This is a genomic window from Phreatobacter sp. (genome assembly GCF_052440005.1).
In the GTDB taxonomy this organism is placed as follows: Bacteria; Pseudomonadota; Alphaproteobacteria; order Rhizobiales; family Phreatobacteraceae; genus Phreatobacter.
This window is the reverse complement of the sequence record NZ_JBQVQL010000009.1, coordinates 1-56,410: the sequence shown is the minus strand read 5'-3', so window position 1 is coordinate 56,410 and position 56,410 is coordinate 1. Positions and strand designations below refer to the sequence as shown.

Genomic DNA, 56,410 nt, shown 5'->3' with positions numbered 1-56,410 from the left:
CGTCCGAGGTCAGCTTCTCGTTCACGTCCGCACGCCAGGTGGCCATGCGCTGCGGCACGTCGGCGGCATAGGCCGAGAGCCGCGCGCGGATCGCCTCGGCCTTCGGGGCGAGGGCGCTTGCCAGGTCCTCGATGCCGAGCTTGGCGTCGCCCCAGAGCGTCACCTCGGGCTGCACCGTGCGGCCGAACTCCTCGGCGACGATGTCGAGGTGGATGATGCGCTTGCCCTTCGGCGGCACGGTGAAACGCTTGGTGGCGATCTCGCCGAGCTTGCAGCCGACGACGAGGATGAGGTCGCTCTCCTCGATCAGCGTGTTGGCGATGCGGTCGTAGCGGCCGAACAGGCCGGCCGAGAGCGGGCTCGTGCAGGCGATGGCGCCCTTGCCCGTCATGGTGTGGGCGACGGGGATGGAGAAGGTCTCTGCGAAGCGCTGCAGCGTCTCGGCGGCGCCGGACAGATGCACGCCGCCGCCGGCGAGGACGATCGGCCGGCTGGCCTCGCCGAGAAGCGCCGCGGCCTTCGCCAGCGCAGCACCGTCCGGGCGGCAGCGCAGCGCCGGCGCGCCGCCATGGGCCGGATCGACCTTGAAATCGTCGTCGGTGAAGCCGTGGGTGCCGTGGCAGATGTCCTCCGGCACGTCGACGATGACCGGGCCCGGCCGGCCGGTGGTCGCCACCGCGAAGGCGCGGCGCATCAGCTCGGGGATGCGGTGGATGGCTTCCACGCGGATCACCTCCTTGGCGCAGGGCCTCAGGATGTCGAGCTGGCGGCTCTCCTGGGTCATGTTCTTCCAGGAATGGTCGCGGTGGGTGTCGCCGACGATGGCAACCATCGGCGTGCCGGCGTTCAGCGCCTCGACGAGACCGGTGACGAGGTTGGTGGCGCCGGGTCCGAGGGTGGCGTCGACGAGGCCGACGCGGCCCGTGACCTTGGCATAGGCGTCGGCGGCGAAGACGCCGGCGCGCTCGTCGTTGATGAGGTTGTGCTTCAGGCCGAGGCGGCGGGCGGCATCGTAGAAGGGCAGGAGCTGGAAGCCGCCCATGCCGAACATCGGGCCGCCGTCGAAGGCGAGGATCATCCGCGCCAGGGCTTCGCCGCCCGTCATCTCATTGTCGCTCATCACGCCTCTCCACCCGCGGCCCCCGGCCGCATGTTTCGGGTGAGCGAGGGTCGGGGCGCCGGCGCTTGACGCGCCGCCGCCGTCCGGGCTCCCTCCCCGCCCCTTTAAAGCGCCGTTGGCCGGCGCCTTTCCGCTTGGGCGCCACGGTTAGGGAGGGCCCCGGGGGCTGTCAACGCGGGCGAAAGGCAGGCCAGCAATGCCGGCCCGCCCCCGTGATACCGGCGCTGGGGCTCACTCCGTCTCGTGCGCCTTGGACCAGGCTTCCGCCACCTCGGCACCGGTCGCGAACCACACGCCGGGGAAGGTGCGGATGAAGGCGATGAGTTCGCGGATCAGCGCGATGCGGCTCGGACGTCCCCCCACCTGCGGGTGGAAGATCATGTCGAACAGGCCGCCCCACTTGTAGATCTCGCGGAACTCCTCCTTGTAGACGGAGAGCATGTGCTCGTTGGTGAAGATCGGCCGCGGCGTTTTCACCGAGAACAGGGCGAAGGGCGCGTCGTCCAGCGACCAGTGCCAGGGCAGTTCGATGACGCCCTTGGAGCCGTCCGGCATGATGTGGCGATAGGGGTTGATGTCGTCCATCAGCGAGGAATCGTAGAGGAAATTGTGCTGCTTCAGGAGCTTGAACAGCCCTTCCGAGACTTCGCCGGCCGGCGAGCGGTAGCCCTTCGGCACCACGCCGACGGTGCGCTTCAGCGCCTCGAGACCCTTTTCCATCTCCTCGACTTCCGCCTGGGGATCGTCGCTCACCCATTTGTGGGAATAGGAGTGGTGGGCGACCTCGTGGCCGTCCTTCAGGATCATCTCGACGCGGTCGGTATGGTTCTCCGCCGTCCAGCCGGGCACGAAGAAGGTCGACTTGATCCCCTCGTCGCGCAGCGTGTCGAGGATCTTCGGCACGCCGACCTTGGCACCGTAGCGGCCCTGGCTGAGCACGCCGGGGCGGCGGACATTCTCCGGATCGCGCGAGGTCCACAGGGTCTCGGCGTCGAAGTCGAAGGTCAGCATCACGGCGCAGCGGGCGCCGTTCGGCCATTTGACGCTCATGTCGTGCATCGTCTCGTCTCCCTTGGATCAGGTTCTAGATCTTGCCGTGGCGGGCCGCCAGGAAGCCGCCGTCCACCGGCAGCACGGCGCCCGTCACGAAGGCGGCATCCTCGGAGCAGAGGAACGCCACGGGCCCCGCGATATCGGCGGGGGTTCCCATCCGCTCCACCGGCGTGCCCTCGACGATGAGCCGCGTGTAGAGCGCGTTCTGCCGGTGGCCGGTGGTCATGGGCGTCGCAATGAGGCCGGGCGCCACGGCGTTGACGAGAATGCCCTCGGGGGCGAGCTCGCCGGCGAGCTGGCGGGTGAACTGGGCGACGCCGGCCTTCGCCACCGCATAGGCCGTGGTGCCGGGGTAGCCGGTGATGCCGAAGATCGAGGAGATGTTGACGATGCGCCCGCCCGGCCGCGGCAGGTGCGGCACGACGGCCCGCGTGACGCGCAGCACCGCGGCGAGATTGGTGTCGAGGAAGCGGTCGATCAGCGCGTCGTCGCTCTCCATCAGCCGCTTCGAGCCGCCGATGCCGGCATTGTTGACGAGGATGTCGATGCGGCCGAAGGCGTCGAGCGCCGCCTTTGCCATGACCTCGCCGGCGTCCCGGTCGGTGACGCTCTTGACCAGCGCGACCTGGCCGAGGCGGGCGGCGGTCTCGACGACCTCCGGGATGACGTCGACGAGGAGGACCTTCGCGCCCTCGGCGGCGAAGCGCTCCGCAATGCCCTCGCCGATGCCGCGGGCCGCGCCCGAGACGATGGCGACCTTGCCGGCAAAACGTGTCGGATCAGGCAAGACGGCCTCCATCGACGGGAAGCGCATGGCCGGTCGTGTAGGAGGCGTCGTCGCTGAGGAGATAGAGAACGCCCGCCGCCACCTCCTCCGGCTGCCCGAAGCGGTTCATCGGGTGCTTCGACTTCTGGAAGGCCTCGCGCTCGGCGCGCAGGACGGGATCGGCGATGGCCGCCATGCCCTGGCGGTGCATCGGGCTGTCGATCGTGCCGGGGCAGACGCAGTTGACGCGGATGTTCTCGGTGGCGTGGTTGAGGGCGAGGCTCTTGGTCAGCAGCGTCACCGCGCCCTTGGAGGCCGAATAGACCGAATAGACCGGCGAGCCCTGCAGGCCGGCGGTGGAGGAGAACAGCACCACCGCGCCACGGCCACGCTCCCGCATCTGCGGAATGAAGGATTTCGCGGCGAGCCAGGAGCCCTTCACGTTGATGTCGAAGACGAGATCGAACTCGTCCTCGGTGACGTCGACGGCGATCTTCGAGGGGCCGATGACACCGGCCGCGGCGACCAGCAGCTCGACGGGCCCGAAGGCGCCCTTCGCCGTGTCGGCGAAGCGCTGCACGTCGGCCGCGGAGCGCGCGTCGCCCGTGACGGTGACGGCGCCGGGGCAGAGCGCGGCGGTCTCCTGGAGGCCCGCGGGATCGCGATCGAAGAGGGCGAGCCTGGCCCCTTCCCGCGCCAGGGCGACGGCGCTCGCCCGCCCGAGCGCGCCGGCCGCTCCCGTCACCGCCGCCACCCGGCCCTCGAAACGTGCTGCCCTCGGCTCGCTCATGTCACAACCCTCGCATGGACCGGGCCGCGGGAGAGCGGCCGATTTGTCAGTGCTCCTGCCCGCCGAGATAGAACTCCTGGAGCTCTTCCATGGCGATGCCGTCGCCCACCTCGCGCTCGTAGGCGATGCGCCCGCCGCGGATGACGTAGATGTGGTCGGCGATGTCGAGGGCCATGCCGACGTTCTGCTCGACGAGCAGCAGGGTCAGGCCGAGGTCCCTGAGGCCGAGGATCGCCTCGGCGATCTCCTCGACGATGCGCGGGGCGAGCGCCGCGGAGGGCTCGTCGAGTAGCAGCACGGAGGGGCGCGCCATCAGCGACCGGCCGATGGAGAGCATCTGCCGCTCGCCGCCGGAGAGCATGCCGGCATTGACCTTGCGGCGCTCCTTGAGGCGCGGAAAGCGCTGGTAGACGCCCTCAAGGTCGGAGGCGATGCCCTGCCGGTCGCGTCGCCGGTGATAGGCGCCCATGAGGAGGTTTTCCTCGACGCTCATGCCGGCGAAGACCTCCTTGCCCTGCGGCACGAGGGAGAGGCCGAGGGACGCCCGCTGCTCCGCCGGCACGTCGTTGATCACCTTGCCGTCGAGGACGACCTGGCCCTCCTGCACGGCGACGAGGCCGACGATGGCCTTCAGCGTCGTCGACTTGCCCGTGCCGTTGCCGCCGAGCAGGGCGACGAGGCCGCCCTTCGGCACCTCGAGGCTGACCCCGTGCAGGATGCGGGTGCGGCCGTAGCCGGCGACGATGCTGTCAACCTTGAGCACGGCGCTTCCACCCGGTTCCGATATAGGCTTCCACCACGACGGGGTCCTTGACGACGGCGTCCGGCGCGCCCTCGGCGATCTTCACCCCCGAATCCAGCACGACGACGTGGTCGCAGAGGTCGCGCACGACGCGCATGACGTGCTCGACGAGGAGGATCGACACGCCGAACTCGTCGCGCAACCGGCGCACCAGCTGGATGAGCTTGTCGACGTTGGGCGGCGACAGGCCGGCGGCCGGCTCGTCGAGCACGAAGAGGCTCGGCTCGCTCATCATGCCGCGGGCGATCTCGACCATGCGCTGTTGGCCGATGGAGAGCGCCGAGACGGGCCGGTCCGCGAAATCCTGGAGGTCGAACCAGGCGAGGAGCTCGCGCGCGCGGGCCCGCGCCTTCTGCTCCTCCTCCCGCGCCGTCGCGCGCGCGAAGATGGAGGCGACGATGCTCGCCTTCATCCGCATGTGGTTGGCCAGCAGCAGGTTGTCCTCGACGCTCAGCGAATGGAACAGGCGCAGCAGCTGGAACGAGCGCGCCATGCCGAGCCGCGCCCGCCGGTGGGAGGGAAGGCCGGTGATGTCGACGCCGTTGAACAGGAAGGTCCCCTCGTTGGGCATCATCTCGCCGGACACGAGATTGACCATGGTCGACTTGCCCGAGCCGTTCGGGCCGATCAGCCCGACGATCTGGCCCTTGCCGACGGTGAGGCTGGCGTCGTTGACGGCGATGACGCCGCCGAACCGCCGGGTGATGCCGCGGGCTTCCAGGATGGGGGGCGTCATCGCGCCGCCCTCGCACGCAGGCGCCCGACGACGCCTTCCGGCATCAGCGTGACGACGAGCACCAGCAGGACCCCGTAGATCAGCATCTTGTACTCGGCGAACTTGCCGAGGAGCTCGGGCAGGATGGCGAGGAACACCGCGCCGAGGATGGGCCCGATGAAGGTGCCGCGGCCGCCGACCACCATCATCGCCACCACGGTGGCGGAGATCCAGATCGTGTAGTCGTCGGGGGTCACCCCCCGCAGGGAATGGGCGGTGAGCACGCCGGCGACGCCGGCCAGCGCCGCATAGGCGACGAAGGCGGTGAGCTTGCCGCGGGTGGTGTCGAGGCCGACCGCGCTCGCCAGGGTCTCGTCGTCGCGGATCGCCACCCATTCGCGGCCGAGGCGCGAGTTCACCAGGCGCCACGAGATCAGCAGGGTCAGCGCCGTCATGGCCAGCGTCAGCCAGTAATAGGAGCGCAGCGAGCCGAACTCGAACAGCGTCACGCCGAACACCGTTACCGGGCCGGCATTGGGCATGGGCAGGCCGACCTGCCCGCCGGTGAACGAGGTCCACTGGGAGATGACGAGATAGACGATGGTCTGGAAGGCGATGGTGACGATGGCGAGGAAATGGCCCTTCAGCCTCAGGGCGGGAATGCCGAGCAGCAGGCCGAACAGGCCGGCGACGACGGCGCCCGCCGGCAGGTGGACCCAGATCGTCGTGTTGAAGTCGCGGGTCATGATCGCCGCGGTATAGGCGCCGATGCCGTAGAAGGCGCCGGTGGCGAAGGAGAACTGGCCGCAATAGCCGGTGACGAGGTCGAGGCCCACCGCCAGGATGACGAAGAACAGCACCATCATCAGCACGTTGGTCTCGTAGCCGCCGATGCCGAAGGGCGCGACGGCAAGCCCCGCGAAGGCGAGGAGCGCGAGGAGATAGACCCTCATGACCGCTCCACCGCCTTGCCGAACAGGCCCTGCGGGCGGAACAGCAGCACGAGGATGACGAAGACGAAGCCGACCACGTCGCGCATCGCGTTGGAGATGTAGGCGGAGGTGAGGGATTCCGTGATGCCGAGGAGGAGGCCGGCGACCGCCGCACCCGCGACATTGCCCATGCCCCCGAGGATGACCACCGTGAAGGCCTTCAGCGCGATCATGTTGCCGACGATGGGATAGACGAAGAAGACCGAGGACATCAGCATGCCGGCGGTTCCCGCCAGCGCCGCCCCGGTGATGAAGGTGACGATCGCCACCCGCTCGACCCTGACGCCGCAGAGGCGCGCGACGGTGGCATGCTGGGCCATGGCGCGCAGGCCGCGGCCGGTCCAGGTGTAGCGCAGCACGACGTAGAGGATGGCGATCAGCAGCACCGTCGCGATCGGGATCAGCAGCCGCTGCTGCGGCAGGAAGACGGGGCCGAAGTCGGTCGGCAGCGACGACAGCACCGGAATCTTCGAGACGTCGAGGTTGAGCCGCTGCGGCTGCGGCCCCATCACCACCAGCGCCGCGTTCTGCAGCGCCACCGCGAGCCCGAACGAGGAGATGATCGAGCTCGTGGCGTCGTGGTTCTTCATGGGCTTGTGCAGGATCGCCTCGGCGGCGATCCCGACCACCGCCGCCACTACGAGGACGAAGGCGATGGCGGGAAGGACGGGAAGCTTGAGCACCGTGATCGCGACGATCCCGGCATAGCCGCCGATCATGTAGAACTCGCCATGGGCGAAGTTCACCACGCCGAGGATGCCGAAGATCAGCGTCAGGCCGACGGCGACGAGCACGTATGTGCTGCCGATGACGACGCCGTTGGCCATGTACTGCAGGAAGAGATCCATCGCGATCACGACACCCGGCGTCAGACGTCGAGGCGCCGCTTGCCGTCCTTCACCACGGCGATGAAGTTGGGGAAGTCGACGCTGCCCTTGGCGTTGAAGGCGGCCGTGGTGCCGGCAGGGCCCTGCACCAGCTGGAAGTCCTTCATGCCGCCCTTGAGCATCTTCTGGATCTCCAGGCCGTCAGGCTTGCCGACGCGGCGCAGCGCCTCGATGCCGATGGTCATGGATTCGAAGCCGAGGGCGGAGAGCGTGTTGGCGTCGAGGTTGTGCCGGGCGCGGAACCGCTCGCCGAAGGCCTTGCCCACCGGGTTCGGCGTCGAGGGTTCGTAGAGGCTGGCGACGGCGAAGCCTTCCGAGGCCGGACCGGCGAGGCGGATGAAGTCGTCCGAGTTCATCGAGCCGGAGCCGACGAACTGGGTGCGGATGCCCGCCTCGACCGCCTGGCGCACGATGTTGGCGCCGTCACCCGCCCAGCCGCCGATATAGACCGCCTCGGGGCGCAGCGAACGCAGCTTGGTGAGCATGGAGGAGAAGTCCTGCTCGCCGGCATTGTAGCTGTCGGTGGAGAGGATCGTGCCGCCGACGCCGCTCACCACGCGCGTCACCTGGGCGGCGAGCGTCACGCCGTAGTTGGTGTTGTCGTGGATGATGGCCACCCTGGTCTTCTTGAACTTGTCGACGATGGCGCGGGCGGTGTCGTCGCCCTGGGCGTTGCTGTCCGGCCAGGAGCGGAAGAACCAGGGATCACCGGGGGTGTTCTGGTCGGTGGCGCCGGCGGCGGTGGATCCGCCCGACAGCATGGCGACCTTGTATTCGGCCGCGATCTTCGAGGCGGCGATCGCTACGGCCGAGGCATAGGTGCCGACGATGAACGGCGACTTCTCGCGCTCGATCAGGCGGCGCACGGCGGTGACGCCCTTGGTCGAGTTGCTCTCGTCGTCTTCCATGACGAGCTCGATCCGGCGGCCGAGCACGCCGCCCTTGGCGTTGGCTTCCTCGATCGCGAACTGGACGCCGGAGAGAATCTGGCGCCCCTCGATGCTGGCCGGGCCAGAGAGGGGGAGCATGCCACCAAGCCTGATCGGATCCGAGGACTGGGCGCGCAGGACGGACGGAGCGGCGACGCTCGCGCCCATGACGGCCAGCATGTGACGGCGGGAGAACTGCGTCATGGTGAAAACTCCTAGCGGAACCGTATCGACAAACAATACGGTTATATTGATAATCTGATACGCATGTTCACGCGCTGTCAAACCCCGTCGAAGGGGCGAAGCGCGCAAAATGTCGGCATGGGTGGCCTGTTTGAAACGCAGGACGGCCGTTCCTGCGGCAAGGCGCCGAGGCGTTCAGAAACGTCCCGTCAGGTGCTCAGCGCCCGGGCCGCCTCGATGGCCAGCGGCGAGAACCGCCGGCGAAAATCGGGGATGGCCCATTCGCTGAGCGAGCCTGCCACATGGACGGCGCCGATGGGCCGCCGGTCACCATCTAGCACGGCGGCCGCCAGGACAACCTCGCCGATCAGCGCTTCTTCCGCCGCCCAGGAATAGCCCTCGGTCCGCGCCTCGCGCACCTTCTCCCAGATCTCGGACAGGCCGGTGCGCGACTTCGGCGTCAGCGGCCGGCGGTCGGAGCGGGCAAGGAGATCGTCCACCGCCGCATCGGCCATCTGCGCCATGCAGGCCCGCCCGCCGGAGGACAGGAAGGAGGGAATGCGCCGGCCCGGCAGCGTCGCGTAGAAGGTCTCGCGCTTGCTCTGCAGGCGGATGGCGTAGATCGTCGAGGTATCGTCGAACAGGCTGAGGTCGACGCGCTCGCCGGCGAGCTTGCGCAGCTCCATCAGCACCGGCGTCGCCCGCTCGATCAGCGGGTTGGAGCGCAGGTAGTCGAAGGACCGGTCGAGCAGGCGGCGCCCGAGCATGAGTCCGCCGCTGTCGGCCCGCTCCAGATAGCCGCGCGCCAGCAGCGTCTGGCCGATCCGCTGGGCCGCGCTCTTGTTGATACCCGTCGCCGCCGCGATCTCGCCGAGCGATTTCGGCCGCGGGCTCTGGGCGAAGGCCTCAAGGACGTCGAGGGCACGGGCGACCGATTGCAGGAACAGGCGCTCGTCGACGGCGGTCACGCCGGCTGTCTTGGTCATCGTCGTCGCCGGACGGGCCTCGACGGCCCTCCTCCCCTGGTGCGATCCGTCCTCGCCGCGCCCGGGCTGTCGCCGGGCTCTGCGGGGGATGCATGGTTCTCGTCCGCGCCTGCTATGACTGCAGCACCGGTAAAATGCAACACGAGCGTATCGCCGCTCAATACTTGGGCGTGCCTCAAGCCTGCACCTTCACCCCGGCCGCCAGCGCCTTGAGATCGAAGCCGGCGGCCTCGGCCTCCCCGTAGGTCGGGGGGGCGGGCAGGGCGAGGATGCGCCGCGCCAGCATGTTGTCGCCCGGACGGTTCACCGATTCCACGCCGATGATCTGGCCCGCACGGAAGGCGATGAGGGAGAAGCGGGCGGCATCGCGGTCGCCGATGGTCACCTGGGCATCGAAGCCCGTGGTGAGTCCCGCCATCTGCAGCTTGAGGTCGCCCTGGTCGGACCAGAACCACGGCACCGCGTGATAGGGCTGCGGCTTGCCGGCGATCCGCGCCGCGACGACGCGGCCCTGGTCGATGGCGTTCTGCACCGATTCCAGCCGCATGCGGCCGCCGGCGAAGGGATTGGGATGGTTGCAGCAGTCGCCGATGGCCGAGACGGCGGGATCGGCGGTCTGGAGGAGCGCGTCGACGACGATACCGTTGTCGACCGCGAGGCCGGCCTCGGCCGCGATCTCCGCATTGGCGATGCCGCCGATGCCGACGAGCACGAGGTCGGCGGGCAGCGTCTCGCCGCCGGCCAGCGCAACGCCGGTCACCCGCCCGGCCGGGCCGACGATGCCCTCCACCGCGGCACCGAAGCGAAACTGTACGCCGGCGATCTCATGCCGTTCGCGGAAGAAGGCGGAAATGGGCGGCGTCACCGCCCGCGCCATGACCCTGTCGGCCGCCTCGACCACATGGACCTGCTTGCCGCGCTTGGCGGCAACGGCCGCGAATTCGAGCCCGATGAACCCGGCGCCGATCACCACGACGTCACCCGCCGCCTCGAGCAGGGCGCCGAGCGCCCGGGCGTCGGCAAGGGTACGCAGGGTCGCGACACCGGCCAGTTCGCCACCTTGGCCTGTCCACGACCTGACGCGCGAGCCCGTGGCGATCACCAGATGCTCGTAGCCGCAGGAGCGGCCGTCGGCGAGGTGGACGCGGCGGGCCGCGCGATCGATGCGCGTCGCGGCGACGCCGGCGGCAAGGCGGATGTCGGTCCTGTCGAGCATCGCCTGCGGCCGCAGCACGAGGGCGTCCTCCGTCACGGCACCGAGCAGGAAGCCTTTCGACAGCGGCGGACGCTGGTAGGGCAGGACCGCCTCGTCGCCGATCATCTGGATGGTGCCGTCAAAGCCTTCCTCGCGCAGCGACAGCGCCGCCTGCAGGCCCGCCTGTCCTGCCCCGAGGATCACGACGTCGGCTTGGGGGGCGAGGGACTGGGTCATTGGCATTCACACGGGGTCTGGGGCTGACGCCCCGGCGGCGTCAGATCTGCGCGTCCGGCACCGTTACCACGAGCCCATCCAGCGCGTCAGTAAGGACAATCTGGCAGGAGAGCCGCGATGTCGCCCGCCGCTCGCTGGCGGTCGCGTCCAGCATCTCGTCCTCAGCCGCGCTCACCGGCGGCAGCCCGTCGGCAAAGGCCGGATCGACATAGACGTGGCAGGTCGCGCAGGCGAGCGAGCCGCCGCACTCCCCGAGGACGCCCGGCACCTGGGCCCGCACCGCCGCCAGCATGAGGCTTACGCCGGCGGCGGCGTCGATCGTCACAGGGCGTCCGCGCGGATCGAGAAAGGTGACGCGCGGCATGTCAGGCCGCGGTCACGACGAGCGGCAGCGTCTTCAGGCTGCGCAGATTGTTGTTGAGGGTGCGCGTCGGCGCGCCGGCCAGTTCCAGGGTCTTCACCTGGGCGACCATGGCCTTCAGCACCGCCTCCCCCTCGAGGCGGGCGATCATCTGGCCGATGCACATGTGCACGCCCGTGCCGAGGGCGAGATGGCCCATGGTCTGGCGCGTCACATCGAAGGCATCCGGCCGCTCCCACTGGTCGGGATCGCGGTTGGCGGCGCCGAGCATGATGAGGATCTTCGAATCGTTCGGCACCGTCACGCCGTCGATCACCACCTCGCGCGTGGTCTGGCGGCAGACGTTCTGGATCGGCGTCTCGAGCCGCATCGCTTCGTCGAGGGCGGGACGGATGCGCGAGGGATCCTCCCGCAGCAATGCCCATTGCGCCGGGTCCATCGCCAGGTACCACAGCGCCGCCGAGATCATGCTCGACGTGGTGTCGAGGCCGCCGCGCAGGAAGGAACGCACCAGCAGCGGCGCCGTCTCCTTGTCGATCTCGCCGCGGTCGGCCGCCTGGAAGATTTTTTCGCCGAAGCCGCCGGGCACCATGGCCTCGCGCTTCATGCTGTCCATGTACCAGTCCCAGATGGCGTCGGCCTTGCGCTGCGTCGCCTCGAAGCGCGCGTTCTTCGGACCCTGGCCGTCGAAGTTGAGGGCGCCCAGGAGGAAGAGATTGTCGCGCCGCTCGGGCGAATGGGCGAGGCCGAGCGCCTCCGGGAAGGTGGTGGAGACATAGGTCTCGGCGAGGTCGTGGACGCCGCAGAAGGCGCCCTTCCCGACGAGTTCCGCCACCAGCCGATCCGCCTCTTTCTCGAAGTCCTCGCGCCACTGGCGGATGACGGCGGGGGAGAGGATGCGCTGCAAAACCGTGCGCACATGGGTGTGCTGCGGCGGGTCCACCTCGACGATAGGGCTCGCCGCGCGCCAGGCTCCGGGCTTGCGGATGTCGGCGAGGCCCGAGCCGCCCGTTGAGGAGAAGGTCTCCCAGTCCTTGAGCACCGGCATGATGTCACGATGCCGCCCCATGGCGTGGACGCCGTAGCGCGACAGGAAGACGACGGGGCCGGCGGCCCGGACGGCGGCGTGCATGGCGCCGGGCGCGTCCAGCGCGGCGTCCGCATAGGGATCGACGTCGATGATGGGCGCGGCGAGACCCTCGGACGAATGCAGGGCGGCGTCGGGCATGGCATGTCTCCGTCGGCTGGCCTGGCGGCGGGGGTCCGCAAGGCGTATCGCCAGAAAATACGGCAGTATTGTACGATCTTGCGGATGGGACAGCCGGCATGTCAATCGCCGCGCCCTGCCCGCGCTGCATGGCTCTTGCCCGGCGATGGGTGACGGATGCGCGCCGGCACGACTGGCGCGAGCGCGCGCGAGCGGCGACAATACCGCTCCACCGCCCTTCGGACGCCTTTCGCCCATGCGCTATTCCGTCTTCTCGCTGCTCGGCCAGGCCCTCGCCGGCAATAAAGGCTGGAAGCCGGCCTGGCGCGACGCCGCGCCGCAGCCCCGTTACGACGTGATCGTCGTCGGCGGTGGCGGCCATGGGCTGGCGACCGCCTACTACCTCGCCCGCACCCACGGCATCGCCAACGTCGCCGTGCTGGAGCGCGGCTGGATCGGGGGCGGCAACGTCGGCCGCAACACCACCATCGTCCGCTCCAACTACCTGCTGCCCGGCAACATCCCGCTCTACGAGCTGTCCATGCAGCTCTGGGAAGGGCTCGAGCAGGACATCAACTACAATGCCATGGTCAGCCAGCGCGGCGTCCTGAATCTCTACCATTCCGACGGCCAGCGCGACGCCTATGCCCGCCGCGGCAACGCCATGCGCCTGCACGGCATCGACGCCGAACTCCTCGACCGGGAGGGCGTGCGCCGGCTCTATCCCTTCCTCAACTTCGATCAGGCGCGGTTTCCCATCCAGGGCGGCCTGCTGCAGCGGCGCGGCGGCACGGTGCGTCACGACGCGGTGGCCTGGGGCTATGCCCGCGCCGCGAGCGACCGCGGGGTCGACATCGTCCAGAACTGCGCCGTCACCGGCTTCCTGCGCGAGGGCGGCCGCATCACCGGGGTCGAGACCACCCGCGGCACCATCCGCGCTCCCAAGGTCGCCCTCGCCGTGGCCGGCAGTTCCTCGCAGGTGGCGGCCATGGCGGGGCTGCGCCTGCCCATCGAGAGCCACGTGCTGCAGGCCTTCGTCTCCGAGGGGCTGAAGCCCATCATTCCCGGCGTCATCACCTTTGGTGCCGGCCATTTCTACATCAGCCAGTCCGACAAGGGCGGTCTCGTCTTCGGCGGCGACATCGACGGCTACAATTCCTATGCCCAGCGCGGCAACCTCCCCGTCGTCGAGGACGTCTGCGAGGGCGGCATGGCGCTGATGCCCGCCATCGGCCGGGCGCGGATGCTGCGCAGCTGGGGCGGCGTCATGGACATGTCCATGGACGGCTCGCCGATCATCGACCGCACGCCTCTCGACGGCCTCTATCTCAACGCCGGCTGGTGCTACGGCGGCTTCAAGGCGACGCCGGGCTCCGGCGCCGTCTTCGCCCATCTCATCGCCCGCGACGAGCCCCATCCCGCCGCGACCGCCCTCACCCTCGGCCGCTTCGCCGCGGGCCGCGTCATCGACGAGAAGGGCCAGGGCGCCCAACCGAACCTGCACTGAGGACCGATGCGCATTCCCTGCCCCTATTGCGGCCCGCGCGACAGTTCCGAGTTCGCCTATCTCGGTGACGCCGCCCCGCGCCGGCCGGTCGACGGCGATGTCGAGGCCATGGCGACCTACGTCTATCTGCGCGACAACCCGGCAGGCCTGATGGACGAGCTCTGGTACCACGCCCAGGGCTGCCGCTCCTGGCTGGTCGTCTCCCGCGACACGCGCGACCACGCCGTCTCGGGCGCCCGCCTCGCCGCCGCGCCGGGAGCCTCCGCATGAGCGTCAACCGCCTCGCCTCCGGCGGCCTCGTCGACCGCGAGACGCCCATCGGCTTCACGTTCGACGGCCGCCCGCTGACGGGCCTCGCCGGCGACACGCTGGCCTCGGCGCTGGTCGCCAACGGCATCCGGCTCGTCGGCCGCTCCTTCAAGTATCACCGCCCCCGCGGCATCGTCTCCGCCGGCCCCGAGGAGCCCAATGCTCTCGTCGAGAAGGGCCGCGGCGCCTATCGGGAGCCGAATACCCGCGCCACCACCATCGAGCTCTATCCAGGCCTCGACGTGGCCAGCCAGAACCGCTGGCCCTCGCTGCGCTTCGACGTCCAGGCGCTGGGCCAGTTGGCCTCGCCCGTGCTCGGCGCCGGCTTCTACTACAAGACCTTCATGTGGCCGGCCGCCCTTTGGGAAAAGCTCTACGAGCCCGCCATCCGTCGCGCCGCAGGCCTCGGCCGACTCTCCGGCGCGCCCGACCCGGACACTTACGAGAAGGCCTACGCCTTCTGCGACCTGCTGGTGGTCGGCGCGGGCCCCGCGGGCCTCGCCGCCGCGCTCACCGCCGGCAGGGCCGGCGCGCGCGTCATCCTGCTCGAGCAGGACTTCGCCCTCGGCGGCCGGCTCCTCAGCGACGATCTGGAGATCGACGGCCTGCCGGGCCCGGTCTGGGTCCGCGAGGCGGAGGCCGAACTCGCCGCGCTGCCGAACGTGCGCATCCTCACCCGCACCGCCGCCTTCGGCCTCTATGACGGCGAGATCGGCGCGGTCGAGCGCCTGACCGACCACCTCGCGGTCGCCCCCGCCGGCCTGCCCCGCCAGCGCCTTTGGACCATCGTCCCCGCTCGTACGGTTCTTGCCGCCGGCGCCCTCGAACGCCCCGTCGTCTTCGGCGGCAACGACCGGCCCGGCATCATGCTCGCCTCGGCGATGCGGACCTATGTCCGGCGTTTCGCTGCCCTTCCCGGCCGGCAGGTCGCGGTCTTCACCACCACCGACGACGGCTGGCGCACGGCTGCCGCCTTTGCCGCCGCCGGAGCCCCGGTCGCGGCGGTGATCGACGCCCGCCGCGACGTGGCGCCGACCGTGCGGGCGCTTGCCGGCGACGCGCCGGTCTATCTCGGCGCCCGCGTCCTCGACGCGGTGGGCGGCCAGGCCCTCACCGGCATCGAGGTGATCGGCGACCACGGCCGCCGCCGCATCGCCGTGGACGGGCTCGCCGTCTCCGGCGGCTTCAATCCCGATGTCGCCATCGCCACCCATCTCGGCCACAAGCCGCGCTGGGCCGACGAGATCGCCGCCTTCGTCATGAATGATATGCCGGCTAATGTCTTCATCGCCGGTGCCGCCGCCGGCCGGTTCACCCTCGCAGAAGCCCTCGCCGACGGCGCCCGTCTCGGCGCCGAGGCTGCCCGGGCCATCGGCCGCGCGACGGTCGACCAGCCGGCCTGGCGCGCGAGCGACGAGACCTTCGCCGTCGCGCCGCTCTTCCACGTGGAGGGCGGCCGCGGCAAGGCCTTCGTCGACCTGCAGAACGACGTCACCGACAAGGACGTCGCCCAGTCCGTGCGCGAGGGCTTCGTCTCGGTCGAGCACCTGAAGCGCTACACGACGCTCGGCATGGCCACCGACCAGGGCCGCACCTCCAGCGTCAACGGCCTCGCCATTCTCGCCAGCCTCACCGGCCGCAGCATTCACGAGACCGGCTCGACCCGGGCCCGGCCGCCGCATGGCCCCGTCGCCATCGGCGCCTTCGCCGGCCTCCACACCGGCACCCATTTCAAGCCGACCCGCCTCACCGCCTCACACGGCTGGGCGAAGGAGCAGGGCGCCGTCTTCGTCGAGGCGGGGCAGTGGCTGCGCGCCCAGTGGTTCCCCCGCCCCGGCGAGACCGACTGGCTTGAGAGCGTCACCCGCGAGGTTCAGGCGGTGCGCTCGGGCGTCGGCATCTGCGACGTCTCCACCCTCGGCAAGATCGCGCTCGCCGGGCCCGACGTCGGGGCCTTCCTCGACCGGGTCTATTGCAACACCTTCTCGACGCTCCCCGTGGGCAAGGCGCGCTACGGCCTCATGCTGCGCGAGGACGGCTTCGTCATGGACGACGGCACCACGGCGCGCCTCGGCGAGGACGAATGGGTCCTCTCCACGACGACGGTGAATGCCGGCAAGGTGATGCAGCACCTCGCCTTCTGCCACCAGGTGCTGTGGCCCGAGCTCGACGTGCAGATGGTCTCGGTCACCGAGCAATGGGCCCAGTTCGCCGTCGCCGGCCCCCGCTCCCGCGACCTGCTTCAGAGGCTGTTTGGGGCCGGCACCGACCTGTCGAACGCTGCCTTTCCCTATCTCGCCTGCCGCGCCTTCCCGCTGGGACCGACGACGGCGCGGCTCTTCCGCCTCTCCTTCTCGGGCGAACTCGCCTACGAGATCGCCGTCCCCGCCGGCTATGGCGACGCCCTCGTCCGCGCCCTGATGGAGGCCGGCCGCGACCTCGGCGTCACGCCCTACGGCACCGAGGCGCTCGCCGTCATGCGGGTCGAGAAGGGCCATGTCGCCGGCGCCGAGCTCAATGGCCAGACGGTCGCCCGCGATCTCGGGCTCGGCCGGATGATGTCCAGGAAGAAGGACTATGTCGGCCGCCTCATGGCCGAGCGCGAGGCCCTGAGTGACCCCGCGCGCCCGACCCTCGTCGGGCTGAAGCCGACGGTCGCGGGGGTGCGGCTGCGCGCCGGCGCGCATTTCCTGCCCCTCGGCGCCGCCACCACGGCCGAGAATGACCAGGGCTACATGACCTCCACGGCCTTCAGCCCCACCCTCGGCCACTGGATCGGCCTCGGCCTTCTCGCCAACGGACCGCAGCGCCTGGGCGAAGAGATCCGCGCCTATGACCCCGTCCGCGGCGGCGACGTCGTCGTCGAGGTGGTGAACCCCGTCTTCGTCGATCCGGAAGGAGCCCGCCTCCATGGCTGACATCGCCCTCGCCGGTCTCGCCCATCGCGGCGGCTATGCCGGCCTCGGCCGCCGGGCCGGAACCGGCGCCGGCGTCCTCGCCGTCGAACGGGCAGGCCTTGCCGCCGCCACCGTCATCGCGCGCCGCGGCAAGGCGGGGGAGGCCGCCGCCGCCCTCGGGCGCCATCTCGGCCTGACGGTCGCCGACGGTTCGCGCCGCGCCGCCTCGTCCACGGCCGATGTGCTGGGCACTGGCCCCGGCACCTGGCTGGTGATCGGCGGGGAGGATCGCGGCTTCGCCGCCGGGCTCGCCGCGGCCCTCGCCGGCCTCGCCGCCATTGTCGACCAGTCCGACGGCCAGGCGGTACTTACGCTCAGCGGCGCGCGGCTGCCCGAAGTGCTGGAAAAGGGCGTGAGGATCGATCTCGATCCCGCCAGGTTCACGCCCGAGGACGTCGCGGTCACCGCCGTCGCCCACATCGGCGTCACGCTCTGGAAGATCGACGCGGCGCCGACCTTCGGCCTCGCCCTTCCCCGCAGCTATGCCGCGAGCTTCCAGCACTGGCTCGAGGCCTCCGCCGGACCGGCGGGCTTGAGCGTCGAATCCGACTGAGCCGCGATTGACCCACGTCAAATCGAGTTGACGTCCCTTGTGTCACATTTAGTTGACACAAGGGGGCACTGCCATGCGGATCCTGTTCGTCCACCCGAACTATCATTCCGGCGGCGCCGAGATCGCCGGCACCTGGTCGCCCTCCTGGGTCGCCTATCTGACCGGCCACCTGCGCCGCGCCGGCTTCGACGACATCCACTTCATCGACGCCATGACCGAGGACGTCTCGGACGAGGACCTTGCCCGCCGGATGGCGAAGCTCCAGCCCGACGCGGTCGGCGTGACCTCCATCACACCCTCGATCTACAAGGCGGAAGGCGTGCTGAAGATCGCCTCCGAGGTCGTTCCGAAAGCCGTCCGCGTCCTCGGCGGCGTCCACGCCACCTTCATGTACAAGCAGGTGCTGAGCGAGGCGCCCTGGGTGGACGTGATCGTCCGCGGCGAGGGCGAGGAGATCTGCACCGAGCTGATGAGCGCCATCCGCGACGGCCGCTGGCCCGCCGCGCGCGCCTCCATCAAGGGCCTCGCCTTCCGCGACGGCGACCAGATCGTCGCCACCGCCGCGGCGGCGACCGTCAAGGACATGTCGACCATCAGGCCGGACTGGTCGATCCTCGACTGGAGCAAGTACATCTACATCCCGCTCGGCACCCGCGTCGCCATTCCAAACCTCGCCCGCGGCTGCCCCTTCACCTGTTCCTTCTGCTCGCAGTGGAAGTTCTGGCGCGACTACCGGGTGCGCGACCCGAAGGACGTCGTCGACGAGATCGAGGACCTCGTGGTCAATCACGGCGTCGGCTTCTTCATCCTCGCGGACGAGGAGCCGACCATCAACAAGAAGAAGTTCGTCGCCTTCTGCGAGGAGCTCATCGCCCGCGGGCTGCCCGACCGGGTGAAGTGGGGCATCAACACCCGCGTCACCGACATCTACCGGGACCGGGAGGACCTGAAGTTCTACCGCAAGGCCGGGCTCGTCCATGTCAGCCTCGGCACCGAGGCCGCCGCCCAGCTCAAGCTCGACCAGTTCAACAAGGAGACCAAGGTCGAGGAGAACAAGACGGCCATCCGCCTGCTGCGCGAGGCCGACATCTTCGTCGAGGCGCAGTTCATCGTCGGCCTCGACAACGAGACGCCGGAGACGCTGGAAGAGACCTACCGCATGGCCTGGGACTGGCAGCCCGACCTCGCCAACTGGTGCATGTACACCCCCTGGCCCTTCACGCCGCTCTACCAGGAGATCCGTGATCAGGTGGAGGTCTTCGACTTCTCCAAGTACAATTTCGTCACGCCGATCATGAAGCCGGCCGCCATGGAGCGGGGCGAGCTGCTCGACGGCGTCATGAACAATTACCGCCGCTTCTACATGCAGAAGGCGCTGTTCCATTACCCCTGGCGCGGCACGGGCTTCCGCCGTCGCTACCTGCTCGGCTGCCTCTACGCCTTCCTGCGCGCCGGGTTCAAGCGCAGCTTCTACGACCTCGGCAAGGCCGGCTACTGGGGCCCGCAGACGAAGAAGACGGTCGATTTCCATTTCGACGAGACGCGCACCATCGCCGAGGCGCAGCTCGAGGACTGGGAAGCCTCCGCCGACCGGGCCGCCAAGGCCGCCGAGCGTCGCGACGCGGTGCGCGCCCAGATGAAGGAGCGCGCCGAGATGCGCGCCTGCGGCGGCGGCCCCTCGCACACCCACGCCTGACGGGGAGGAAAGCGATGTCCCCGGCCGCGCATGGCCCGGCGCCAGTGATCGGGCCCAATGCCGTGCTCCAGATGGTGCCGGCGATCGCACGGGAGCTCGGGCCCCCTCGCCTCGCCGACATCCTCGCCCGCGCCGGTGTCGCGAGCCTTCCCGACGGCACGGCGATGATCCCCGAGGAGGATGCCGCCCGCCTGCACCGGACCCTGCGCGAGGCGGAGCCGGCCGCGGCGCGGCGCATCGCCGCGGCGGCGGGCCTGGCGACGGCGAACTACATCCTCGCCCACCGGATTCCGCGCGGCGCACAGCGGGTGTTGAAGGCCCTTCCCGCGGCCCTTGCGGCACCGGTCCTCGCCCGTGCCATCAGCCGCCACGCCTGGACCTTCGCCGGCTCGGGCGCGTTCCGCCGCCGCGACGCCTGGACCTTCGAAATCGCCGGCAACCCGCTGATCCGCGGCGAGAGCAGCCCCGTGCCGCTCTGCGTCTGGCACGCTGCGGTCTTCGAACGGCTTTACGCGGCCCTCGTCGCCCCGGACTGCCGCTGCGAGGAGGTGACCTGCGCCGCCCAGGGGTCGGATGCCTGCCGCTTCCACATCCGGCGCGCCTATTCCGTCCGCTGACGGGACGTCCCGCTCACCGGGACGGGCCTGGCCGCAGGTGAGCCATGCAACCCCCGCCATCTTGCAATTTGGGCCCAGCCCTTGGAGGCTCCCCGCCATCGCGACGACGTCCCGCAGGTTCGCTCGACCGGACCGTGACAAGGAGGCGCAGCGCGGTGCCGCTCTCGGGCGGCAGGAGGCGCGGCCCGGCCGTGCCTGACGGGAGGACGGATGGAACGCACAAGCCGCTTCAGCGCGGCCCTGATCTTTGTCGCGCCGCTCGCCGTGCTGGTCGTCCTCTGGGCCGTCCTGGTGCCGGCTCTCGGCGTCCGGCCGCAGATCTTCCCCTCCGTCGCCGCCGTCGGCCGGGCCGGCATCGACAGCATCCTCGACGGGTCGCTGCTGCGACACGTCGCCGCCAGCGTCTCGCGCGTCGCCATCGGCACCGTCCTTGCCGTGCTCGTCGCCGTCCCCCTCGGCATCCTGATGGGGGTGAGCCGCGGCGTCTCCGCCTTCGTCACGCCGCTGATGCGCTTCTTTTCCGTGCTGGCCGGCATCGCCTGGATCCCGATCGCCACGCTGTGGTTCGGCTACGGCTTCGGCGCCATCGTCTTCGTCATCTTCAACGCCGTCTTCTTCGTCGTCGCCTACAACACCCTGCTCGGCGTCTCGACCATCCCGATGACCCTGCGCCATGCCGCGGCCTCGCTGGGCGCGGGCCGCCGATCCATGCTCACCGACGTGCTGCTGCCGGGCGCCCTGCCCAACATCGTCACCGGCATCCGCACCGGCCTCGGCTTCGCCTGGCGCGGCCTCATCGCCGCCGAGATGATCGCGACCGACGTGGGCCTCGGCTACATGCTCTTCGTCGCCCGCGACTTCTACCAGACCGAGGTCATCGTGCTGGGCATGATCGTCATCGGCACGCTCTGGCTCTTGATCGACCGGCTGCTCCTCGTGCCGCTGGAACGGGCGACCATCGAGCGCTGGGGGCTGGTCAGCCCATGAACGCGCTTCTCTCCCTCTGGAGCTTTCTGCTCAGGACCTCGGTGAAGTGGCCGGTCCTGCGCACGCTCGCGCCCTTCGTACCGGTCGTCGCCCTCTGGTGGGGTGTGGCGGCATGGGGGCCCTTCCCGCCCGCCTTCTTCCCCTCCCCGCCCGACGTCTGGATGAAGTTCGTCACGCTGATGGAGAAGGGGATCCTGCCGGAATATCTCGGCGACAGCGTCGGGCGGCTCGCCATCGGCGCGGCGGTCGGCATCGGCCTCGGCGTGCCGCTGGGGCTATGGGTCGGCTTGAGCAAGGGCGCCCACCGCGCCCTCTGGCCGGTGCTCCTGTTCTTCCAGGCGATCGGCGACATCGCCTGGCTGCCGATCCTCATCATCTGGTTCGGCTTCGGCCTGACCACCATGACCTTCGTCATCGTCTACACCGTGCTCTTCCCGGTCATTCTCAACACCGTCCTCGGCGTTCGCTCGGTGCGCATCGAGCTGCATCGCGCCGCCCAGAGCCTCGGCGCGCCACCCTGGCGCATCCTCACCGAGGTGGTGGTGCCGGGCGCCCTGCCCAACATCATGACCGGGCTGCGCAACGGCCTCGGCTACGGCTGGCGCGCGCTGATCGCCGCCGAGATGATCGTCGGCACCAGCGGCATCGGCTTCCTCATGTTCGATGCGCGCCGCGCCGGCTCGGTCACCGAAATCGTGCTGGGCATGATCGTGCTCGGCATCCTCTGGTACATCGTCGACGCCTGGATCCTCGCTCCCATCGAGCAGGCCACCGGCCGGCGCTGGGGATTGGTCACGCAGTGAAGTCGCTCAGCCTGAAGAACCTCGCGAAGACCTATTTCGACGCCTACAAGGGCGAGCACGTCACCGCCATTCGCGACGTCTCGCTGGAGGTGCCGGCCGGCGAGTTCGTCTCCATCGTTGGGCCGTCCGGTTGCGGCAAGTCGACCATCCTCAACATGGTCGCGGGCTTCATTCCCCACTCCGGCGGCGACATCCTCGTCGGCGGCGATCCGGTGAAGGGCCCCGGCCCCGATCGCGGGGTCGTCTTCCAGTCCTTCGCGCTCTTTCCGTGGAAGACCGTGCTCGACAATGTCGGCTTCGGCCCGAAGATGCGCGGCGTGCCGAAGGCGGAGCGCGACGCCATCGCCCGCGAGTACCTGGCGCTCGCCGGCCTGTCGCACGCCGCCGACCGCTATCCGAACGAACTCTCCGGCGGCATGCAGCAGCGCGTCGGTGTCGTCCGGGCGCTCGCCAACGAGCCGGACGTGCTGCTCATGGACGAGCCCTTCGCCAGCGTCGACGCCCAGACCCGCATGACCCTGCAGGACGAGCTCTCCCGCATCTGGGAGGAGCGCCGGCCCACTGTGGTCTTCATTACGCACGACGTGCCGGAGGCGGTCTTCCTCGCCAACCGCGTCGTCGTCCTCTCCAAGGGCAAGGTGCTCGCCGAGGTCGACGTGCCGATCAGCCGCCCGCGCGTCTGGGACCGGCTGGTGGCCGACGATCAGTTCAAGGATCTCTCCAACCAGGTCCTCGCCCTGGTGAGGTCGGCATGAGGCTCCTTCACCAGGCCCTCGGATCCAGGCGCGGCCTGATCCTGCTCGGGCTCGCCGCCGCATGGCTCGGCTGGCAGGCCTGGATCTTCGCCACGGCGCCGGCCAAGGTCGCCGGCGGCTTTCCCGACCGCCAGCGCGTCAACGCGCTGATCACCCTGCCCTTCGCCCCGGAGCGTTTCCACATCCTCGTCTTCCAGCGCTACGGCCGCGTCTCCGGGACGGACGGCAACCGCGTGGAACTGCGCGGCATCGACAGAAGCCAACTCGGCGCCATCGCCCGGCACTACTGGGTGAGGCGGATAGAGCCACTGCAACAGGGAGGATGACATGATCACGAGAAGGACGGCCCTCGCCGGAACGCTGCTCGCAGCGCCCGCGCTCGCCTATGGCCAGCAGATGACCAAGCTCAAGGCCGGCATGGTCACCGGCATCGACCAGATCGGCCTGCCGATCGCCCTCGAACGCGGCTTCTTCGAGAAGCAGGGCCTCGACGTCGACATCGCCCGGCCCTATGCCACCGGCGTCGACGCGCTCAACGCCCTCCAGGCGGGCGAGAGCAACATCGTCCAGGTCGGCGTGCCGATGATCGGCGCCGTCGTCCGCGGCATGGACCTCGTCGCCCTCGCCAACTATTCCGGCAAGGCCACCGCCCGCGGCTCCGACGCCACCATGGCGCTGGTGGCACGCGGCGATTCCGGCATCACCCGGGGCAATCTCGCCAGCCTCAAGGGCAAGCGCATCGCCGCCTCCTTCGGCACGATCAACCACCTCTACATCCTCGCCCTGCTCGAGAAGGGCCGCCTGACGCCGGCCGACGTGACCCTCGTGAACACTCCGCCGCCGGACATGACGGTGGCGCTGCTGGCCAAGGGCATCGACGCCTTCGTCGGCTGGGATCCCTGGCCGATCGTGGCTTTGAAGGACGTTCCCGGCGCGGTCGAGATCATCCGTGGCGGCGACGCCATCGCCTATGTCGGCTTCAACGTGGGTCTGCGGCCCTGGGTGGCCACCAACGGGCCGACCATCGAGAAGTTCCTGGTCGCCGTCTCCGAGGCCGACCAGTGGATGCGCAAGAACCCGAAACCGGCGGCGCAGGTCGCCACCCGCTGGATCCCCGGCCTCAAGCAGGAGATCGCCGAGGCAGCCATGGAGTTCAACATCCAGCAGGCCGACCGCCGCCTGTCGGCCAACAACTACCGCGCCATGCACGAGGCTCTCGACCGCCTGCACCGGCTCGGTTTCCTGCGTTCGACCTTCGACGTCAACAAGCACTTCGAGCCGAAGCACATGGTGAAGGTGATGCAGGACCACCCGGCCCTGTTCGCCGACCTTCCCGCCATCCCGGCAGACGCCGCCATCGGGCCCGGCTTCGTCTTCAAGCCCTGACCCGCCTGCGGCCGCCGGCCGCTCGCCCATTCCGAGCATGACACGCCCGGAGCCCCCGCAAGGAGGTTCCGGGCGCTGCTTTTTGACCCCATGGCGGGATCGATGAGGCGCGAGCTGCAACCACAGCATCATGCCGCGCCGAAGTTCCCGCCGGTCGGCGACAGAAACTGCGGGAATACGTCATATCGGACGACGTCCGCGGCCAGACAGTAAATTACCTGAGGTTGCACGTTGATTCCGCTGCACGGACGATGTCTAAAGATCAAATAACGCTTCCTTAATGGGAAATGAGGGCCCCAGCAGGATGATGCCGGCATACCGGTGCCAGGTCCTCATCCGCATCTCTCGTCGCCTCTGATAAAGAGCTCGAATTGTATTTATCGGTTCTCTTCTCTGCGCACATCACGCAGCACGTCAATCATGTGATATTCATTACTCGATACGATGCCGTAACAATGCAAAACAATATGAAACTTTGTATTTGTATCAGGTAGACTCCGGATATGCGTCCGTTAAACCAACGTCCTAACGTAAGGTCGCGTTGTCCGCGGCGAGTGTGAGGCCCCTTCAAAGCGTCGACGCTTCTTTCAGGTAGCTACGTAAGGAGAGTAACCATGAGGAAGACGTTCTTGGGACTTGGCGTCCTCGGAGCCGCGATGCTTGGGGGCCTTTCGACCCCGGTGCAGGCGACGACCTATGTCGAGACGCGGACCATGAGCCGCTACATCGCCTGCTTCGACCGGGTCTATGTGCCGGCCCGTGTGCTGGTGAACACCCGCGGCCGCCAGGTTCGCGCCCCGGGCCAGGCCTGGGAGATCTCCGGCAACCGCTGGGACCAGGTGCGGACGCTGGGCGTCTACATCCAGACCGAGCGGGTCATCGAGCAGGACCACCATACGCTGCGCCGCCGGCCGTGCTGACCATGGGAGGAGGCGCAGCAAGCGCTGCGTCTCCTCGCCTTTCGGCGAGCGGGGTCAACCTGAAATAGGCCCTGATCGCCTCGCGGCTGGCCGGACCGGTCTCTTCGACCGTGACCCGGTCCGCCGTTTCGCAGATGCGCAATTCCATGCCGTCCTTGGTGACGGCCTGCCGGCAGGACGGCCCGCTCAGGACATCCCTGAATCGCAATGGGTCGGCGCAGCCGGTCGCGGCCAGCGACATCGCGGCCAAGAGGATTGCAGAACGCATGCAGGTCCTGTCCGCCATGCCGCACCGGTAAACGGACATGGTTAACAAACCCTTTCAGCGGCCGGCGGAGGCAGACCATGCGCGTTCCACACATTGCTCTCGTGGGAGTGGCGGTTCTCGTGGGCGGCTGTCAGTCGACCGCGATGCGGCAATCACCCGCCACCTCCGACCTGCGTCCCGCGGCGGGACGCGACATGGCCGCCGGGGCGGTCTGGCACACCACCTCCACCGCTTCGGGCGGGGGCGGGCGCTGGATCGTCGGGAGCGAACCGGGCCGGGTCGTCTATGAAAGCCGCCTGGCGGCGCCGGGTCTGCAGGAGGTCACCGCCGATCAGGTGGCCCGCATGACCGCGCCGCAGGCTGAAGCCGGCGACGGGTGCCGGATCGAAATGCATGACGGAGGGCGGCGGGCCAGCGGAGGGGTGTACCGGCAGGGTTGCGCCGGTTCCCCCTTAGCTGACGTCGTCGCCTGGCGGCGCCAGGGCAGCGACTACGTCTTCACCCGCAGGGACGGCCGCACGGTGCGCGTCGACATCATCGACTGAGCCGACGCAGGTCCGCGGAGGCGCGCGGTGAGCGCTCAGGGCGCGGCACAGCCGCTGCCAGCCTGCTCCGCCCGATCGCTCGTCACCCAGCCCCAAATCCCGAGGCAGCCTGATCGGCAGGACCGATCCGGTCAGCCCGGCGGTACGGCCGCGTCCCGAAGTCTGGCTCCGGCGCGCGAGAAACCGTGCACGGCGGGCGAGGTCTCTCCCCGCCGGGTGCCGATGCAGACTTCCACCGCTTCCGGCCCGTCGCCCACGCGCAGGAAACGCACGCCCCTGACGCCGAGGCGTGCCGCCACTTCCGGTACCAGGGCGACGCCGAGGCCGGCCGAGACGAGGCCGACGACGGTGTGGATCTGGGTCGCTTCCTGAACGATCGGCGGGGTGACTCCGGCACGGTCGAGCGCGCCGGTGATGCGCGCATGGAAGAGGGGACTGGTGAGCCGCGGAAAGCCGATCATCGGCGTCGTCGCGAGATCACGCAGCGACACCGCCTCGCAACGCGCCAGCGGCATGTCCTGCGGCACGGCGAGGAGGAAGTGCTCGCGCCGGATGGTCTCGAAGACCACGCTTTCGACACCGGCCATAGGCCTGAGGATGCCCACGTCGATGTCGCCCGCGACGAGGGCCGCCGCCTGCTCCACCATGGTCATCTCGGACAGGTCGAGCACCACCTGCGGATGGTCGTGGGCGAAGAGCCGCAGCAGTTCGGGCAACGTCCCGTAGGTAGAGGAATGAATGAAGCCGATGCGCAACCTGCCCGACTTGCCGTCGGCGGCTGCCCGCGCCTCGTCCGCGGCGCGGCGCAGGTCGTCGAGAATGCGGCGCGCGCGGGGAAGAAGGGTAAGACCGGCCGGGGAAAGCGCCACACGGCGCTGGCTGCGCGCGAACAGCACGGCGCCGACGTCTTCCTCCAGCTCGCGGATACGGCGGCTGAGATGGGGCTGGGCAATGCCCAGCCGTGCCGCGGCGCGGCCGAAATGCAGGTCCTCCGCGAGAACGACGAAGCTGCGCAGGCGCACGACATCCATGTCGATACGGATAGCGCATCAATCGGGCGCTTTCAATTTATTGGACGTCTATTGGGCCGTGCCCATACTCCCTCCGCAAAAGGCGCGTCCGGGAGGACATATGACCATCGGTTTTCGCGTGTTGCCGCGTGTGGCGGCGGACAAGAAGCTCGTCGCGGCCCTCGGGGGGGTGCCGACCTCCATCGCCTCCGACAACATGGGGCGGATGTTCGCCGGCGGCTGCGGCCTGAGGCCCTTCCACCGCGGCGGCGCGCTGATCGGCACCGCCTTCACGGTTCGCACCCGGCCCGGCGACAATCTCATGGTGCACAAGGCCATCGACATGGCGGAGCCCGGCGACGTCGTCGTCGTCGACGCCGGCGGCGACCTGACCAACGCCATCATCGGCGAGATCATGCTGTCGATCGCCGCCCGCCGCGGCCTCGCCGGCTTTGTCATCGACGGTGCCGTCCGCGACACCGAGCATATCGGCGCGTCGCCCCTGCCGGTCTATGCGCGCGGCATCACCCATCGCGGCCCCTACAAGGACGGCCCCGGCGAGCTGAACGGCCCAGTGAGTATCGGCGGCATGCCCGTCATGCCCGGCGACATCGTCATCGGCGATGCCGACGGCGTGCTCGCCATTCCCCAGGCGGATGCGGCCGAGGTCGCCCGGCTCAGCCGCGAACAGATGGCGCGCGAGCAGGCGATCCTTGCCTCCATCGCCGATGGCAGCATCGACCGCTCCTGGGTCGACGCCACACTGAAGGCCAGGGGCTGCGCGCTGTGAACCACTACGCTCCCGAAGCCCTCACCGGGTTCTGCACGGCGGCGCTGGTCGCCGCCGGGGTGGGGCAGCCGATCGCCGCGTCGGTGGCCGAGTCCCTCGTCTATGCCGACGTGCGCGGTGTGGAGTCCCACGGCGTGCTGCGCCTTCCCATCTACGTCCGCCGTGTGCGGGAAAAGATGGTGGACGTGATCCGGGAGCCCGCCGTCGTCCAGGACCGGGGCGCCACGGCGCTGATGGACGGCGGCAACAATTTCGGCGCCTATGTCGGTCAGAAGGCCCTCGACCTGGCCATGGCGCGGGCGCGTGACTACGGCGTGGCGACCGTCGGCGTGCGCCGGTCCAACCATTTCGGCACCGCCGCCTATTTCGCCGAGCAGGCGGCGGCCCGGGGCCTCGTCGCCGTCATCGTCTCCAACGCCTCGCAGACCATGCCGCCGACGGGCGGCATCAGGCCCTTCCTCGGCACCAATCCGCTGGCGATCGCCGCCCCCACCGGCGGCCCCACCCCGTTCCTGCTCGACATGGCGACCAGCCAGGTGGCGCGCGGCAAGATCATCGCCGCGGCGCGGCGCGGCGAGGCCATCCCCGAGGGCTGGGCCATCGATGCGGCGGGACAGCCGACGCGCGATGCGGAAGCGGGCCTCGCAGGCGCTGTGCTGCCGCTGGGCGGCGCCAAGGGCTATGGTCTCTCCATGGCCATCGACATCCTCGCCGGCGTGCTCACCGGCGCCGGTTACGGCCCGCACGTGCGCAACATGTACGAGGACTGGGAAAACCCCCAGGATGTGGGCCATGCCTTTATCCTGATCGACATCGCAGCCTTCATGCCGATGCCCGCCTTCATCGCCCGCATGCAGGACTATCTGGCCCTGCTGAAGGCCGAGCCGCGGGCGCCCGGCGTTGCCGAAATCCTCTTCGCCGGGGAATACGAGCATCGTCTCGCCGAGGGGCGCAGGACCGGGGGCATCGTCCTCGTCCCCGCGCTCGTCCAGGAACTGGCGGCGCTGGCGGCGGACCTCGCCGTCGCCATGCCGGACCCCATCGACACATCCGACCGCCGGAGTGGAACGGCCGCCGCCGGCGCCTGACCGCTCCATGACCAAGTCGCCGCAGCGCGACACCGCAAAGGGAGGAATACCATGTTCGACCGCCGTCACTTTCTCAGCCTCGCCGGGTCCGCGCTCGTCGCCCCGGTCGTCTCCGCAAGGGCACAGTCCGGCTGGACGCCGGACCGTCCGATCACGCTCGTCGTCGGCTTCCAGGCGGGTGGCGGCACCGACGTCACCGCGCGCGCGGTCGCCCAGGCCGCCGAGGGCATTGCGCCCGTGCCGGTGGTGGTGGTGAACCGCCCGGGCGCTGCCGGTGCCATCGCCGCCGAATTCGTCGCGCGGGCCGAACCCGACGGCTACACGATGCTGGTGGGTGGCGGCAGCGAGAGCACGACCCTGCCGCACTACAACCGCCTGAACTACAAGCTCGAGGACTTCCGCGGCATCGCCCGGGTCAACCGCGAGCACATGGTGCTGGTCACCTACGCGAAGGGCGGCATCAATTCCGTCGCCGAACTCGTGAAGCGCGCCAAGGCGGAGCCTGGCAAGCTGACCTACGGGTCCTCCGGGCAGGGCGGCATCCTCCACGCCGCGTTCCAGGCGCTGGAGAAGACGGCCGGCATCCAGATGACCCACGTCGCCTATCGCGGCGGCGCCCACGCGCTCCAGGACGTCCTCGGCGGCAGGCTCGACATGACGCTGCTGACGCCCGCCGAGGCCAAGAACCAGGCCGATGCCGGCAACGTCTTCATTCTCGCCACGACGTCGAACCGGAGCGGCATCCTGCCCGAAACGCCCTCGCTCACCGAGGCCGGGGTTCCGGTCAACATCGAAAACATGAAGGGACTAATGATTTCGACCCGAACCCCGGCGCCGATCATCGCCTACCACGATGCGCTCTTCGCCCGCGTCCTGCAGAGCGACCGCATGAAGGACCTGGCGCAGCGGACGAACCTCGATCTCGCCTATCTCGACGGCGCCGGCTTCATGAAGGCCATGGAGGACACCTCCCGGGCGGTTCTCGCCGCCAAGGGAGATTCCTGAGCCATGACGCATCCGACGGACAGGGTGGCGTTCATCGGCCTCGGCGTCATGGGGGCCGGCATGGCCGCCAACCTCGCCCGCAAGGGCTTCGACACGACGGTGTTCAACCGCAGCGCCGCCAAGGCGAAGCCCGTCGTCGCCGCCGGTGCGCGCCTCGCCCCGTCCGCCCGTGACGCCGTGGAAGGGGCGGGCGTGGTCTTCCTCTGCCTGCCGGCGACGGGGGACGTCGAGGCAGTGCTGTTCGGCCCCGCAGGGATCGCCGCCCGCCTCGCCGCCGGGACGGTGGTCGTCGACACCAGCACCATCGACCCGGTGGCGACCCGCGGCTATTCCGAGCGCCTCGCCGCTCATGGCGTCATGATGCTCGACGCCCCGGTCTCCGGCGGCCAGAAGGGCGCCGCGGACGGCACGCTCACCTGCATGGTCGGCGGCCCCGACGAAGCGCTGGCGCTCGCCCGGCCGTTCCTCGCGGCGATGGCGACGACCATCGTCCATATCGGCGGAAGCGGGGCGGGTCAGGTTGCCAAGGCCTGCAACCAGATCTGCGTCTCTGCCAATCTGGTCGGCGCCAGTGAGGCCATGGCGCTGGCCATGAAGATGGGGGTCGATCCGGCGCGCGTGCGCGAGGCCCTGCTCGGCGGGGCGGCGCGCAGCGCGGTGCTGGAGCGGCACGTCCAGAAGCTGCTGGACCGCGACTTCCGTCCCGGGTTCCGCACGACTTTGATCGCCAAGGACCTCTCCATCGCGGCGAAGGCCCTGGACGACGCCCGTGTCTTCGCCCCCGTCTCCGCCGTCGTCCTGCAGGTCATCAAGGCGCTCGCGGCGTCCGGCCGCCAGGACGACGACTGGTGCTCCGTAGGCGACCTCGTCCAGCAATTGTCGGCCGTCCCGCAGGAGGCCGGAGCCGCGTAGGAGCGCTGAGGACCGGCTCTCCGAACCCGGACCGGGAGCATCCCACGAGCGTCGCGGGCAGGCGGGCCAGACCAGCCCATCCGATCCGATCTCCTGAATCCCGGGTGTCCCATGTGATGGCGCGGGGCGCACCCGCGTCTCCATCCCATTGGCGACGCCTCCGCCGGCCGCCGGCGGTTCATCGCCCACACCCCCATCGGAACCCCAGACAATGCGGTTGCATGTCTGATATATTATGCGTACCGTCCTCTTCCGAGAGGCGGCGGATCGTGCTGAGCTTGGTGTTCAACGGCGGGGATAGGGGCGCGCAGCGGAGCCAGACGGCCGCCGCGGTGATCCATGCGCTGCTCCGCGACGAGATCATGTCGCTCCGGCGCAAGCCGGGCGAGCCCATTGTCGAGAAGGAGATTGCGGCCGCCCAAGGGGTCAGTCGCACGCCTGTCCGCGAGGCCCTGCTGCGGCTCGCCGACGAGGGGCTCGTCGACATCGTGTCGAAGTCCGGCACCTATGTGTCGCGCATCCCGCTCGCCGCCCTGCCCGAAGCGATCACCATTCGCCGGGTCCTCGAGCAGCTCGCGGTGCGCGGCGCGGTCGCCTCGGCGACGCCCAGCCAGATCATCGAGCTGCGCGCTATCCTCGTCCGCACCGCCGAGGCGGCGGAAGCGGGCGACACGGAAGCCTTCCATCGCGCCGACGAAGCCTTCCACGAGGCGGTGGCGACCGCCGGCCGGCATCCCGGCGTCTGGGCCCTCGTCCGCCACGTCAAGCTTCAGGTCGACCGGTTCCGCCGGCTGACCCTTCCGCTCGAGGGCCGCATGGCCCGCGTCGTCACCGAGCACGAGGCGGTGCTCACCGCCATCGAGGCGCGCGACGCCGAGGCGGCGGCCGCGGCCATGGGCGCCCATGTCGACGGCCTGTCGCTCGGGCTCGACGACCTCAAGCGGTTCAACCCCGGCTATTTCCTGGAGGATTCGGCGCGCTCCGACCTGAAGCGCGCCTGAGGGCATGCACCGGCACCCCTGCGGGGCCGGCAACAAGCGGCGGACCAAACCGCCCGACCACCACAACACGGGTAGGGAGGACACCCAATGACCAGCATTTCACGCCGCAACGCGCTCATCGCGGGCGCCGGCTTCGCCACCTTCGCCGCCACCCCGCTGCGGGCCCAGCAGGTGAAGCTGAAATGGGCCCATGTCTATGAGACGGGCGAGCCCTATCACACCGAGGCGCTCTGGGCCGCGGGCGAGATCGCCAAGCGCACCAACGGCAAGTACCAGATCGACGTCTTCCCGGCGTCCCAGCTCGGCAATGAGAACCAGATCAACGAGGGCCTGTCGCTCGGCACCGTCGACATGATCTACACCGGCGTCGCCTTCGCCGGCTCGATCCACAAGCCCATCGCCATTTCGAACGCGCCCTACGTCCTGCGCGACTTCGACCATTGGAAGGCCTATCGCGACTCGCCCCTGTTCCGGCAAATCGCCTCCGGCTACGAGGGCCGGACCCGCCACAAGGTCACCGCGCTGACCTATTATGGCGAGCGGCACGTCACCGCCAACAAGGCCATCAACAAGCCCGAGGACATGCGCGGCATGAAGCTGCGGGTGCCGCCGGCGCCGCTGTTCCTGATGTTCACCAAGTCGGTCGGCGCCAACGCGACGCCCATCGCCTTCGCCGAAGTCTATCTGGCCCTCCAGCAGGGCACGGTGGACGGCCAGGAGAACCCGCTTCCCACCATCATGGCGAAGAAGTTCTACGAGGTGCAGAGCCACATCATGCTCACCGGCCACATCACGGAGTCGCTCCTCTCGATCGTCGGCTCGCATGTCTGGGGCCGCCTGAACGACGCGGAGAAGGCGACGTTCAACGAGGTGCTGCTGCAGGCCGCCTCGCGCGCCTCGAACCAGATCCGCGAGAGCGAGCAGAAGCTGGCCGACGAGTTCCGCAAGCTCGGCAAGACCGTGGTCACGCCCGACCGCGCCGCCTTCCGCGCCGCCGCCATGCCGCTGCACAACGATGCGGCCTCCGGCGCCGGCTGGTCGAAGGCGGAATACGACGCGCTGCAGGGCCTCGCCCGCTCGAGCTGATCCAGGCTCCGGGAAGCGCCGCCTGCGGGCGGCGCTTCCGCACCGCCCCTGTCACCATCCGACTTCCACAGCGGCTTCGCGCCGCGAGGACATGCCATGTCACCGAACCCGCCGCCTGCCGGGCAACCGAGCGACGACGTCCATCTCATCGTCGCGGAGGACGAGGAGGTCGTCGTCGAGAAGCACGTCGAGGACTGGATGGCGATCGCCCTGTTCTGGGTCCTCGCCTTCATCGTCTTCCTGCAGTTCTTCACCCGCTACGTGCTCAACAACAGCCTGTCCTGGACCGAGGAGATCGCCCGCTACCTGCTGATGGTGCTCGTCTTCGTCGGCGGCGCCATGGTGGTGCGGCGCAACACCAACATCGCCGTCGAGCTGGTGCAGAACGTCATGCGCGACGGGCCGCTGAAGCGCACGCTGATCGGTGCCGTGGAGGTGACCAAGCTCGTGTTCATCGGCCTGCTCGCCTGGTTCGCGGTCCTCATCACCGAGCGGATGCACAACCTCTACATGACCGTCTTCGACTGGCCGATGTCGCTGGTCTACGGCGGCATCGCCATCGGCTGCTTCATGATGGTCGTCCGCCAGGGGCAGATCGTCTGGCGCGGCGCCCGCACCGGCTTCCGCCGGCCCGATCCCCTCAGCTCCGACACCAAGGCCGGCGGCACGCCATGACCATCGTCATCTTCATCTTCTTCGTGGCGCTTCTCGCGGGCATTCCCGTCTTCATCGCTCTCGCGGGGTCAGCGCTCTACTACACCCACTTCGTCGCCCTGATCCCCGACTTCGTGGTGCTGCACCGCATGGCGGGCGGACTCGATTCCTTCCCCCTTCTGGCGGTGCCCTTCTTCATCCTCGCCGGCAACCTGATGAACTCCGCCGGCATCACCAATCGCATCTACGACTTCGCCGTGGCCTCGGCGGGCTGGATGCGCGGCGGCCTCGCCCAGGTGAACATCGTGGGATCGGTGATCTTCGCGGGCATGTCCGGCACAGCCATCGCCGATGCGGCAGGTCTCGGCACCATCGAGATCAAGGCGATGAAGGACCACGGCTACTCGACCGAGTTCGCCGTCGGCGTCACCGCGGCGTCCTCGACCCTCGGGCCGATCATCCCGCCTTCCCTGCCCTTCGTCATCTACGGGATGATGGCCAATGTCTCGATCGGCGCGCTGTTCCTCGGCGGCGTCATCCCCGGCCTCTTCATGACCGCCAGCATGATGCTCTTCGTGTGGTGGTGCGCACGCCGCTACAACATGGGCCGCGACCAGGTCTTCCGCTGGAAGGTGCTGGGCATGACCTTCATCTCCGCCCTGCCGGCCCTGCTTACCCCGATGATCATCATCCTCGGCATGACCTTCGGCTGGTTCACGCCGACGGAGGCGGCGATCGCCGCCTGCACCTGGGCGCTCATCCTCGGCTTCGTGCTCTACCGCTCGCTGACCTGGAAGCAGCTCTACAAGGTGACGCTCGACACGATCGAGACCACCGCCAGCGTCCTGCTCATCGTCGCCGCCGCGTCCCTGTTCGGCTGGGTGCTGACGACGACGCGGCTCACCGAACTGGCGGCCGAGGGCCTGCTGTCGATCACCACCAACCCCTATGTCATCCTGGTTCTCGTCAACATCCTGCTGCTCATCGTCGGCTGTTTCCTCGAGCCCATCGCCTCGATCTCCATCCTGGTGCCGGTGCTGATGCCGATCCTGCTGAAGGTCGGCATCGACCCGATTCATTTCGGGGTGATGATGACGCTGAACCTGATGATCGGCCTGCTCCACCCGCCGCTCGGCATGGTGCTCTTCGTGCTGGCGCGAATATCGGGAATGACGGTCGAACGAACGACGGTGGCCATCCTGCCGTGGCTGATACCGCTGCTCTTCTCGCTGGTGGCGATCACCTTCATCCCCGAGCTGACGCTCTGGCTGCCACGCACCATGGGCCTGACGAAGTGAGGTGACCCCTCAGCCCGATCGCCCGCCCGCGACGCGGCGGGCGATCGTTCGGCCCTCTCTCGTCTGCTGTCCTGCGCGCGATCAGTTGCCCAGCGCGCTGCGCACGCAACGGCGCACCACGGCCCAGGCGGCGGCGCCGCGATTGGTGAGATCGACACTGTTCCGCTGCCCGTTGGACAGGATGAACTCATAGTTGCCGTTGGCCATGATCCGCTCGACCCCATTGGCCGGGATCCCGGTGAACCACCGGCGACTGCCGTTCGCCTCGGCGGTCACCTGCCAGGTGGCGCCGTTCGAGACGATCCTCGAGTTGGGAAATCGGACACGCAGCCCCTGCGCGGCAAGGCTGAGATAGGCCTCGCCGTTGTTGCGCTGGGCCACGATCGCTCCAAGCCCATCCGAACCGGTCATGGCCCTGCAGTTCACATAGCCGCTCGATTCGAGCTCGCTCGTGAACCGCCAGCCCGGCACGTTGGCATTGACGGGTTGCTGCTGGGCAAGGGCTGCACTGGCGAGCAACGAGGCCGACACGACGGTGGCCAGGAAAAAATGGCGAGCACCCATCAGATCTCTTTCCAAAACATCAGGCCAATTGGCGTCGGGAGGCTAACGGTGTCAGGCAACCATCGACAATACGTGAGGGACGGTATGGGGCTTCAGGGGTCTTACTGATCACGGCCCGCGAGAAGCCCGCACGTTTTCCCGATCGCGGGCAAGCACCGTCCTCGCGCCACCGCCGGGAGGTCCTGCGCGGGCGTCGTCACGGGTCCACGTGACCGCGCCGCGGATATCATAGGGATTCCTGCCGGCCCGGGGTGGCCGCCCGATGCCCTTTCGATCCTACCTGATCGACACCGGCGGACGCGCTTGCACGGATCGATGGCTCGGTGGAGCGAAGACGGACTGCACCCGCGAGGGTAAGGCACCCCACGAGCGCAAAAATCGACCAGCGATTTCAAAAGGGATTGGCGGAGAGGGAGGGATTCGAACCCCCGATACGGTTGCCCGTATGCCGCATTTCGAGTGCGGTGCTTTCAACCACTCAGCCACCTCTCCGCGGTCGCATGGCGATGGATGAGGACCATCGCCGACTGTTGAAGCGATGCGCGACATAGCGGAACGGGGCGGAATGGGGAGGCGCAGTGTGGCCGGTTGGTGCCGTGGTTCTCTGGAAGTTCAGCAAGCGCCGAGTTGCCCGCGGGCAACAAGAAGGAATGCTAAGCCGCTCGGATCTGTGATGAGTATCGGGGGTGCGGCGGAATTTCATCTACCGTTTCTTCGCGACTGTAGTTGTGCTCCTCGCCTCCGCGGAACGCCCAAGCGCGATGCGGTGGGGAAAATGACGCTTGGAAGCCGTAGATGTAATGCCGACCGAAGGCGTCATCGTAGCGAACAAACCCTTTGAACAGGACTCGTTTGCCAGTGAAGGCTGGCCACACAGTCAACATTTCAAAGCCTTTCCCCTCCTTGATGAGGTTGGCCGCGACCTTGTAAGGCTCAGAGGCATTCACTACGGTTCCGATCGGCAGCAATCGGCCCCTGTCCTCGTAGGGGTTTAAAGCGACGACAGGCTCGCTACCGTCGAGAACTTCAAATTTCTCACAGACCTCATAAAGAAATGCGGGTGTTTTTCCCGCGTTACAGATCCGATACCTGATACGACTACGCTCTATTTCTAATTGACCGTCTTCCAGGAGCTCTATTCCCGGCTCATCGATCTTAAGATACAGAAAGGGTCGCTCAGCATTGATCAGGGTCGCGACTTGAGATCTTGCGGCCTTGGCGGCACGACTGCCGGCTAGTGCGGCCCAAGCACTGAAACCTGTAGCAAGAACCACGAAAACGAGACCCGCGACCCCGAGGTAGAACTGCCTCCATGCGACATTCGCGGACTCCTCCGCAGCCTTTGCGGACCGTCGCGTTTCGCAGAGATTGGCCTCTTCGGCGGTCTTTGGCTTCTCGCAATCTGGGCGGTATGAGCCGGAGCCAGTTTCCCTCTTCTCCGGGACTAGGATGGGGGCGAGGAAGATGACTTGCGACGGAGGGGGGTTCCGCCCCAGCGGAACACTTTGGCCTGCAACGAGGCGCCCATCGTCGACCGCGGTCTGTCCTAGGCCACGATCGCTTTGTGCGAGCGTTTTGCTCGACCCTAGAGCTAGGCCACTTAACGCGCATAAAATCAAAATTGCTGTGATGCATCGACCAAACGCACGCTGGTGCTTTCGATGGTCAAGAGACATTGGATAGGCGCCTTGCGGTTGATCTTATGCGAGTTTGCGTTCTGTTTCCAAAGGCTAGATGCGGAATGGGGGGCGCCGCGTGGTGCCTGTAGCAGCTACTGCTTGTAGAAGTGCGACGAAGGCAATGGCCTTATTGCCCAGTGATAACCCACTCCCTTTCCAGGACGAATGACGTGCAGTTCGCTTTCTTGATATTCGTGTAGGCCATAGCCCGATGGTGAGACTAAATTCCTTATCGGGCGATGACCAAAGTCTTCGACGAAAAATTGGATGAGATCAGCTTCAACTTGCTCGCAGATTGCCCCCGATCGTCTAACACGAGGTTCACAAAAATATATCTTGATCCGGAGTCCTTGTATCTTATTGGAAAGTTTCGGTATCCAGCTTTTCAAATGAGAGGTTATTCGAGCTTGCGCTTTTCCCTTCCCAATGTAGGCTACAGGAGAATGCTCATTTCCATAAGAAAATGAGTAAGGACGCATGACACGTATGACGTAAACTGCCTGATTTGATGTAAGTTTAGCCATCTTGCCGGCATCTACTGATTTCCGCAAAGCAACCCAGCCTGAGATTTCTGCAGCTTGGAACTCGATGGACTCCCATCTCAGGCGAACGCTTGCCATTGTCTTCTCCCCCCCAAACAGTCCGACTGAACCGAAGATGATTCTGATATCCTGCAACTGAGTTAGCCCACTAAGACGGCCAGTAAATCCGCTTCAGTGGCACGAGCTGGCGGGTCTCCGTGTCGAGCTTGTCGTAGTGCTCGATCAGAGCCTCGACCAGATTCTCGATGGTCATGAGCGCCATCGGCATGTTTGCCCGCTCCGCCTCGTAATAGGCCTCCTTCGTGAAGCCGCCGGTAGAAACATAGAGCCCACGATCCTGGGCGTGGCGATGGCCCCCGATGAAGCTGCGGATGGCAGGCGCTCCGATGGCGCCTTGCCGATGTTTCACCTCGACGATGATCTTCGGAGCCTGGAAGCCGAAGCCGTCTGGGGACGCCACGATGTCCTTGCCCCGATCCGGGCCGACCGGCGAGATCTGGGTCTTGTAGCCCATCGCTCGGAGAAGCCCGGCGACGAGATCCTGCATCTCCTCCCAGTCCAGAGCGGCCACGCGGTCCTTGGTGAACTCCAGCGCCTTGGCCTGGATGTTGCGGAAGACGTCCTCTTCCACCTCCGGCGCTTCGTCAGCGGCGCTCTGTTCCGCCGGCTCCTTTGACACCATTGCGCGCTTGAGGTCGTCTAGCGCGTCGGGAGAGAGAAGAAACAGGGTGGAGATGGCACCGAGCGTGTTTTTGCTGGCAACGCTCAAGAGGTCACGAGAAACCTCGCCTTGCCACTGCACCGGCCTGACATTGGGATGTTCGGGGTCGAACTTCTCATCACGACGATAGTCGCCAGAAATCTGTCCTACTAGGTAAACCCTCCGCGCGGGGTCATAGGTGACGATGGCGTCGCCGACGCTCATCTCGTTCCGGAAGCGGTAAATCTGACCTGCCGCCATCGCAGCGGCCTGAGACTTCAGGTTAGGCCAGCGCTGCCTGACGAGATTCGCGATAGCCTCCTTGGTGCTGAGCCCGGCCAGAGAGCCGATCTCATGCCATCCAATTGCGACGACACCCTGCTCCTTGAAGGCGTCGTAAGCCGCTCCATCTCGGCCTGCGCGAACCATCCAAGCTTTGCCCATGTGCACCCCAAACCATTGAACTCCACGATCTGTAACTTAGGGTTGCCCACCATGAACAGGGCGATTCGGGGACGACATGCTCACGGGTGAAATTCGCTCCAAGGTCAATCAGGTCTGGGACGCCTTCTGGTCCGGCGGGATCGCCAACCCGCTAGAGGTGATCGAGCAGATCACCTACTTGCTGTTTATTCGGGGGCTCGACGAGATCCAGACGCGCGAGGAGGAAAAGGCCAGCCTGCTCGGCCGCCCGATCGAGCGCGTAATCTTTCCAGACGGCGTCTATCGCGAAGGCCGCGGTGGGCGGGACGTGACCTATGCCGAGATGCGCTGGTCGCGGCTCAAGAATGCCGACCCGACGCGCATGTTCACCCTCGTCTCGGATTTCGTCTTCCCCTTCCTCCGGGAGATGGCCGAGGAGGGCACAGCGCACGCGGAGCACATGAAGGGCGCCCGTTTCACGATTCCCACCCCTGGCCTTCTGACGAAGGTGGTGGACATGTTGGCGGACTTGCCCATGGAGGACCGCGACACCAAGGGCGACCTCTACGAGTATATGCTCGGCAAGATCGCGTCAGCGGGCCAGAACGGTCAGTTCCGCACGCCGCGGCATATCATCAAGCTGATGGTGGAGCTGACGGCACCCACGCCCAAGGACGTCATCTGCGATCCGGCAAGCGGCACCTGCGGGTTCCTCGTCGCTGCTGGGGAGTATCTACGCGCGCACCACACCAACCTTTTTCGCGACCCGGAGCTCAGGTCGCATTTCCACAACGGCCTGTTCCACGGCTACGACTTCGACCAGACCATGTTGCGCATCGGATCGATGAACATGCAGCTTCACGGCATCGAGGGTGCCGATATCCGTTACCGGGATTCCCTGGCCTCCGGTCACGCCGACGACGCCGAAAAGTATTCACTTATCCTCGCCAACCCGCCCTTCGCTGGATCGCTAGACGAGGAGACTGCTGCGCCGGATCTCCGCGCCATCGTCAAGACGAAGAAGACCGAGCTTCTGTTCATGGCGCTGTTCCTGAAGCTGCTGAAGCCTGGTGGCCGCGCGGCAGTCATCGTCCCAGACGGCGTGCTGTTCGGCTCTTCCACGGCTCACAAGGCGATCCGCAGAATACTGGTGGACGACCATAAGCTGGACGCCATCGTGAAACTGCCGTCGGGTGTGTTCAAGCCCTACGCGGGCGTCTCCACGGCCATCGTCTTCTTCACCAAGACCAATTCCGGCGGCAGCGATCACGTCTGGTTTTACGACGTGCGGGCTGATGGCTTGAGCTTGGATGACAAGCGCCAGATGCTGGTGAGCGAGGAGAAATTCGGCCCCATCTCGAAGGCGACGCTAACGGAAGAAGAGCATGGAATGAACAACCTGCCGGATCTCGTGGCACGCTGGAAGGAGCGCAATGGCGCGGAACGCAAGAACCGGCGCACCGGTCAGAGTTTCACCGTCAGCCGGGATGAGATTGCGGCCACCGATTACGACCTTTCGCTCAGCCGCTACCGGCAAGTGACCCACGAAGCGGCCGAGCATCGCCCGCCGAAGCAGATCATTGCTCAACTCCTGGCCTTGGAGGTTGAGATTGCTGCTGGGCTGAAAGAGCTGGAGGCGATGCTTTGAGTGCACCGATAGTCCGGTTGAGCGACGTTTGCAGCAGAATATCCGACGGCACGCACCAATCACCAAGCTGGGCAACCAGCGGCATCCCATTCATTTTTGTATCGAATATACGCAATGGTAGCGTTCATTTCGACACTGACAAATTTGTCTCAGAGTTAGAATTTCGTAAGTTGACTAGATCTTGTCCTATAGATCCAGGCGACGTGCTTTACACAGCTGTGGGATCTTACGGGCATGCAGCCGTTGTCCCCGAGGGGAAGGCTTTTGTCTTTCAGAGACATATTGCCCATTTGAAACTCCGACACGATCTTGTTGACGCCAACTACTTGTCCCGAATGCTGGAGACGCCGCCTGTGAGGCGGCAAGCCGATAAACTCGCGCGTGGTGTTGCTCAGAAAACCGTCACGCTCTCTTCGCTTCGCAGTCTCGAAATCCCGCTTCCCCCCCTCGACGAGCAGAAGCGGATTGCGGCGATCCTAGACAAGGCAGACGCACTGCGCGCCAAGAACCGTCAGGCCAGCGCCATGATCGACAGCCTCACCCAGTCGATCTTCGTAGAAATGTTTGGGGACCCGGTGAGCAACTCGAAGGGGTGGGAGATCAAGCCACTGGCTGATTTTGAATTATTCCTGACAAGCGGCTCACGAGGATGGGCCGAATATTACGCAAAAACTGGCACACCGTTCATCAGGATACAGAACTTGAAAGGCGGGAAGCTGTCAACGGACGAAATCGTTTTTGTAAATTCACCTGCGAATGCCGAAGCTCGCAGAACGAGAGTTTCAGCAGGGGACGTATTGATAAGTATTACCGCTGATCTTGGACGGGTTGCTGTAGTTCCAGCCGCCCTTCATCAGTCAGCTAACGTCAATCAGCATATCGCGCTCTTTCGGCCGAAGAATATTAACCCGACATTCCTATCTAATTTTCTCGCGGGTGATGGCGGTAAGCAACAATTTGCTGCCTTGAACAGGCAGGGTGTCAAGGCGGGGCTCAATTTCGCTGATATACGGGGGTTGAAAATCATGAACCCGCCAATCGATCTTCAAGACAAATTTGAGGGACTGTTGAGATTAGTTGCGGAACGTGAGCTAACCGCGCAAGCATTCACAATTGAGACCGACGCCCTCTTTGCCTCCTTGCAGCATCGCGCGTTCTCTGGCCAGCTTTGAGAGCCTATGACGATCGGCACCTACAAGCTGACACTTCCGCCAGCCATGTTGCAGCGCGGCTTCTGGCTCTATGCCTGGCGGGTTGTGGCGCCAGACGGCTCAGAACTGGTCTATGTCGGCCGCACCGGAGACAATTCGAGCCCGAATGCATCGCCGGCCTATATCCGAATGGGGCAGCATCTGGGGTCTGCCGAGACCCAGAATGCCCTGCGCAAACACTTGCGCAACCGGGGCATCGCACCCGAGAGCTGCCGCTCATTCGAACTGGTGGCCCATGGGCCGATCTACCCCGAGGTGGAAAAGCCGGAGAGCTTCAGCCACGAGGACAAGCTGCTGCGTCTCCAGTTGATGGAGAAGCACATTCCGCTGCGGGACATAGTCGGCTCCATGGAGAAGCAGCTCGCCCTGGACCTCAAGGCCGCAGGCTACGCGCTGCTCAACACCGTGAAATGGTCTCACACCATCGATCCCGAGCTGTGGAAGCCTGTGCGCGCTGCCTTCGAGCCGCACTTCCCAAGGCTGCTGGGCGAGGCGTCGTAGGCGCACCGAAAGCATCTTCGCGTCGAGGCGCTGCGACCCGTCGACTTGCAACTTTGGGGTGACATGGGAACTATGCCGCTCACCCTCGGCGCTTGCCCCAGAGAGAGTCGATTGACGTATGTCCAACTTCGCCTTTCTCGCTGACGAGTTTCCGGACGTCTTTGACAGCGCTAAGCGGGCAGAGGGCCACGTCTCAAGCGACCCCCGCGCTGCCGCGTTCTATGCGCGCCGCGCCGTCGAACTCGCGGTGCAATGGGCCTACCGGAACGATTCGGACCTTCGCTTTCCCTACGACAGCAAGATCTCTGCGCTTATCCATGAGCCGAGCTTCCAGAAGCGGGCGGGCCAGGCGGTCTTCACCAAGGCCAAGCTCGTCATCCGCATCGGCAATCGTGCAGTCCACGAGGCGCGAGACGTGCCCCAGCGCGAAGCCTCGGACGCTCTGCGCGAGCTGTTCCACATCTGCTTCTGGCTGGCGCGGACCTATGCCAAATCGCCTCCTGCAGACGCTCAGCGCTTTGAATCTGTGCACAATGTCAGCCTTGAGGTGGTTCCAAAGCTCGCACCGGCTGACTTCCTGCGCTTGCAAACCGAGATCGATGCGCGAGACGAGGCCCTGGCTGAGCTGTTGCGCGACAGGACCCGGCTTGACGTCGAGCTGCAGGCCGCTCGCGCCGAGCGTGACCAGATTCGTCGTGCCAACGAGGCCCGCCCTGACACCCATGACTACTCCGAGGCCGAGACACGAGACCTCTATATCGACCTCCTGCTGAAGGAAGCCGGCTGGCCGCTCGACCAGCCCCGCGACAGAGAGTTCCCCGTCCGCGGAATGCCGAACAACGAGGGGCAGGGTTATGTCGACTATGTGCTGTGGGGCGACGGCGGGAAGCCGCTGGCGCTGATCGAAGCCAAGCGAACGAAGCGAGATGCTCGCGTTGGGCAACAGCAGGCCAAGCTCTATGCTGACTGCCTGGAAACCCAATTTGGTCAGCGTCCCATCGTGTTCTTCACCAATGGCTATGACCATTGGATGTGGGACGATGCGAGCTATCCGGCTCGCCCCGTCGCCGGCTTCTACAAGAAGGATGAGCTGGAGCTGCTGATCCAGCGCCGCACTTCAAAAACTGCGTTGGATGCCATTCCGGTCAATCGGCGCATCGCCGATCGCTACTATCAGGAGCGGGCGATCGCGCGGGTGAAGGAAAGCTTCGAGCTGCGCAAGCAGCGCAAGGCCCTTCTGGTGATGGCAACCGGCTCGGGCAAGACGCGCACGGTGATCGCTCTCGTGGACGTCCTCATGCGTGCCGGATGGGCCAAGCGGGTGCTGTTCCTGGCTGACCGCGTCGCTCTGGTGAACCAGGCCCTGAAGGCCTTCAAGACTCACCTACCCTCAAGTTCGCCTGTCAATCTCGTGACCGACAAGGCGGGCCAGGGTCGCGTGTTTCTCTCGACCTACCCGACCATGATGAACCTCATCGACGAGCGCAGCGGCGGCGCATCGCGATTTGGTCCTGGCCACTTCGACCTCGTGATCATCGATGAGGCCCACCGGTCAGTTTATCAGCGCTACGGAGCGATTTTCGACTACTTCGACAGCTTGCTGATTGGTCTGACAGCGACACCGAAGGATGACATCGATCGCAACACCTACGGCCTCTTCGACCTTGAGGATGGCGTGCCGACGGATGCCTACTCGCTCGATAGGGCTGTGGAGGATGAGTATCTGGTCCCGCCCGTCGCTGTCTCCGTGCCTCTGCGCTTCGTCCGCGATGGCATTCGCTACGACGACCTGTCGGACGAGGAAAAAGAGCAGTGGGACATGCTCGAATGGGACGAGGATCACGGTGATCCCCCCGACAGCGTAAGCGCCGAAGCGGTCAACAAGTGGCTCTTCAATGCCGATACCGTCGACAAGGTCCTCGTCAACGTGATGACGGATGGCCTAAAGGTCGCTGGCGGCGACCGGCTCGGTAAGACCATCGTCTTCGCCAAGAACCAGGCCCACGCCGAGTTCATCGAGCAGCGCTTCAATGCGGCCTATCCGCATCTTGCAGGCCATCTCGCCCGCGTCATCACCTTCAAGACCGAATATGCGCAATCGCTGATCGACGACTTCTCGGACAAGGACAAGGCGCCCCACATCGCGATCTCGGTCGACATGCTCGACACCGGCATCGACGTGCCGGAGGTCGTCAACCTCGTCCTGTTCAAACTCATACGATCCAAGACGAAGTTCTGGCAGATCATCGGGCGAGGGACACGTCTCTGCCGCGACCTCTTCGGACCGGGACAGGACAAGGAGTTCTTCCGGGTCTTCGACTATTGCCAGAACCTGGAATTTTTTCGCCAGAACCCCAAGCTCGATAAGGGCACCAACGGGCGATCCTTGAGCGAGAGGCTGTTCCTGGCGCGCTTCGATCTCATTCGCGCCCTGGATGACAAGGCTCAGCTGGAGAGCGCGCCAGGGCTCTCCGAGCGCGAACGTGGGTATGATCCTGGACCTGACGCTGCTCCTGACGAACCGACGATCCGGTCGAGCGCGCTCGGGTTTCTGCAGACCTACGTCGGCACGATGAATCTGGACAACTTCATCGTCCGCGGGAAGCGCAAGGCCGTCGAGAAATACCGCGCGCCAGAGGCGTGGATCTCGTTGTCTGACGAGATGCGCGAAGAGCTGATGCATGAGGTCGCTCCGCTGCCCAACGAGATGCCGGGAGAGGCGGAGGAGACCAAGCGCTTCGACCTCCTAATGTTCAACCTTGAGCTCGCCCTGCTGAATGGGTCCAAGAGCTTCGATCGCCTGAAGCAACAACTCCTGGAGATCGTCACCGCCCTCGAAGATCAAACCGCCATCCCGGCCATTGCAGCCCAGCACGAGCTGTTGCTGGAGATCCTGTCGGACGTTTGGTGGCAAGGCGTGAGCGTCCCACTCCTTGAGTTGGTTCGACTACGGTTGCGCGGGCTGGTCCAGAACATCGAGAAGGGCCGGAAGGCGATCATCTACACGAACTTCGAGGACGATCTGGGCCAGGGGGTGGTGCTCGACCTGCCTCAGATGGGCGAGGTTGATTTCGCTCGGTTCAAGAAGAAGGCGCGGCACTTCCTCCGTGAGCATGAGGATCACATCGCGATCGCTAAGCTGCGCCACGCCAAACCACTGACAACCACCGACCTCACCGAGCTTCAGCAAATGCTCCTGACAGCCGGCGTGGGCGAGCTGTCGCACATAGAGAAAGCCACCGAGATCGCCCAAGGGTTCGGTGCCTTCATTCGCTCTCTGGTCGGACTGGACCGGAGCGCAGTCGCGGAGGCATTCAGCGAGTTCCTCGGCGACAAGGCCGCGACTGCAGAGCAGATCGAGTTCGTGGAGATGGTGATCGAACATCTCATCGAGAAGGGCAGCATGGATCCTGGCTTGCTCTATGAGAGCCCCTTCACCGACATGGCTCCGGAGGGCCTCCAGCAGGTCTTCACCATGCCTCAGGCGCAGAGGCTCGTTACTGTCATCAAGGAGTTGAACGCCAGCGCGACAGCGTGAGATTGACGGCAGCGGCCCACTCGGACGGTTTCAACGGGGACAGGTAGGGCGTTCATTTTGCGTCTCGATGAGATCGAAGACGCGCCTTCAGTGAATGAACGAAATATCACGCGGCTTGCTGATGAGGACATTGATCTGGCATATGTGCCCGAGGAGTAAATTCCTCAGCCTGGGTTCTTATGGACCGTCGACGGCGCACTGAGCGATTTAAGAACGCCGCGCGCTCTAAGAGAGATATACCTTTTAGAGTCTATATTACTTAGAGGCCGCGGCTTTTCTGAAACGCTTCCGGAAACAGAGCCATCCTCTCTATCTGAGCACGCGCCGGGGCTTCTAATGTCGCTCTGTCTTTAATAGCTCCGTCTGATATCGGGCTCTGACATTGTCCGTATGTTGATCGGTCAATGTGCGCTCGGAATGCGTTGTGAGGAATATCAACGGCTTAGCACATTGATCAGTGAATAACGTTTTTCGCGGTCAACATACGATCAACATACGATAAACATTCGATAAAGGTCGGGCGACAGCGTAACAACTGGGATGGCGTCATTGTTACGCTATGGACGTAGCTTTGCGATCAAGGTCTGGCCTGGCATCGGATAACCTTCGATCAATGTGGCCTGCCTGGCCTTGGATTGCCTGGACTCATCGGCCGTGTGCCATGGTGAAGATCCCAACCCGCTTGTGGTGGAGGATTTCCAGGAGAGCTACGGCCTGAAGGATGCCTCGGGGTCTGACGATTGCCTTCGTCTATTTCGATAATGGCTGTAGTGAGCGACGGCTTGCGGCCAAGAGGATCACTCACGAGGAGGCGCTAGTCTTTGTGCGCTGTGTGAAGCGCATGGCGGATGGGGCCGGGAACCATGATGATGATGACGGTGTTGACCATAGCGGTGATCGGCGCCGATGATGTTGGCGCCGACGTTGACGCCGACGATGATGAAGGAGGTGGGCGCCGGGGTGCTCGTCACCATCATCGTTGAATTTTGGCGCTAACTGATATACGTATGCATAAGCCGATCAACCCAGGAGGTCGCCATGAGCGCTCTGAAAGCCATCGAAAGCGATTTCGACCGCGCTGACTCGGGTCGTCGCCCGGTGCTCAAGCGCCATCTGCGCATCCAGACCAACCTGCGTCTACTCTCCCATGAGGAGAAGATGGAGATTGCGCGCGGCATCATGCGCCGGGATCGTGCTATTCTCGCCGAGCTCGCCAAGTAAGGCATGCTGGTCGAGCCTCGCTGGGTCGACATCGAACAAGCCCTTCAGATACACACTGAACAGCTCGCCGAGCATGGTGGAGCTGCTGGCGTGCGATATGAAGGGCTTTTGGCGTCTGCCCTGGCGCGGCCGCAGAACCTCTATGGCTACCAGCCGGATGCGACGATCCAGGAGCTCGCCGCCAGCTATGCCCATGGATTGGCGAAGAACCACCCCTTCATTGATGGCAACAAGCGCACGTCCTACGCCGTGACCGCTCTGTTCCTGGAGATGTGCGGCTTCAGGATCGCTGTCGACGAGGGGCACATTGTTGAGACCTGGAAGATGCTTGCTGAGGGCCTGATCGATGAGGTCGACATGGCCGAGTGGTTCGACCGCTACCTTGAGCCGATCGAAACCTGAGCCTTGATGATCGTCTGTGAGCGTCAAGGGAGCTTGTGCCTCACGCAGGGCTACTCAGTGACACATAACGGGTGCGGCTCCAGCCTGTGAGCTTCCTTGTGTGATCTGGGCTATGCCTGACGTTGACGGACTGGATGTCACCTGATCACGATCAGTCGGATGTCGATCAGCCACGGAGGCGATTTTGGCGCGGATCTGGGTGTCGGTCACTTATGAGTATCGCTTGGATGGCGTGTAGACCGGAACCAGTTGGTCTGGGTATCTCGATTCAGATTCCCTCGTTGACGTTATCAGCAAGCTGGAAAGTATGCACCGGGGAGCCGAATTTCGGCATGTTCGGATCAGTAGAGGGACGATGGAGCCGACGTCGCTGCGGCTGGCTGGACCACGATGTCGGCGAGCTCGGTCACCGAAGTCCCTTTCCTCGAAACTGCCTGACAAGATCGCGATGCTGGCTCTGGAAGCGATCGGTGTGCTCCTTGAGATACAGGGCGAGAAGGCCGCAATGAAACAGCCGTCCGTCAGGCGTCATCGCCTGATAGGCCGCCCTCATGCCGACGCCAACCTTGACGATCTGGTTCTGATAGAAGGCGTCTTGATGCACCGTCATGGCGATGCGCTCAATATGCTGAACGACGGCGATAAGCTCGCGGTCATACCCATCCCAGCCGCAGACATTGTGGAGCAGGTCTCGCGCCACGGCGTAATTTGCGGCCCTTTCGAGGTCGAAAGGGCCCACTTGCTCCCGTATCGTCTGTGAGGCGCCGGGAATGACTGCGCCAGCGAGAATGCCGAGGGAAAGTGCTAGAGCTTTCAAGGCGCGTTCCAATTCGGTCTAAGTATCTAATGGTGCTGATATAAATGATAGAGAGATAAGTCGTCAAAAGGTGCTTCACTATCCACAACAGCGGTTCTTGCACGTTCACAAGCAGATGTGTCCTCGCCCAGCGCCGCCAAGTTTGCGTTTAGCGTCTTCGCCGTCGACCTACCTCATGAGCAATCATCCACGGGGTGAGGATCATCCGGGTGGTCTCTGGACACAGCGCCCACTCGGATGATCGCGGCACGCGCGCCCTAGGACTTCGCTGTAACGCCATCCGTGTGACTGGCTACCCTGTCCGACTGAAGGCGCTTCAAGAACGCGTGCACGACCGCGATCTGCTGTTGCAGGCAATCAAGTTCGCTAGTTAGCTCCTCCAACATCTCCGATCGCGGCACGACAAACCCAAGTTCATCTCTGCCGGTCCACTTGCGCTCGTGAAACTCACTCTCCATGAACGCTGAAAGAATCTGAGAAGCACTGATTTCACGGCTTGCTTCGGATTGATTTTCCAAAAGCATCAGCATAGCCCTTGCTGATCTGGTTGGAAGGTTTTGCATAATTTTTTCCTTTTCCTTTATATACACCGGAGATGGCTCTTTCTCCCTGTGCTATCAGTAATTAAGTCTGTTGATAGACAGGGAGCGATGAACAATCAGACACCGTCTGACGGCTAGAAGAAGAACCTTGCAGTTGCTAACTGCAACCAGGTGGCCACCATTGACCTGGTTTGCGGTTCCGCATCTCGATCATTGTCGATCTGGCGGTTACGAGGATGGATCCTCGCGCCCTGAACGCTGGCATAATTCTCAACCAGCTCCAGGTGGAAGGTGCGGCAACGCAGAGCTTCCATCTTTGGGTTCGCAGCAAAAACGCTGCCGGGAAGACCTAAACTGGGCGCGTCCTACACTCTCTGTAGGGGAGCTCCAGTCGATGCCCGTTCGGGTCCGGCACCCTCATCGCCAGCGTCCTGTTTTCGCTGCACGGTCGAACTTCAAAGCCGGTGGCTGCAGTGGCAAACTACAGTATGCCTATTATAGCAGTCCAACCGCACTCCTATCACCGCGATGCTTGGTCAGCGAGAAATCGTGATAATTGTTACAGTCGGCAGACCTGATACGGTTGCATTCAGCCTAGTCGACCAGCCAGGTCCGCCGCCTTCAAATGCGTATATCGGGACAACATCTTGATCTCTCGATGCCCAGAGATAGAGGCAACTTCCATGATGCCAAGACCGCGCTCAAATAGGCGTGAAACGGCTTCGTGACGGAGATCGTGAAACCTCAGACCCAAGATCCCCGAGCGCCTCAGAAGCCGCCGCCAGGCCTGCTCCAACGCACCAGCAGTGAGCATGAACGGACCAGAGGGCCCGGCGGCCTGCTCTGCCTCCATTCGGCGAAGAGCAGCCAGGGCACGAGAGGACAGTGGGACCTCTCGGGCGTCTCCGTTCTTGGTCAGGAACAACGCTGCAGTTCGCCGATCGAAGTCGATATCGGCCCACCGGAGAGAAAGGAGCTCGCTGCGGCGCATTCCTGTTTCAATTGCCACCGTGATCAAATGATCCAAGCCTGCCGTGCGACCAGAGGCGCATGCCGCCAGAAGTCGGTCTTCTTCGCCAGGTAGAAGTCGTCGGGAACGGGAATCTGAAACTGCAGGCCTTCTGATGTGCTTCACTGGATTGCGCGCGAGATGGATGCCCCACTCCCGCATTGAGACATCGACTGCGTGGCTGAGAATTGCCAGTTCCCGCACCGCAGTCGAAGGGGCAACTGTTCGCAAACGCTCGTCTCTGAAGCTGGCGACATGCGCAGGCGTCAGCGCCGCGATATAGCGATGAGCCATTTCATGACGGAGAAGGACGCCAATGCGCTGCTGCTCCTGCTTAGCGCCTCTCTTGTTGACCGAGATTTCGGCGCTATAGCGCGTCAGGATGTCACCGAGCGTGGTTTTGTCCGCGATGGCTCGATCAACAAACGTCCCCTGATCAACTTCAGCCTCGATCGCGCGCGCCCAGCGCTCGGCGTCGGACTTTGCATCGAAGCTCTTGCAGCGCGGTTTGATGCCCTTGCGACGAACCATCGCCTGCCAGCGACCTCTCAGCTTGCGAATTGTCGCCACAGACCATCTCCATGCAATGATCTCATTGCGTAGGATGCCGGTCGAGCGGTGCCAAGGTTGCCGCCTGGGCTTGCGACCGAACTGTCCACGAAACCGAGGAGCTGGTGCAGATGCTGGTGGCTCAGAAGGTCAACGATTTCATCACAGGCCTCCACGGGAGAGCCGTGTGTGATCGATGCATCTGTGAATCGATGAATTTCAATTCACATGCTCACGCTGCTCAAATCACCGGGGCGCTTGGAACGACCTCAGATTTCGAGCGCTACCTGGGAGAATGCAGTATTTGCCGGAATGCCCGCACGGTGATCAGAGCGGACTCCGCGAGAAATCTCGCCCAACGTGCCTGAAGGGTGGCCCTTGGCCCCGTAGGTCCGATCTGGGTCGCGAACAGGAACGACCCCTTCCGGGGCTACTTCGCTCAAATGATTGATATGTATGACGCTTCTGGCGGAGAGGGAGGGATTCGAACCCCCGATACGGTTGCCCGTATGCCGCATTTCGAGTGCGGTGCTTTCAACCACTCAGCCACCTCTCCGCGGTCGCATGGCGATGAATGAGGACCATCGCCGGCTGTTGAAGCGATGCGCGACATAGCGGAACGGGGCGGCGCATTCAAGCACTGCATTGGCGCAGCCGACGATTTCCGCGCAGCACGTCGCCGCTGCTGTCGCTGGCCGGCACCGGCCGCATCCCGGGACGGGCCGGGGCGGAGTGGCGCGACAGTCTGCCCGCAGGGGCGTCTGCGGGCGAGAAAAAGCCCCGGCGCTGCAGGGTTTTCCTTGACTCTCGCTGCCTTATCCATCATTGAGCCGCCTCTTGGACATTCAGCCTGGCCGTGTCGTGCGGTCAGGTCTGTGCGCCGAGCGCGAACCAACCGCCTCGCATGGGGCGGCAAGACCAAACAAGAAGACGGCCGGCCGATCCCCCGAGGGATGCGCCAAGGCCCGTCGAGACAAGGACGACAGACGATGTACGCAGTCATCAAGACGGGCGGCAAACAGTACAAGGTTGCTGCAGCCGACACGATCACCATCGAGAAGCTCGAAGCCGAAGCCGGCGACGTGGTCGTGTTCCCCGAGGTTCTCATGGTCGGCGGCGACGCCGGCATCACCATCGGCGCGCCCTTCGTGGCCGGCGCCTCGGTGTCCGCCGAGATCGTCCGCCAGGCCCGCGGCCCCAAGACCATCTCCTTCCGCAAGCGCCGCCGCCAGAATTCCAAGCGCAAGAAGGGCCATCGCCAGGACCTGACGATCGTCCGCATCTCCGAGATCCTCGTCGACGGCGCCAAGCCCTCCAAGGCCGCTGCCCCGAAGACGGCCGCTCCGGCCGCTGACGCGAAGCCCCAGGGCATCGCCGCCATGCCCGCCGCCGGCGCCATGGACTCGTCGAACCTGTCGCTGATCGCTGGCATCGGCCCGACGATCGAGAAGAAGCTGCGCGCCGCCGGTATCACCTCCTGGGAGCAGATCGCCTCCTGGACGGAGGAGGATCTCGAGGCGAAGGACAAGGAGCTCGCGCTCCGCGGCCGCGCCAAGCGCGAGGAATGGGTCGAGCAGGCCAAGGAGCTGCTGGCGGGTAAGCCGCCGCGCGCCAAGGCCGACCAGGCCGAGCAGAAATCCGGTGAGGACTGGTAAGCAGCGTCCTGCTGTTGCCATCTTCGTGAATCAGACGTCTTATAAGACATAACGGAATCGGGAGCTCCTCATGGCTCACAAAAAAGCAGGCGGCTCGTCTCGGAACGGTCGCGATTCGAATGCACAGCGTCTCGGCGTGAAGCGCTTCGGCGGCCAGGCGGTCGTCTCGGGCAACATCCTCGTGCGCCAGCGCGGCACCAAGTTCCATCCCGGCAGCAATGTCGGGCTCGGCAAGGATCACACGCTCTTCGCGACCGTCGACGGCCGCGTAGAATTCCGAACGAAAGCGAATAACCGTACCTACGTGTCGGTTGTTCCGATGATTGCCGCCGCCGAGTAACAGGCGGCACCGACATCGGAGCCGCCGGCGACTACGCCAGGCTGCTCCGCTGATCGAGGATCGAAGATCAAGGGGCGCCACGCGAGACAGCCGGCGCCCCTTTTTCTTTCGGTCCTGGAGATGGTTCCAGGCCCGGCCACCGGCGAGGGAAGGAACCTGCCATGACGTGCCTTGAAACCGAACTGGAAGGCCGCTCCGGCGGCGAATTGCTCGAGAGCTGTATGCCCGTCCTCGAGACGGAGCGGCTGGTTCTCCGTGTGCCGCGTTTCGAGGACGTCCCGCAGGTCGTGGCGATGGCCAATGACCGGCGGATTGCCGAAATGACGGCCAATCTTCCCCATCCCTATGCGGTCAAAGACGCGGAGACGTGGATCGCCAACGCCTGGACGTCCCAGGATCATCCCCTTCTCATCACCCTCAAGACCAACGGCGCGCTCGTCGGCGCGACGGGTTTCGTGATGCCCGAACTCGGCGATCCCGAAATCGGCTACTGGCTCGGCACCGCCCATTGGGGCCGCGGCTATGCGACGGAGGCCGCCCGCGCCGTCGTCGACCATCTGTTCACCGACCGCGGCGCCGAGGCCGTCGCGGCCCGGGCCCGGGTCGTCAATCCCGCCTCGCGGCGCGTCATCGAGAAATGCGGCTTCCAGTGGATCGGTGCCGGGCTCACCCGCTCGCGGCTGCTGGCGAGCTCCGTGCCGGTCGACAAGTTCCGCCTCGACCGCACGCTCTGGGCCAGCCTCAAGGCCTGGCGCGACCCGATCCTCAGGCGCACGGCGCCGAAGGTGGTCATCGGCGAGCGTTCCTGACGCGGCCCTTGCCCGGGCGGCCCGCCGGTTCCATACCGGCGGGCGCACGACGGAGGTCATGTTGTCCGCCAGTCCCTCTTCCTGGCTCGATGCCGTCCCGCTGACAACGCGGCGGCTCGTCTTGCGCCAGCCGACCTTCGCGGACGTGCCCCGCCTCGCCCTCTATGCCGGCGACTTCGACGTCGCCCGCATGCTGGTGGCGGTTCCGCACCCTTATGCGGAAGCCCACGCCTCTGCCTTCATCGGCGACGTCCTCGCCTCCAACGCCACAGGCGACTCCCTCGCGCTCGTCGTCGCCCGCCTGAAGGAGCCCCACGCGCTCGTCGGCCTGGTCAGCGTCACCCGCGAGGGGCGCGGCGCCACGATGGGATGGTGGTTCGGCCGGCCCTATTGGGGACGCGGCTTCGCCACCGAGGCGGTGGGGGGCATGACGGGCCTCGCCTTCCGTCATCCCGGCATCGACAGCCTCGCCGCCGGCGCCTTCGCCGACAACCCCGCCTCGCTGCGGGTGCAGGAGAAGGCTGGATTCGTGCGCACCGGCGAGAGCCTGCGCCAGAGCGCCGCCCGCGGGGGCAAGGTCACCCAGATCGACATGATCCTCACCCGCGACGCTTACGCCGCATTGAGCGCGCAGCCCCGGAGCGCTAAGGGACGCGCATGAGCACCCCCTCCATCCCCATCGGCGTCGTCACCGTGTCGGATCGCGCCAGCCGCGGCGTCTACGAGGACAAGGGCGGCCCCGGTATCGTCGCGGCGCTGACCGATCTCCTCGCCTCGCCCTGGCATCCGGTCGCCCGCGTCATCCCGGACGAGCGCGATGCCATCGCTGCGGCGCTGATCGCGCTCGCCGACGTCGAGGCCTGCCCGCTCATCCTCACCACGGGCGGCACCGGCCCCGCCGTCCGCGACGTGACGCCCGAGGCGACGGAGGACGTCTGCGAGAAGATGATGCCGGGCTTCGGCGAACTGATGCGGCAGGTGAGCCTGAAGGTGGTGCCCACCGCCATCCTGTCGCGGCAGGCGGCCGGCATCCGCGGCCGATCGCTCATCGTCAACCTGCCCGGCAAACCCTCGTCGATCCGCGAATGCCTCGACGCGGTGATGCCGGCCATCCCCTATTGCATCGACCTCATCGAGGGGCCGCGACTGGAAACCAACCCGGCCCATTGCATCGCCTTCCGGCCGAAGGGGGCGTGAGGAGGCGCCCCGGTCAGCGCAGCCGCTCCAGCACGCTGACGTAGTTCGCCACGGCTGCGCCGCCCATGTTGAAGATGCCGCCGAGCTTCGCGTCCTTCACCTGGATGCCGCCGGCCTCGCCCATGAGCTGCATGGACGAGAGCACGTGCATGGACACGCCGGTGGCGCCGATCGGATGGCCCTTGGCCTTCAGGCCGCCGGAGGGGTTGACCGGCAGCTTGCCGTCCTTCTGCGTCCAGCCCTCGAGGATGGCGCGAGCGCCCTGACCCTCGGCGGTAAGGCCCATCGCTTCGTATTCGATGAGCTCGGCAACCGTGAAGCAATCGTGGGTCTCGACGAAGGAAAGGTCGGAGAGGCCGATGCCGGCCTCCGCCAGCGCCTTGCCCCAGGCCTTGGTGCAGCCCTCGAACTTCAGGATGTCGCGCTTCGACATGGGCAGGAAGTCCTGCACATGGGCCTGTCCGCGGAAAGCGACGGCCTTCTTCATCTTCAGCGCTGTGGCCGTATCGGTGATGACGAGAGCCGCCGCGCCGTCGGAGACCAGCGAGCAGTCGGTGCGCTTCAGGGGGCCCGCGACGAAGGGGTTCTTCTCGCTCTCGGTGCGGCAGAAGTCGAAGCCGAAATCCTTGCGCATCTGCGCATAGGGGTTCTCGACGCCGTTCTTGTGGTTCTTCGCCGCGATCATGGCGAGGGCGTCGGACTGGTCGCCCCAGCGCTGGAAGTAGTTGTGGGCGATCTTGCCGAAGACGCCCGCGAAACCGGCCGGCGTGTCGCCGTCCTCGGGCAGGTAGGACGCCTTGAGAAGGTTCTTGCCGATCTCGGCGCCCGGCGTCTTCGTCATCTGCTCGACGCCGACGACGAGCACGACGCGGGCATCGCCCGCCTTCACCGCGCGCACCGCCTGGTGCACGGCGGCCGAGCCGGTGGCGCAGGCATTCTCGACGCGCGTCGCCGGCTTGAAGCGCAGGCGCGGATCGGCCTGCAGCACCAGCGAGGCGGTGAAGTCCTGGGGCGAGAAGCCGGCGTTGAAATGACCGAGCAGGATTTCGTCCACGTCGTCGGGACCGATGCCGGCATTGTCGAGCGCCTCGTTGGCGACCCGGATGATCAGGCTCTCGACGGTCTCGGTCTCGAGCTTGCCGAAGGCGGTGTGAGCCCAGCCGACGATGCAGGCGGTCATGATGGGATTCCCGGAACAGGTGAGGTGTCGTTACACAATAGGCAGGCGGCCGCCCTTTCGCCATCCTCCGTCCGGCGCATGGCGGAGGAGACCCGCCTCGCCCGGAAGGGCCGTCGCCATGCTTTGGCCGCGTTGAGGCTGTTGTTCGGCGCGAAGGCAGATCAACGACGACCCGCCGCGGACCCCGTCCCCTCGCCCGGCCGTCTTCGCCCTTGGCGAAACGCGCCCGAAGCAGGTAAACAGGGCCGAGGTCGCGGCGACATTCCCAAAAGGCCATGCTCTTGCGGATCAGCATCCCTTGTCTTGCCGGCGCCCTCGCGCTTTTCGCCGGTGTCTCCGCGGCGGGCGCCCAGCAGGTGGGCCCAACCATCGTCGTCGACGCCGCCACCGGCCAGGTGCTGCAGTCCGACAGGGGCGGCGCGCCCTGGCTGCCGGCCTCTCTCACCAAGATGATGACGACCTACGTCGCCCTTCGTCAGGTGCGCGCCGGCCGCGCCACCATGAACACGGGCCTCGTCGTCTCGCAGCGCGCCTTCCGCTCGGCGCCCTCCAAGATGGGCTTCCGCCCGGGCACGGTGGTGACGCTCGACAACGCACTGAAGATGATCATGGTCAAGTCGGCCAATGACGTCTCGGTGACCATCGCCGAGGGTCTCGGCGGATCGGTGGAGAACTTCGCCGCCATGATGAACGCCGAGGCGCGCCGCCTCGGCATGTCCGGCACCCGCTTCATCAATCCCAACGGCCTGCCCGGCGCCGGCCAGCAGACCACCGCCCGCGACATGGCACTGCTCGCCTACGCGATGATGCGCGAATTCCCCGAGCATTCGCTGCTCTGGCGCATGCCGGCGATTCGCTTCGGCAACCGCGTCATGCGCAACCCCAACCACCTCATCGGCCGCTACCAGGGGGCCGACGGGTTCAAGACCGGCTTCACCTGCGCCTCCGGCTTCAACGTGGTGGCCACCGCCACCCGCGGCGGTCGCAAGCTGATCGTCGTCGTCCTCGGCGCCACCTCCGCCCGCGGCCGGGCCGAGACGGCCGCAGGCCTGTTCGAGCGCCATTTCGTCTCCGGCGGCTCGGGCGTCGGCCTCGACGGCATCGCCAACGATCTCTCCTCGGCGCCGCCCAACATCCGCGACCAGGCCTGCCGCCGGCGCGGCCGCGGCCCGGTCTATATCGAGGCCGGCGAGGAGCTGGACAACGAGCCGGTCGCCGCCGCGCCGACCGATCCCGGCAATCTCACCTATGCGCAGATGATGGCCGCCTCGCAGCAGCGGCAGGGACGCCCCGGCCGCCCGGTGGGTGCCCTCGCCGCCATGCCCGGCGCGGTCGTCTCGCTGCTCGGCCCCTATCGCCCGACCATGGACCCGGTGACGGTCTCCATCGGTGGCGCCGGGCCGATGGCGAACCCTGCACCCGCCCTCGCCTCCACGGGCTCGCAGAGCGTGACGCTTCCCGCCTCCACCCAGCCGGGCGCGGTGATCGTGCCCGCAGCCCCTGTGGCACCGGC

General features: G+C 66.2%; 55 protein-coding genes and 2 tRNA genes (1 of these 57 cut by a window edge). 33 read left to right on the top strand and 24 right to left on the bottom strand.

What is annotated here, in order from left to right:
• The 13 genes from ACT6XY_RS04025 to ACT6XY_RS03965 form a co-directional block, all read right to left on the bottom strand.
• Positions 1-1,120 carry the 5' portion of a thiamine pyrophosphate-binding protein gene (locus tag ACT6XY_RS04025; protein WP_444747044.1) on the bottom strand. Its footprint begins 611 nt before the window's first position, so the window shows 1,120 of its 1,731 coding nt (coding positions 1-1,120); it begins with the start codon at positions 1,118-1,120; the stop codon falls past the left edge of the window.
• Positions 1,121-1,351: 231 nt separating this feature from the next.
• Complete coding sequence (locus ACT6XY_RS04020) at positions 1,352-2,179, bottom strand: polysaccharide deacetylase family protein (RefSeq protein ID WP_444747043.1); 828 nt, start codon at positions 2,177-2,179, stop codon at positions 1,352-1,354.
• Positions 2,180-2,204: 25 nt separating this feature from the next.
• A complete protein-coding gene (locus ACT6XY_RS04015) occupies positions 2,205-2,960 on the bottom strand; it encodes an SDR family NAD(P)-dependent oxidoreductase (protein ID WP_444747042.1) in 756 nt (251 codons plus the stop codon).
• Positions 2,953-3,729 (bottom strand): SDR family NAD(P)-dependent oxidoreductase, encoded by a 777-nt coding sequence (locus tag ACT6XY_RS04010; RefSeq protein WP_444747041.1) that lies wholly within the window; start codon positions 3,727-3,729, stop codon positions 2,953-2,955. The genes ACT6XY_RS04015 and ACT6XY_RS04010 overlap by 8 nt, the downstream gene beginning before the upstream one ends.
• 46 nt (positions 3,730-3,775) lie before the next feature.
• A complete protein-coding gene (locus tag ACT6XY_RS04005; protein WP_444747040.1) occupies positions 3,776-4,492 on the bottom strand; it encodes an ABC transporter ATP-binding protein in 717 nt (238 codons plus the stop codon).
• Entirely contained in the window at positions 4,479-5,267 is a 789-nt protein-coding gene (locus ACT6XY_RS04000; protein ID WP_444747039.1) for an ABC transporter ATP-binding protein, read from the bottom strand. Before ACT6XY_RS04000 ends, ACT6XY_RS04005 begins: the two co-directional genes overlap by 14 nt.
• Positions 5,264-6,199: a branched-chain amino acid ABC transporter permease gene (locus ACT6XY_RS03995; RefSeq protein WP_444747038.1), complete on the bottom strand. Its 936-nt coding sequence runs from the start codon at positions 6,197-6,199 to the stop codon at positions 5,264-5,266. The genes ACT6XY_RS04000 and ACT6XY_RS03995 overlap by 4 nt, the downstream gene beginning before the upstream one ends.
• Entirely contained in the window at positions 6,196-7,086 is an 891-nt protein-coding gene (locus ACT6XY_RS03990; protein ID WP_444747037.1) for a branched-chain amino acid ABC transporter permease, read from the bottom strand. The genes ACT6XY_RS03995 and ACT6XY_RS03990 overlap by 4 nt, the downstream gene beginning before the upstream one ends.
• Before the next feature lie 20 nt (positions 7,087-7,106).
• Positions 7,107-8,258 carry an ABC transporter substrate-binding protein gene (locus ACT6XY_RS03985; RefSeq protein WP_444747036.1) on the bottom strand — a complete coding sequence of 384 codons (1,152 nt, stop codon included), beginning with the start codon at positions 8,256-8,258 and terminating at the stop codon, positions 7,107-7,109.
• A gap of 188 nt (positions 8,259-8,446) precedes the next feature.
• Positions 8,447-9,223: an IclR family transcriptional regulator gene (locus ACT6XY_RS03980; protein ID WP_444747035.1), complete on the bottom strand. Its 777-nt coding sequence runs from the start codon at positions 9,221-9,223 to the stop codon at positions 8,447-8,449.
• Positions 9,224-9,398: 175 nt separating this feature from the next.
• Positions 9,399-10,655, bottom strand: coding sequence for an NAD(P)/FAD-dependent oxidoreductase (locus ACT6XY_RS03975; RefSeq protein WP_444747034.1), 1,257 nt, complete (start codon positions 10,653-10,655; stop codon positions 9,399-9,401).
• Between the two features lie 40 nt (positions 10,656-10,695).
• Entirely contained in the window at positions 10,696-11,019 is a 324-nt protein-coding gene (locus ACT6XY_RS03970; RefSeq protein ID WP_444747033.1) for a 2Fe-2S iron-sulfur cluster-binding protein, read from the bottom strand.
• Between the two features lies 1 nt (position 11,020).
• The gene (locus ACT6XY_RS03965) at positions 11,021-12,244 is read right to left on the bottom strand and encodes a cytochrome P450 (protein WP_444747032.1); all 1,224 of its coding nucleotides are present in this window, start codon (positions 12,242-12,244) and stop codon (positions 11,021-11,023) included.
• A gap of 235 nt (positions 12,245-12,479) precedes the next feature.
• Between ACT6XY_RS03965 and ACT6XY_RS03960 the strand changes: the two genes are divergently transcribed.
• From ACT6XY_RS03960 to ACT6XY_RS03900, 13 genes are all read left to right on the top strand, one after another.
• Entirely contained in the window at positions 12,480-13,730 is a 1,251-nt protein-coding gene (locus tag ACT6XY_RS03960; RefSeq protein ID WP_444747031.1) for a sarcosine oxidase subunit beta family protein, read from the top strand.
• Positions 13,731-13,736: 6 nt separating this feature from the next.
• A complete protein-coding gene (locus tag ACT6XY_RS03955) occupies positions 13,737-14,000 on the top strand; it encodes a sarcosine oxidase subunit delta (protein ID WP_444747030.1) in 264 nt (87 codons plus the stop codon).
• Positions 13,997-16,957 (top strand): sarcosine oxidase subunit alpha family protein, encoded by a 2,961-nt coding sequence (locus tag ACT6XY_RS03950; protein ID WP_444747029.1) that lies wholly within the window; start codon positions 13,997-13,999, stop codon positions 16,955-16,957. Before ACT6XY_RS03955 ends, ACT6XY_RS03950 begins: the two co-directional genes overlap by 4 nt.
• Complete coding sequence (locus ACT6XY_RS03945) at positions 16,950-17,549, top strand: sarcosine oxidase subunit gamma (protein WP_444747028.1); 600 nt, start codon at positions 16,950-16,952, stop codon at positions 17,547-17,549. The genes ACT6XY_RS03950 and ACT6XY_RS03945 overlap by 8 nt, the downstream gene beginning before the upstream one ends.
• Positions 17,550-17,622: 73 nt before the next feature.
• The gene (gene bchE / locus ACT6XY_RS03940; RefSeq protein ID WP_444747027.1) at positions 17,623-19,245 is read left to right on the top strand and encodes a magnesium-protoporphyrin IX monomethyl ester anaerobic oxidative cyclase; all 1,623 of its coding nucleotides are present in this window, start codon (positions 17,623-17,625) and stop codon (positions 19,243-19,245) included.
• Positions 19,246-19,259: 14 nt separating this feature from the next.
• Positions 19,260-19,862, top strand: a complete 603-nt coding sequence (gene bchJ / locus ACT6XY_RS03935; RefSeq protein ID WP_444747026.1) for a bacteriochlorophyll 4-vinyl reductase — start codon at positions 19,260-19,262, stop codon at positions 19,860-19,862.
• Positions 19,863-20,072: 210 nt separating this feature from the next.
• A complete protein-coding gene (locus tag ACT6XY_RS03930) occupies positions 20,073-20,849 on the top strand; it encodes an ABC transporter permease (protein WP_444747025.1) in 777 nt (258 codons plus the stop codon).
• Complete coding sequence (locus ACT6XY_RS03925) at positions 20,846-21,652, top strand: ABC transporter permease (protein WP_444747024.1); 807 nt, start codon at positions 20,846-20,848, stop codon at positions 21,650-21,652. Before ACT6XY_RS03930 ends, ACT6XY_RS03925 begins: the two co-directional genes overlap by 4 nt.
• Positions 21,649-22,407, top strand: coding sequence for an ABC transporter ATP-binding protein (locus ACT6XY_RS03920; protein WP_444747023.1), 759 nt, complete (start codon positions 21,649-21,651; stop codon positions 22,405-22,407). The genes ACT6XY_RS03925 and ACT6XY_RS03920 overlap by 4 nt, the downstream gene beginning before the upstream one ends.
• The gene (locus ACT6XY_RS03915) at positions 22,404-22,733 is read left to right on the top strand and encodes a hypothetical protein (RefSeq protein WP_444747022.1); all 330 of its coding nucleotides are present in this window, start codon (positions 22,404-22,406) and stop codon (positions 22,731-22,733) included. Before ACT6XY_RS03920 ends, ACT6XY_RS03915 begins: the two co-directional genes overlap by 4 nt.
• A gap of 1 nt (position 22,734) precedes the next feature.
• The gene (locus ACT6XY_RS03910; RefSeq protein ID WP_444747021.1) at positions 22,735-23,793 is read left to right on the top strand and encodes an ABC transporter substrate-binding protein; all 1,059 of its coding nucleotides are present in this window, start codon (positions 22,735-22,737) and stop codon (positions 23,791-23,793) included.
• A 614-nt stretch (positions 23,794-24,407) separates the two neighbouring features.
• Entirely contained in the window at positions 24,408-24,713 is a 306-nt protein-coding gene (locus ACT6XY_RS03905) for a hypothetical protein (protein ID WP_444747020.1), read from the top strand.
• Positions 24,714-25,058: 345 nt separating this feature from the next.
• Complete coding sequence (locus ACT6XY_RS03900; protein ID WP_444747019.1) at positions 25,059-25,526, top strand: hypothetical protein; 468 nt, start codon at positions 25,059-25,061, stop codon at positions 25,524-25,526.
• Between the two features lie 131 nt (positions 25,527-25,657).
• On the opposite strand, the gene ACT6XY_RS03895 is transcribed toward ACT6XY_RS03900, so the two are convergent.
• Positions 25,658-26,557 carry a LysR family transcriptional regulator gene (locus tag ACT6XY_RS03895; RefSeq protein ID WP_444747018.1) on the bottom strand — a complete coding sequence of 300 codons (900 nt, stop codon included), beginning with the start codon at positions 26,555-26,557 and terminating at the stop codon, positions 25,658-25,660.
• Positions 26,558-26,657: 100 nt separating this feature from the next.
• Between ACT6XY_RS03895 and ACT6XY_RS03890 the strand changes: the two genes are divergently transcribed.
• The 8 genes from ACT6XY_RS03890 to ACT6XY_RS03855 all read left to right on the top strand — a co-directional run bounded on the left by ACT6XY_RS03890 (position 26,658) and on the right by ACT6XY_RS03855 (position 34,370).
• Complete coding sequence (locus ACT6XY_RS03890; protein ID WP_444747017.1) at positions 26,658-27,326, top strand: RraA family protein; 669 nt, start codon at positions 26,658-26,660, stop codon at positions 27,324-27,326.
• A complete protein-coding gene (locus tag ACT6XY_RS03885; RefSeq protein WP_444747016.1) occupies positions 27,323-28,414 on the top strand; it encodes an Ldh family oxidoreductase in 1,092 nt (363 codons plus the stop codon). Before ACT6XY_RS03890 ends, ACT6XY_RS03885 begins: the two co-directional genes overlap by 4 nt.
• Positions 28,415-28,465: 51 nt before the next feature.
• On the top strand, positions 28,466-29,419 hold the full coding sequence (locus ACT6XY_RS03880) for a Bug family tripartite tricarboxylate transporter substrate binding protein (protein WP_444747015.1): 954 nt from the start codon (positions 28,466-28,468) through the stop codon (positions 29,417-29,419).
• 3 nt (positions 29,420-29,422) lie between these two features.
• Positions 29,423-30,331, top strand: a complete 909-nt coding sequence (locus tag ACT6XY_RS03875; RefSeq protein WP_444747014.1) for an NAD(P)-dependent oxidoreductase — start codon at positions 29,423-29,425, stop codon at positions 30,329-30,331.
• Positions 30,332-30,600: 269 nt separating this feature from the next.
• Positions 30,601-31,332, top strand: coding sequence for a GntR family transcriptional regulator (locus tag ACT6XY_RS03870; RefSeq protein WP_444747013.1), 732 nt, complete (start codon positions 30,601-30,603; stop codon positions 31,330-31,332).
• Between the two features lie 87 nt (positions 31,333-31,419).
• Positions 31,420-32,418 carry a sialic acid TRAP transporter substrate-binding protein SiaP gene (locus ACT6XY_RS03865; protein WP_444747012.1) on the top strand — a complete coding sequence of 333 codons (999 nt, stop codon included), beginning with the start codon at positions 31,420-31,422 and terminating at the stop codon, positions 32,416-32,418.
• Positions 32,419-32,514: 96 nt separating this feature from the next.
• Positions 32,515-33,093 (top strand): TRAP transporter small permease, encoded by a 579-nt coding sequence (locus ACT6XY_RS03860; protein WP_444747011.1) that lies wholly within the window; start codon positions 32,515-32,517, stop codon positions 33,091-33,093.
• Positions 33,090-34,370 carry a TRAP transporter large permease gene (locus ACT6XY_RS03855; RefSeq protein ID WP_444747010.1) on the top strand — a complete coding sequence of 427 codons (1,281 nt, stop codon included), beginning with the start codon at positions 33,090-33,092 and terminating at the stop codon, positions 34,368-34,370. Before ACT6XY_RS03860 ends, ACT6XY_RS03855 begins: the two co-directional genes overlap by 4 nt.
• Before the next feature lie 81 nt (positions 34,371-34,451).
• On the opposite strand, the gene ACT6XY_RS03850 is transcribed toward ACT6XY_RS03855, so the two are convergent.
• The 5 genes from ACT6XY_RS03850 to ACT6XY_RS03830 form a co-directional block, all read right to left on the bottom strand.
• Positions 34,452-34,934: a hypothetical protein gene (locus tag ACT6XY_RS03850; RefSeq protein ID WP_444747009.1), complete on the bottom strand. Its 483-nt coding sequence runs from the start codon at positions 34,932-34,934 to the stop codon at positions 34,452-34,454.
• A gap of 402 nt (positions 34,935-35,336) precedes the next feature.
• Positions 35,337-35,426, bottom strand: a tRNA-Ser gene (locus ACT6XY_RS03845).
• 161 nt (positions 35,427-35,587) lie between these two features.
• Positions 35,588-36,208: a hypothetical protein gene (locus ACT6XY_RS03840; RefSeq protein ID WP_444747008.1), complete on the bottom strand. Its 621-nt coding sequence runs from the start codon at positions 36,206-36,208 to the stop codon at positions 35,588-35,590.
• A gap of 497 nt (positions 36,209-36,705) precedes the next feature.
• Positions 36,706-37,233, bottom strand: coding sequence for a hypothetical protein (locus tag ACT6XY_RS03835; protein WP_444747007.1), 528 nt, complete (start codon positions 37,231-37,233; stop codon positions 36,706-36,708).
• 70 nt (positions 37,234-37,303) lie between these two features.
• On the bottom strand, positions 37,304-38,284 hold the full coding sequence (locus ACT6XY_RS03830) for a restriction endonuclease (protein ID WP_444747006.1): 981 nt from the start codon (positions 38,282-38,284) through the stop codon (positions 37,304-37,306).
• A 91-nt stretch (positions 38,285-38,375) separates the two neighbouring features.
• On the opposite strand from ACT6XY_RS03830, the gene ACT6XY_RS03825 reads away from it, so the two are divergent.
• The 6 genes from ACT6XY_RS03825 to ACT6XY_RS03800 all read left to right on the top strand — a co-directional run bounded on the left by ACT6XY_RS03825 (position 38,376) and on the right by ACT6XY_RS03800 (position 46,799).
• Positions 38,376-39,926: a type I restriction-modification system subunit M gene (locus tag ACT6XY_RS03825; RefSeq protein ID WP_444747005.1), complete on the top strand. Its 1,551-nt coding sequence runs from the start codon at positions 38,376-38,378 to the stop codon at positions 39,924-39,926.
• Positions 39,923-41,098, top strand: coding sequence for a restriction endonuclease subunit S (locus ACT6XY_RS03820; RefSeq protein WP_444747004.1), 1,176 nt, complete (start codon positions 39,923-39,925; stop codon positions 41,096-41,098). The genes ACT6XY_RS03825 and ACT6XY_RS03820 overlap by 4 nt, the downstream gene beginning before the upstream one ends.
• A gap of 6 nt (positions 41,099-41,104) precedes the next feature.
• Complete coding sequence (locus tag ACT6XY_RS03815; protein ID WP_444747003.1) at positions 41,105-41,638, top strand: hypothetical protein; 534 nt, start codon at positions 41,105-41,107, stop codon at positions 41,636-41,638.
• Positions 41,639-41,756: 118 nt separating this feature from the next.
• Positions 41,757-45,176: a DEAD/DEAH box helicase family protein gene (locus ACT6XY_RS03810; protein ID WP_444747002.1), complete on the top strand. Its 3,420-nt coding sequence runs from the start codon at positions 41,757-41,759 to the stop codon at positions 45,174-45,176.
• Positions 45,177-46,214: 1,038 nt separating this feature from the next.
• Complete coding sequence (locus ACT6XY_RS03805) at positions 46,215-46,397, top strand: hypothetical protein (protein WP_444747001.1); 183 nt, start codon at positions 46,215-46,217, stop codon at positions 46,395-46,397.
• A gap of 3 nt (positions 46,398-46,400) precedes the next feature.
• Positions 46,401-46,799 (top strand): type II toxin-antitoxin system death-on-curing family toxin, encoded by a 399-nt coding sequence (locus ACT6XY_RS03800; RefSeq protein WP_444747000.1) that lies wholly within the window; start codon positions 46,401-46,403, stop codon positions 46,797-46,799.
• 406 nt (positions 46,800-47,205) lie between these two features.
• On the opposite strand, the gene ACT6XY_RS03795 is transcribed toward ACT6XY_RS03800, so the two are convergent.
• From ACT6XY_RS03795 to ACT6XY_RS03780, 4 genes are all read right to left on the bottom strand, one after another.
• The gene (locus tag ACT6XY_RS03795; protein ID WP_444746999.1) at positions 47,206-47,616 is read right to left on the bottom strand and encodes a hypothetical protein; all 411 of its coding nucleotides are present in this window, start codon (positions 47,614-47,616) and stop codon (positions 47,206-47,208) included.
• A gap of 257 nt (positions 47,617-47,873) precedes the next feature.
• Entirely contained in the window at positions 47,874-48,206 is a 333-nt protein-coding gene (locus tag ACT6XY_RS03790; protein ID WP_444746998.1) for a hypothetical protein, read from the bottom strand.
• Between the two features lie 541 nt (positions 48,207-48,747).
• Positions 48,748-49,737, bottom strand: a complete 990-nt coding sequence (locus tag ACT6XY_RS03785) for a site-specific integrase (protein ID WP_444746997.1) — start codon at positions 49,735-49,737, stop codon at positions 48,748-48,750.
• Positions 49,738-50,182: 445 nt separating this feature from the next.
• Positions 50,183-50,272, bottom strand: a tRNA-Ser gene (locus tag ACT6XY_RS03780).
• Positions 50,273-50,705: 433 nt separating this feature from the next.
• Here ACT6XY_RS03780 and rplU point away from each other — a divergent pair.
• The 5 genes from rplU (at position 50,706) to mog (ending at position 53,717) form a co-directional block, all read left to right on the top strand.
• Complete coding sequence (rplU, locus tag ACT6XY_RS03775) at positions 50,706-51,371, top strand: 50S ribosomal protein L21 (RefSeq protein ID WP_444746996.1); 666 nt, start codon at positions 50,706-50,708, stop codon at positions 51,369-51,371.
• A 70-nt stretch (positions 51,372-51,441) separates the two neighbouring features.
• The gene (rpmA, locus tag ACT6XY_RS03770; RefSeq protein WP_444746995.1) at positions 51,442-51,711 is read left to right on the top strand and encodes a 50S ribosomal protein L27; all 270 of its coding nucleotides are present in this window, start codon (positions 51,442-51,444) and stop codon (positions 51,709-51,711) included.
• A 161-nt stretch (positions 51,712-51,872) separates the two neighbouring features.
• Positions 51,873-52,520 carry a GNAT family N-acetyltransferase gene (locus ACT6XY_RS03765; protein WP_444746994.1) on the top strand — a complete coding sequence of 216 codons (648 nt, stop codon included), beginning with the start codon at positions 51,873-51,875 and terminating at the stop codon, positions 52,518-52,520.
• A 58-nt stretch (positions 52,521-52,578) separates the two neighbouring features.
• Complete coding sequence (locus ACT6XY_RS03760) at positions 52,579-53,181, top strand: GNAT family N-acetyltransferase (protein ID WP_444746993.1); 603 nt, start codon at positions 52,579-52,581, stop codon at positions 53,179-53,181.
• Complete coding sequence (mog, locus tag ACT6XY_RS03755; protein ID WP_444746992.1) at positions 53,178-53,717, top strand: molybdopterin adenylyltransferase; 540 nt, start codon at positions 53,178-53,180, stop codon at positions 53,715-53,717. The genes ACT6XY_RS03760 and mog overlap by 4 nt, the downstream gene beginning before the upstream one ends.
• Positions 53,718-53,730: 13 nt before the next feature.
• On the opposite strand, the gene ACT6XY_RS03750 is transcribed toward mog, so the two are convergent.
• A complete protein-coding gene (locus tag ACT6XY_RS03750; protein ID WP_444746991.1) occupies positions 53,731-54,897 on the bottom strand; it encodes an acetyl-CoA acetyltransferase in 1,167 nt (388 codons plus the stop codon).
• Positions 54,898-55,172: 275 nt separating this feature from the next.
• On the opposite strand from ACT6XY_RS03750, the gene ACT6XY_RS03745 reads away from it, so the two are divergent.
• On the top strand, positions 55,173-56,410 hold a 1,238-nt coding region (locus ACT6XY_RS03745; RefSeq protein WP_444746990.1), incomplete at its 3' end, for a D-alanyl-D-alanine carboxypeptidase family protein.

Excerpts from the sequence above, each read along its gene's own strand:
- ACT6XY_RS03865 (WP_444747012.1), top strand. The coding sequence starts at position 31,420 with ATGACCAGCATTTCACGCCGCAACGCGCTCATCGCGGGCGCCGGCTTC.
- ACT6XY_RS03990 (WP_444747037.1), bottom strand. The coding sequence starts at position 7,086 with ATGGATCTCTTCCTGCAGTACATGGCCAACGGCGTCGTCATCGGCAGC.
- ACT6XY_RS03980 (WP_444747035.1), bottom strand. The coding sequence starts at position 9,223 with ATGACCAAGACAGCCGGCGTGACCGCCGTCGACGAGCGCCTGTTCCTG.
- ACT6XY_RS03850 (WP_444747009.1), bottom strand. The coding sequence starts at position 34,934 with ATGGGTGCTCGCCATTTTTTCCTGGCCACCGTCGTGTCGGCCTCGTTG.
- ACT6XY_RS03815 (WP_444747003.1), top strand. The coding sequence starts at position 41,105 with ATGACGATCGGCACCTACAAGCTGACACTTCCGCCAGCCATGTTGCAG.
- ACT6XY_RS03810 (WP_444747002.1), top strand. The coding sequence starts at position 41,757 with ATGTCCAACTTCGCCTTTCTCGCTGACGAGTTTCCGGACGTCTTTGAC.
- ACT6XY_RS03900 (WP_444747019.1), top strand. The coding sequence starts at position 25,059 with ATGCGCGTTCCACACATTGCTCTCGTGGGAGTGGCGGTTCTCGTGGGC.
- mog (WP_444746992.1), top strand. The coding sequence starts at position 53,178 with ATGAGCACCCCCTCCATCCCCATCGGCGTCGTCACCGTGTCGGATCGC.
- ACT6XY_RS03930 (WP_444747025.1), top strand. The coding sequence starts at position 20,073 with ATGGAACGCACAAGCCGCTTCAGCGCGGCCCTGATCTTTGTCGCGCCG.
- ACT6XY_RS03750 (WP_444746991.1), bottom strand. The coding sequence starts at position 54,897 with ATGACCGCCTGCATCGTCGGCTGGGCTCACACCGCCTTCGGCAAGCTC.
- ACT6XY_RS03955 (WP_444747030.1), top strand. The coding sequence starts at position 13,737 with ATGCGCATTCCCTGCCCCTATTGCGGCCCGCGCGACAGTTCCGAGTTC.
- ACT6XY_RS03960 (WP_444747031.1), top strand. The coding sequence starts at position 12,480 with ATGCGCTATTCCGTCTTCTCGCTGCTCGGCCAGGCCCTCGCCGGCAAT.
- ACT6XY_RS04010 (WP_444747041.1), bottom strand. The coding sequence starts at position 3,729 with ATGAGCGAGCCGAGGGCAGCACGTTTCGAGGGCCGGGTGGCGGCGGTG.
- ACT6XY_RS03860 (WP_444747011.1), top strand. The coding sequence starts at position 32,515 with ATGTCACCGAACCCGCCGCCTGCCGGGCAACCGAGCGACGACGTCCAT.
- ACT6XY_RS03945 (WP_444747028.1), top strand. The coding sequence starts at position 16,950 with ATGGCTGACATCGCCCTCGCCGGTCTCGCCCATCGCGGCGGCTATGCC.
- ACT6XY_RS03800 (WP_444747000.1), top strand. The coding sequence starts at position 46,401 with ATGCTGGTCGAGCCTCGCTGGGTCGACATCGAACAAGCCCTTCAGATA.
- ACT6XY_RS03805 (WP_444747001.1), top strand. The coding sequence starts at position 46,215 with ATGAGCGCTCTGAAAGCCATCGAAAGCGATTTCGACCGCGCTGACTCG.
- ACT6XY_RS03965 (WP_444747032.1), bottom strand. The coding sequence starts at position 12,244 with ATGCCCGACGCCGCCCTGCATTCGTCCGAGGGTCTCGCCGCGCCCATC.
- bchJ (WP_444747026.1), top strand. The coding sequence starts at position 19,260 with ATGTCCCCGGCCGCGCATGGCCCGGCGCCAGTGATCGGGCCCAATGCC.
- ACT6XY_RS03835 (WP_444747007.1), bottom strand. The coding sequence starts at position 37,233 with ATGGCAAGCGTTCGCCTGAGATGGGAGTCCATCGAGTTCCAAGCTGCA.
- ACT6XY_RS03830 (WP_444747006.1), bottom strand. The coding sequence starts at position 38,284 with ATGGTTCGCGCAGGCCGAGATGGAGCGGCTTACGACGCCTTCAAGGAG.
- ACT6XY_RS03975 (WP_444747034.1), bottom strand. The coding sequence starts at position 10,655 with ATGACCCAGTCCCTCGCCCCCCAAGCCGACGTCGTGATCCTCGGGGCA.
- ACT6XY_RS03925 (WP_444747024.1), top strand. The coding sequence starts at position 20,846 with ATGAACGCGCTTCTCTCCCTCTGGAGCTTTCTGCTCAGGACCTCGGTG.
- ACT6XY_RS03760 (WP_444746993.1), top strand. The coding sequence starts at position 52,579 with ATGTTGTCCGCCAGTCCCTCTTCCTGGCTCGATGCCGTCCCGCTGACA.
- bchE (WP_444747027.1), top strand. The coding sequence starts at position 17,623 with ATGCGGATCCTGTTCGTCCACCCGAACTATCATTCCGGCGGCGCCGAG.
- ACT6XY_RS03875 (WP_444747014.1), top strand. The coding sequence starts at position 29,423 with ATGACGCATCCGACGGACAGGGTGGCGTTCATCGGCCTCGGCGTCATG.
- rpmA (WP_444746995.1), top strand. The coding sequence starts at position 51,442 with ATGGCTCACAAAAAAGCAGGCGGCTCGTCTCGGAACGGTCGCGATTCG.
- ACT6XY_RS03970 (WP_444747033.1), bottom strand. The coding sequence starts at position 11,019 with ATGCCGCGCGTCACCTTTCTCGATCCGCGCGGACGCCCTGTGACGATC.
- ACT6XY_RS03825 (WP_444747005.1), top strand. The coding sequence starts at position 38,376 with ATGCTCACGGGTGAAATTCGCTCCAAGGTCAATCAGGTCTGGGACGCC.
- ACT6XY_RS03905 (WP_444747020.1), top strand. The coding sequence starts at position 24,408 with ATGAGGAAGACGTTCTTGGGACTTGGCGTCCTCGGAGCCGCGATGCTT.
- ACT6XY_RS04000 (WP_444747039.1), bottom strand. The coding sequence starts at position 5,267 with ATGACGCCCCCCATCCTGGAAGCCCGCGGCATCACCCGGCGGTTCGGC.
- ACT6XY_RS03880 (WP_444747015.1), top strand. The coding sequence starts at position 28,466 with ATGTTCGACCGCCGTCACTTTCTCAGCCTCGCCGGGTCCGCGCTCGTC.
- ACT6XY_RS03915 (WP_444747022.1), top strand. The coding sequence starts at position 22,404 with ATGAGGCTCCTTCACCAGGCCCTCGGATCCAGGCGCGGCCTGATCCTG.
- ACT6XY_RS03895 (WP_444747018.1), bottom strand. The coding sequence starts at position 26,557 with ATGGATGTCGTGCGCCTGCGCAGCTTCGTCGTTCTCGCGGAGGACCTG.
- ACT6XY_RS03950 (WP_444747029.1), top strand. The coding sequence starts at position 13,997 with ATGAGCGTCAACCGCCTCGCCTCCGGCGGCCTCGTCGACCGCGAGACG.
- rplU (WP_444746996.1), top strand. The coding sequence starts at position 50,706 with ATGTACGCAGTCATCAAGACGGGCGGCAAACAGTACAAGGTTGCTGCA.
- ACT6XY_RS04020 (WP_444747043.1), bottom strand. The coding sequence starts at position 2,179 with ATGCACGACATGAGCGTCAAATGGCCGAACGGCGCCCGCTGCGCCGTG.
- ACT6XY_RS03765 (WP_444746994.1), top strand. The coding sequence starts at position 51,873 with ATGACGTGCCTTGAAACCGAACTGGAAGGCCGCTCCGGCGGCGAATTG.
- ACT6XY_RS03995 (WP_444747038.1), bottom strand. The coding sequence starts at position 6,199 with ATGAGGGTCTATCTCCTCGCGCTCCTCGCCTTCGCGGGGCTTGCCGTC.
- ACT6XY_RS03855 (WP_444747010.1), top strand. The coding sequence starts at position 33,090 with ATGACCATCGTCATCTTCATCTTCTTCGTGGCGCTTCTCGCGGGCATT.
- ACT6XY_RS03910 (WP_444747021.1), top strand. The coding sequence starts at position 22,735 with ATGATCACGAGAAGGACGGCCCTCGCCGGAACGCTGCTCGCAGCGCCC.
- ACT6XY_RS03890 (WP_444747017.1), top strand. The coding sequence starts at position 26,658 with ATGACCATCGGTTTTCGCGTGTTGCCGCGTGTGGCGGCGGACAAGAAG.
- ACT6XY_RS03985 (WP_444747036.1), bottom strand. The coding sequence starts at position 8,258 with ATGACGCAGTTCTCCCGCCGTCACATGCTGGCCGTCATGGGCGCGAGC.